Genomic DNA, 57,671 nt, shown 5'->3' on the forward strand with positions numbered 1-57,671 from the left:
CGCTCGGAATCCCCTTCACGCAGGCCATTCAGTAAAGAATAGAGCCTCAAAGGAAGTATCACGTCTACATATCAAATTCCGCAACAGAGCCCCATAGAGGATGAAACCCGCGAGGATCGTGCGCCGGGCTCCGAAGTGATCGGAGATGCGCCCGGCGATGGGCGAACCAGCGGCCATGCCGAGGGAAAGCATGAGAAAGGCCGTGCTCACGAAGCCGCGCGACCAGTGGAACGCCTCGGCGATCGGGGCAAGAAACAGGCCGAAGGTGATCATGACGACGGGTGTGACGCCGGTCATGGCCCCGATGGTGCAGGCCGCCATCAGCCCGATTTCGCGGCGCCGCGCAGATTCAGGGCTCACAATCGCGCTCCCTTGCGAGGTCAGGATTTTCGGGCGTGAGGCAGGATGTCGCGCTGGATTTTCATATGGGCGCCGACGGTGCCGTCAACGACCTGCGTGACCCCGAGATCGCCGGAAACGGACAGAAGCGAATAGGCGTCGTCCGACGAGAGGCCGGTTTCCCTGAGCAGCGAAAGCATGTCGAGAGAGGCTTCCTTCGCTGCTACGTCGAGGCTGTCTCCAAAGCCATGAACGATGAAGTGCTCCGGTGTTTCGAGAAGCGGTGAACGGAAGGTGAAATCGCGCCGCAGGATGACCTGGAACAGCACATCGAGCGACGCTTCGATGGCCGTGCCGCTGATTTCCCCGTCGCCCTGGCTGATATGCGGATCTCCGATCGAGAACAGGGCGCCATCGACCTGGACCTTGTAATACATCGTGGCCCCGGCGCCGATCCGCCAGTTGTCGATGTTGCCGCCGTGCAGACCGGGCGGGATGGTGCTGACGCGTCCGAGGACGTCCGGAGCGACGCCTGCTGTCCCCAGATGGGGGCGGACGGGAACGCGCAAGCCCGCCAGGGCCGGTTGCCGGTCGCATTCCGGACAGTCCGTGATACGGCCCGGCGTCAGGTATTTTTCATGGACGTCATAGGCATACAGGGCCTGAGCCGTGTTTGTGGCCGCATCGAGGTCATAGATCGTGACGCGCTCGCGTTCGCCGAGTTCGGTGTAAAGCTGCCCCCAGTGGGCAGCGAGGTTGGAGCCGTAACGAAACCGCGGGGTCATGGCGAGGTACCGGACTTCCAGCATGTCGCCGGGTCTGGCATCGCGCACATGGATCGGACCCGTCATCAGATGCACGCCCGGATGGCGGTCCGCCTCAGGAATGGCGCTCCAGATTGCGTGCATCGCCTCGTCCATCAGGAGCGTGGGGTCGTCACCGGCGTGATGCGTCAGGGCTTCGGCCTGAATCAGATCGCCGGATTCGACGATGAGGGCCGGAGCGAGGGAAGCGTCGAAATACCCCCAATGCACGTTCCGGGGGACGGCCTTGAGGTGATGGAGGGTTTTGGGCGCAACGAGAGGGCGCGTCGGGCCAGAGTCGCACATCAGAACCATGGGTGAAACCTCCGCATCATAAAAACTCATGGGACCGGAACGATCCTTTTTCGCAACATCATAATCATAAGGGCCGGTCAGAGAATTGTGCCAGAGCGCCCCAATCCTTGACATGCGCGCACAAGCCCGTCGTCCATCTTGTTTTTATGCGACTGCCGATGATTGTCAGAAGGAGGACATGTTCAACACTTCCAATTGCGGCGAGCTTGCTATGACCGATCCGATCCTGCCGGTGCGTGTGACCCGGCTCGTCGCGTTGACACACCGGATACTCGGCATCACGCTGAAACCTGAGAACGGCGCGTCTTTGACGCCGGTTGTGGCGGGTGCGCATATCGACCTCCATATCCCCTGCGAACAGGGGCTGATCCGGCAATATTCTCTGACAAATGCGCCCGGCACACGAGACCGTTATGAGATTGCGGTCCTGCTCGAGCCTCAGGGCCGCGGTGGGTCGGCGTGGATTCACAGCCATATCGCCGTTGGCGACAGACTGGAGATCAGCGCGCCGCGCGATCGCTTTGCTCTGTTCGAGCCTGCGCCGCACCATGTCCTCATCGCGGGCGGGATCGGTATCGCACCCATCTGGTCTCTGGCGCAGCGCCTTATGCAGATCGGTGCTTCCTGGGAGATGCATTATGCGGCGGCCACAGAGAATGACGCGGCTTTCGTGGCGGAAATCCGCAAGTGCGGGACCTCAAAGCTGAAGACGTATTTTCCGCAGGAAGGGCGGGCGCGCCTTTCGTTCGAAGCTCTCGCACAGGCCTGTGCGCCGGACAGCCATGTTTACTGTTGCGGTCCGGCGCGGATGATGGACGATTTCGATGCCGCATTCGGGGTATTGCCGCAATTCCAGCGCCATCGGGAGCACTTTGCGGCGGTGGCTGCGCCCGCCAAGGGGGGTAATTTCGAAGTCGTTCTGGCCAGGACCGGGTGCACCGTTCAGGTTGGTGAAGGCCAGACCATCCTGGAAGCCGTGCGTGCGGCAGGCGTCAGTGCGATATTTTCCTGTGCGGAAGGTGTGTGCGGCATGTGTGAGACACGTCTGATCGAAGGTGTCGCGGATCATCGCGACAGCGTCATGACAGCAGAGGAGCAGGCTCGGGGCGAGACCATGATGATCTGTTGTTCGGGCGCGAAAACCCGACGTCTGGTTCTGGATCTCTGATGCGGTAACGGAACGTTAATCCTGCAACCTATTTCGTTTTCAGAACATAACGCGGACGCCAGAAGCAAGAAGGTTTTTTCTGCTGCCCTTTAGTCTCTTTGCATGCTGCAGTTGCGGTTCGCGCCTGCGGTGTCAGAATGCAACGCAAGGAGAAGCTCATGCGCAAAGGTTCGTGGCTCCGTCATATCGCGTTGAACAGCAGTGCCCTGTCCCTGATCGTCTCGCTCGGCCTCGTGACAGAAGCGGGCGCGCAGACGATATCGGGCAAGGCGGCAAGGAAAATCGCGGATGGCCGGAAGGTGACGGGGGGCAAGGCTCCCATGGCCTCGAAGGTCCAGGACAAGCCGGAGACCATTCAGGTGCGTGCGATCGCTCGTACGGTGGATGTCCAGAAGACGCCGACCTCTGTCACGACCATCAGCGCATCGACCCTCGATCATCAGAACGTGACGAGCCTGTCCGGCCTGAACGGTCTGGCGCCTGGCCTGAACATCGCCAAGACCGCCGGCTACCAGACCAATATTCAGATCCGTGGGGTGGGCATGCAGACGGCCCAGAACACGCTGACGACCTCGACGGGCGTGGCTGTCTATATCGATGGCGTCTATATCGCCAACTCGGTCTCGCTCGATCAGACCTTGTTCGATCTTGAATCCATCGAAGTGTATCGCGGGCCGCAGGCCACCCAGTACGGGCAGAGCGCGCCGGGCGGCGCGATCGTGATGAATACGGCGGACCCGACCTTCGATCGCATTTCCGGCAAGGTCGAGGCATCGGGCGGCGATTACAACCTCGCGCGGGGCCGTGCGCAGCTCAATGTGCCGCTCACCAGCAATCTCGCCATTCGCGGCTCGTTTCAGTCCTATACCCATAGCGGTTTCGCGCACGCGACCTCGCCTTATCTTGGGCGGTACGATCTCGACGATGCCCAGGACAATGCCGGGAAGCTGGCCATCAAGTGGGAGCCGTTCAGGAACTTCACGGCGACGTTGACGGGGCAGTGGTACAATGCCACGCCGCATGGCGCGGAGCAGAAGAATATCATCGACACCGCGATCAATCCGCGCGTCGTTAATCAGGACTATCCCGCTCGGAGTTCCCTGGCCAGTTCCCTCTATCACCTGAACCTGGACTGGAAGACATCGCTCGTCGAGTTGACCTCCGTGACGGCGGCGCAGCACATGCATAATCACGAGCAATACGACAATGCCCATGTGAGCGAACGCATTCTGGGTCGGTATGACGTTCTGCCGGACAATGACAACACGATGAACAACTATTCCGAGACGATCACGCTCAAATCCCGCAAGGCAATGCCGATCGACTGGGAGGTCGGGTTGTTTCTGATGGGGCAGCGCGGACACGCTTATGTCAACGAATTCGGCGGCATGGGTTATACTGGCTGGCCGGACTATCCGGTTCCCGAAAACGTCATGACGCACGCGCCTTCCACTCTGACCTACGGCAACAAGCAGACGGCGACGCGCTTTGCGGTGCAGCCTTACGTCGAGCTGGGTTACCACATCACGGATCGTCTCCACCTCAAAGGCGGCGCCCGCTTCAATTATGACCGGTACAGTTCGAACAGCGACGGGTTTTCGGCTTTCGGGAACAGTTCCAGCCAGCATAGTTTCTCGACGAAAATCCCGACCTGGAAAGCCGAACTCGATTACGATCTGACGCGGCCTTCCGCGAAGATCGAAAGCATGGCCTATTTTTCCGTCGGCACGGGTTACAAACCCGGCGGCGTGAATGGAAATCCGACGGCCAAGGTCATCAGTCAGGAATTCAAGGCCGAGCGTATTCTCAACTACGAGATCGGTGCGAAGAACTGGTTTTTCGATCACCAGTTCATGTTCAATATCGCGGCTTTTTACGCCAATTATCGCAACATGCAGTATATCGCCGACGATCCATATCCCTATGCCTACGGTATCGCGAACGTGCCAAAGGTCGCGCTATACGGGATCGAGATGGAAAGCGCATATGTGGCTCTTCACGACCGTCTGAGGATCGACGGCTCGCTGACGCTCGAGAAGAGCCGGATCACCTCGAATTACAGATCGCTCGATGCCTCGACTGTAAATGCCGCCTATGCGTCTTCACCTGCCTGCGCTTATGGCGGCCAGTATTACAGCCGTGCATGCTGGGCAGCTGTCGAAGCTTCCGCGCCCGACGTCAGGGGGAATCAGGCGCCGGGCATGCCGAACATACAGGCGTCCCTTTCCGCGTCCTATCTGTGGAACGTGCCTGGGGGCACGCTCATGACGCGGGCGCAGTACATCTATCGCGGCAATTACGCGGCCCGGATTATCGACAATCCGCTGCTCGATCACGTGCCCGCCTATTTCATCTTCAATGCTTTCCTCGAATACAAGCCGCGGGCAAGCCAGTGGAAGATGTCTTTCGCTGCGACCAATCTTGCGAATACCGCAGGCGTGAACTCGCGTTTTACCGATCCGTACGGCACGAACCAGACCAGTGAGCAGTATATCGCGCCGCGTCAGTTCGTCGGCACGATCGGTTATAGTTTCTGACCGCAGGCAGGTATCGCGACGATGAGAACATGGTTCATCACCGGAATTTCAGGCGGCCTCGGGCGGGCGCTGGCTGACGAGGTCCTGTCAGCCGGAGACCGTGTCGTCGGCACTTCGCGCCGCGATGGGGCCGCGTTTGATCTTCGGGAACGTCATGGCGCGCGCCTGCGTCCGCTCACGCTCGATCTCGCTGACGAGGAAGCTGTCGGGGCTGCCGTGAAAGACGCCGAGCAATGGGCCGGAACGCTGGATGTGGTCGTCAACAATGCCGGATACGGGCTGACGGGCGCTATCGAGGAGACCTCCCTGCAACAGGTGCGCGATATTTTCGATATCAACGTTTTCGGGCCGCTGGCGGTGATCAAGGCCGTTCTTCCGGCCATGCGCGCGCGCGGATCGGGGCATATCGTCAATATCACCTCGGTCAGCGGCCTTGCGGCCTGGTCCGGCACCGGAATTTACGGCGCGACGAAATTCGCGATGGAGTGCATCGGGCGGACGCTGGCCATGGAGGTCGAGCCGCTCGGCATCAAGGTGATCAACGTCGCGCCCGGCGGGCTGCGAACCGGTTTCGCGGGCGGCGCTCTGGAAGATTCCCTGGAGAATATCCCGGATTATGCCAGGACGGCGCATGAAGCGCGCGCCATTCTGACCGGGCATCAGGGCGAGGAGCCCAACGACCCCGTACTCGCGGCCAAAGCGATTATGACAGCAGTCGAGGCGATGGAGCCGCCGCGATGCCTTCTTCTGGGGGCCGATGCCCTGCGTTACGCAGAGGGAGAAATCGCTTTTTTGCAGCAGGATTTTGCGCGATGGCATCCGTTGACTTTGTCGGTCGGCATCAAAGACAAGGATTGATGCCCGCTATGAACGCGACCGGACCCGTTCGGGGAAGACCCATGGAGCGAGGAGATGTCACGCTTCGCCACGAAACGGCCCAGGACCCCCATCTATGCGTGATCTCTTCACATCCGGTTCGGCTGGGCGCGTTCAGTGTCCGGCCTTGTCGAGTTTCTTCTTCCAGGCCGCGCGAACGGATGCCGGGCTGGCCTTGGCGCCCTTCGCGTGAGAGGGCGATGTGACGGTGGTTGCGCCTTTGCCGTTCTGGTCGGCGGCGCGCGCCTGCGTCACGCCACCGGGCTTGATGCCCGCGGCGGGATTGGCGTTCACGGCCTGCACGGCAGCTTCGCAGCGCGAACCTTTGCCGACGCCGAGCTGGATGGTCGGCAGCAGGGCCAGCGGCGGGAATACGAAGCCCAGCCCGACGGCGGCGGCCGTGCGCCCGATGATCTCGGCGCCGGGAAGCACCGTTGGCGATTTGAGCGGCCCCGTGATGTTGAAGGCACCGGGGATGGACAGGATCGTGGGATGGATGGCCCGTGTCGTCAGGGAATAATCGAGACTGTTGCTTCTGAAGCTGATCGAACCTCGCCCCAGCGTACGGGTTTCCCTGGTCTCCAGAAGCAGCGTCCTGGTGTCCACCACGCCATTGCGCAGCGGCATGTCCGCGATGAAGCAATCGAGCTGCGTGTGGCTTGGCAGCCCCAGCGCCGAGAGCAGGGCGTTGCCAAGCTGGAGGCCGAGGATTTCAGGCAGCAGGGCCGAGATGTCGCCGCCACGGTCCAGCACCAGCGTCAGTCCGCCATTGCCGTTGGCCATAAGCGAAGCCAGCGAGTTGCCTGTTGAATTGAGCGTGAAATTGCCGCCGATCACCCCACCTTCGGCGGGCGTGCCGGTGGTTGTGCTTACGATATGCGCAAGGTCGATCTGGCGGAAGTCGAACTTTGCTCTGGTCGTGAAGCCGCCTTTGCCGGGGGTGAGGGTGGCCGTGCTCGCGAGCGTGCCCTTGCCGACGGCAAAGTTCAGTTTTTTCAGGTCGATCGCGCCGTCCTGGACGGAAACCTCCGCATCGATATTGTCCAACGGGACGCGCTTGTTCTGGATGCGGTCGCCCTTATAGGTGACGTGAGCATTGACGGCATTGAGTTTGGGCACGTCGATCGGCGTGTCGGGCAGGACGTTGGGGTCCTTCGCGTCCGCCTTTTTCTCGCTGGCTGTGGCCGGTCCCGGTTTGCCGCCGATGAAACCGCTCAGATCCTCGATATCGACCCGGTGCGAGTGCAGCGCGGCCTCGACGAAAGGCACTTTCTGATGGGGATCTATGACGACCGTGCCGCCGATGTCGCTCGAACCCATTTTGCCCGCGAAATCGTCGAAACGAATACGTTTCTCCGTGTAATCAAGCCTGCCGGTGATGTCATAAGCGGGCGTGCGGGGAATGGGGATGCCGGTGAGCGGATAGAGCAGCGCCATGTCCGGTCCGGAAAAATGCAGCTTCAGCTTCGTGCCCTTGAAAGCCATCGGATCATCGACCGTGCCTTTGAGTGTGGCGTGCGTCGGGCCGTTATGGATGTTCAGATCGACGGGGTAGGGGCTTGCGGCATCCGTGAGAGACAGGAGTGCGCCTCCGACGAAATGGCCTTCGATGGGCTGGTTGGCGTAACGACCGGTCGTATCCGCGACGATCGTGCCACGATCGCCCGTGCCCGCCGGCGGCGTGGTGTGCAGGGCCGTGTTCATGTCGGCCTTCAGCCTGTCATCGCGGAGGCGCACATGGCCGTCACTGATCTGAAGCTCCTTCAGGGACGAAGGCGAAAATCCCGTGCTGGACGTGTCGGTGCTCGAACTGTCGGACGTTCCGAACGTGTAGTTGTTCGTCCCGTCGGCGCGACGCCGGATGTCCGCGCGCGGTGTATCGAGCGCTATAAGCGGAATGAAGATCCGTCGGTGAACAATATAGTTCCAGACGTCGAATTTTACGGTGGCGTGCTGCGCCGTGAAGAAGGGCGCGTTCTCGTTCTCGAAGCCCTTGGGCTGCTCGCTTTTGAGATCGTCCACCGTGACGCGCGTGACGAAACCGAGCCGGACATGAAGATGGGCGATCGTGGTGGGGCGACCGAGCGCGGCCGTCGCCTTGCGGTTGACCAGAGGGACGAACCAGTCCCAGGACCAGAAAATAATCAGCAGGACGATGAGCAGAGTGAACAGGCCGACACCTGAAAACAAAAATCTGTGCCGCAAAAATTGGTGCCGGTGAAAAAGTGACGTCTGATTCATGTGGCCCCTGCCTGCCTTACCGGTCTGGAAACCGGATCAATCTGTTTTTATGGACCGTTCCGCAGAGGTCGGAGCGAAAGGCCGGGATAGGGATCCGGCACGGTCAGCTCCTCTATGCGCTGGAACGCGTCGATGCCGGAACCAACGTCTCTCCAATGGCGCGGTTTCCCAACGTCTCCGGCATTGAGGACCATTCGCGGTTTTTGGAGATTCGCATGTCCGGAGACGCTCTATGCTCCATGGGGGAAAAGAATTCGGGGAACATTTGGCGCGCCGGTCCTTTCTAGTTCCATCGCCCGCATTTTTCGTGGGCACGAACTCGCAGTGGCAGGAGCGCGCGGTCATGGATCGGGCGTTCTTCGAAAGACGGAGGCAGACATCATGGCCGATAGCGCCGATAAACGGGCCGACAACCGGATCGAAGTCACGATTGGCGACCAGACGGTGGAGCGCGGTCCGCAGGGAGCGACGCACCAGACCGCAAAAGGTGAGACCCCGACCCTCACCACCCAGCAGGGCGTGCCTGTCGCGGACGATCAGAACACCCTCAAGGCGGGTCCGCGCGGCGCGTCTCTTATGGAAGACTTCCATTTTCGCGAGAAGATCTTTCATTTCGACCACGAGCGTATTCCCGAGCGCGTCGTCCATGCGCGCGGCTACGCGGCCCACGGCTTTTTCGAATTGACGGACTCGCTGGCCGAATACACGACAGCGAGCGTTCTTGGCAAAACCGGCGTTCAGGTGCCGGTTTTCACACGTTTTTCAACGGTCGCCGGAGCGAAGGGGTCGTCCGATCTCGCGCGCGACGTGCGCGGTTTCGCCGTGAAATTCTATACCGAGGAAGGCAACTGGGACCTCGTCGGGAACAACATGCCGGTCTTCTTCATCCAGGACGCGATGAAGTTTCCTGACATGGTGCATGCCGTCAAGGAAGAGCCCGATAGCGGGTTTCCCCAGGCGCAGTCCGCCCATGACAATTTCTGGGATTTCGCGTCTCTCTCGCCCGAGACGGTCCATATGCTCATGTGGGTGATGTCCGACCGTGCGATCCCGCGCTCCTTCCGGTTCATGGAAGGATTCGGCGTCCATAGTTTCCGTCTCATCAATGCGGAAGGGAAGTCGACTTACGTGAAATTCCACTGGAAGCCGAAATCGGGCTTGCAGTCGGTGGTGTGGAACGAGGCTCTGAAGATCAATGGCGCCGATCCGGACTTCCATCGCCGGGATCTGTGGGACGCCATTCAGTCCGGCGATTTCCCGGAATGGGAGCTGGGCGTCCAGCTTTTCGACGACGCATTCGCGGATTCATTCGATTTCGACATCCTCGACGCCACGAAGCTGATCCCCGAGGAACTGGTGCCGGTGCGCCGTGTGGGGCGGATGGTGCTGAACCGTGTCGTCGATAATTTCTTCGCGGAAACCGAACAGGTTGCTTTCTGTACGCAGAATGTCGTGCCAGGCATCGGGTTTACGAACGATCCCCTGCTTCAGGGGCGCAATTTCTCGTATCTCGACACGCAGACGAAGCGTCTGGGCGGCCCGAATTTCACGCATATCCCCATAAACGCGCCGAAATGCCCGTTCCATAATTTTCAGCAGGACGGGCACATGGCCATGCACAACCCGAAAGGACGTGCGAATTACGAGCCCAATTCATGGGGGCAGGGGCCGCGCGAAAACCCGCAGCGCGGCTATCGCCATTACGAAGAGGCGCTCGAAGGCCGCAAGACCCGCGAACGTGGAGAACTCTTCGCCGATCATTACAGTCAGGCCCGTCAGTTTCTGATGAGCCAGACCTCGACGGAGCGGACGCATATCAAGAATGCGTTCGTCTTCGAACTCAGCAAGTGTCAGACACCGGCGATCCGTTCGCGCGTCGTCGCGCATCTGCGCAACGTGGACGAGGATCTGGCGAAGGCCGTCGCGGCCGGATTGCGACTGGAAGCCCTGCCGGAGGCCGCTCCTCCCGCGCGCAAGCCGCTGACCGGCCTCCCGCCTTCGGACAGGCTGAGCATTCTCAAAAACGGTCCTGACAGCTTCGCCGGTCGCAAGATCGGTGTCGTGGTGACGGATGGAACCGATGCGGAACTTCTGAAGGCGCTACTGGAAGCCGCGAAGGCGGAAGGCGCCAATGTGGAGCTCATCGCGCCTGAAGTGGGCGGCGTGAAAACGACCGACGGCAAGCTGCTCGCGGCCGGGCAGAAAATCGTCGGCGCTCCTTCCGTCCTGTATGATGCCGTTGTCCTGCTGCCTTCGGCCGACGGCGCGAAGCGGCTCGCCGGTGAGGCGACGGCACGGGATTTCGTGGCGGATGCCTACGCCCATGCAAAGTTCATCGGCTACGGACGCGACGCGGAGTCCATGCTCGCGAAAGGGGGGATTACGTCGGCCGACAAGGATGACGGGATCATCTCTCTCTCAGCCGCCGGTGACATGAAAGCTTTCATTCAAAGCTGCCGTGCGCTTCGTTTCTGGGCGCGCGAGAGCAAAACGCACTCCGTTTAAAGCGTGACGGACAGTTCCGGGGCGGCCATTCGCCTCGTTTGAAGATGATATTCGAGAGGCAGCATGCAGGAATGCTGCCTCTCGTCGTGTCGCGTCTGCGGGCATGCCTTTGAACCCGCACAGAATAGTTATCCCGAGTGATAAAATAACTCTATACGGGATATATATAACGTTCTATCCGTTATCGTCGTAAGAATGTGGGATATGGACGGCGAGTATGGATGTTGTCATCGGGATTGATGTGGGGACGGGAAGCGCGCGGGCAGGTGTATTCGCCCTGGACGGCCGCAAGCGCGCTTCCGTCGTCACCCCTATCCGTACCTGGCATCCGGCTCCGGATTTCGCTCAGCAGTCCTCGGCCGATATCTGGTCGGCGGTATGCTACAGCGTGCGCGAGGCCGTCGCTCTCGCGGGGGATGTTTCGGTGGTGGGCATCGGTTTCGATGCGACCTGTTCCCTCGTAGTGGTCGGAGCCGAGGGCGAAGCACTTTCCGTCGATCCGAAGGGCGCGCCAGGGCAGGACATCATTCTGTGGGCGGATCATCGCGCGGTCGCCGAAGCCGATGAAATCAACGCGGGTGGCCATGAAGTCCTGCGTTTTGTCGGAGGTACCATCTCACCGGAGATGGAGACCCCCAAGCTCGTCTGGCTGAAGCGGCATCTGCCGGACGTTTTCGAGCGCGCTGCCTGGTTTTTCGACCTTCCCGATTTTCTGACGTGGCGCGCGACCGGCGCCTCTTCGCGCTCCGCCTGTTCCACGGCCTGCAAATGGACCTATCTCGCCCATGAAGGGCGCTGGGACGAAGCCTATTTTCGCGCCATCGGCCTCGGCGAACTGGCTGATGAGGGCTTCTCGCGCATCGGGCGCGACATCCGGTCCCTCGGCGGTACGGTCGGGGATGGTCTGAGTGCTTCGGCGGCGGCGGAACTCGGGCTGCGTGCCGGTATTCCCGTCGGAGTGTCGGCCATCGATGCCCATGCGGGCGGCATCGGCCTGCTCGGCGCGGCGCGCACGGATGGGGAGGAGGGCGTGACGCTCAACCAGAGTCTCGCGCTGATCTGCGGGACGTCGAGCTGTCACATGGCGGTCTCGCCCGAAGCCCGTTTCGTGAAGGGGGTCTGGGGGCCTTATGCCGAAGCCATGCTGCCCGGCATGTGGCTTAACGAGGCCGGACAGTCCGCGGTCGGTTCGCTCGTGGATTTCGTGGTGGATACCCATGCGGCGGGTGCCGCGCTGAAGGCGCAGGCCAAGGCCGAGGAGCGGAGCGTTTTCGCCCTGCTCAATGAGCGCGTCGAGGCGCTGGAGGCGCGCGATCTTCCTGGCGCGATCACGGCCAACCTGCATGTCCTGCCGGATTTCCATGGCAATCGCTCGCCCTATGCGGACCCGTCCCTGCGCGGCGCGATCGACGGGCTGCCGATGTCGGCGACGGCGGATGATCTGGCGCGGCTCTATCTCGCCACCATCCAGGGCCTCGCCTATGGCACGCGCGACATCATCGATGCCCTGAACGACGAGGGCTATGCGATCGACACGATTTTCGCGACCGGCGGATGGACGAAAAACGCCCTCTTCCTGAGAGAGCACGCCAATGCGACCGGCTGTCGTATTCTGCTGCCGCGGGAACCGGACGCCGTCCTGCTGGGTGCTGCGATCCTCGGCGCGGTCGCCTCGGGCGTTTTTTCGGACATGCACACCGCGATGAACGCGATGAGCCACGAGGGGGAGGAGATCCGTCCCGATCCCCGCACGCGAGCCTATCACCGCGCCAAGAGCGCGATCGCGCGCGAGATGCATGTCAACCAGTTGCGTTATCGCCGACGCATGGCAACCGCGGATGACGCGGTTGCGAACGGAGACGGGACGACGTCCCCCCGACTTTGAGGCGTTTTACCATCGTTTACCGCTTTATCACTCCGCCGGATGCGACTGCCCGACGGGCCGCTCTTGAAGGACAAGACGCTATGTTTGCTTTCAGTTCCTTTTGCCGCAAGACTGTTCTCTCCGTTCTCATCGCCGGGACGGCGCTCGGTTCCGGTTTGTCGGCGGCGCAGGCGGACAGCACCCTGACGATCGCGACGGTCAATAACGGCGACATGATCATCATGCGGCAGCTTTCGAAGGAATTCGAGAAAACGCACCCGACCATTCACCTGAACTGGGTGACGCTCGAGGAAAACATCCTGCGCCAGCGCGTCACGACCGACGTCGCGACGGGAGCGGGGCAGTTCGACATCATGACCATCGGCAACTACGAGGTGCCGATCTGGGCCAAGCAGAAATGGCTCGCCGAGATCGCGCCGACCGCCGCCTATGACGTCAACGATATCCTGCCCGCCGTGCGCTCCGGCCTGACCTATCAGGACAAGCTCTATGCGCTGCCGTTCTACGCCGAAAGCGTGATGACCTATTACCGCAAGGACCTGTTCGAGAAGGCCGGGCTCAAGATGCCCGAGAGCCCCACCTATGACCAGATCCGCCAGTTCGCCGACAAGATCACCGACAAATCGAACCAGGTTTACGGCATCTGTCTGCGCGGCAAGCCGGGCTGGGGCGAAAACATGGCTTTCGTGACGTCGATGGTGAACAGCTTCGGCGGTCAGTGGTTCGGCAATGGCTGGAAGCCCATGCTGGACAGCGCGGCATGGAAGGCCGCCATCAACTGGTACGTCTCGGCCCTGAAAGCTGATGGCCCTCCGGGCGCGACCTCGAACGGTTTCAATGAGAATCTTGCGCTGTTCGCAAGCGGGCATTGCGGCATCTGGATCGATTCCACGGTCGCCGGCGGCCTTCTGTTCGATCCGAAGCAGTCCCAGGTCGCGGACAAGGTCGGCTTCGCGGCTTCGCCCAAAGGCGCCTACGGCAAGGGGCCGACCTGGCTGTGGAGCTGGAACCTGGCGATCCCGGCCAGTTCGAAGCATACCGAAGACGCGCAGACTTTCGTGACCTGGGCGACGTCGAAGGAATATGTCCAGCTCGTCGCCAGGGAAAAAGGCTGGGTCGCCGTTCCGGCCGGAACCCGGCAGTCGACCTACGACAACCCGGACTATCAGAAGGCCGCCCCCTTCGCGGCTTTCGTGAAGAACGCGATTGCGAATTCCGATCCGAACGGCCAGACCGCCGAGCCGCGTCCCTATACGGGCGCCCAGTTCGTCAGCATCCCGCAGTTCCAGGCCATCGGAACGCAGGTCGGCCAGACCATCGCCGCCGCGCTGTCGGGCCAGATGACCGTGGATCAGGCGTTGTCGGCGTCGCAGGCTTCCACGACGCGGACGATGCGTCAGGCCTCTTACCTGCGTTGATGCTTTCGCTCTGACGGCCACGTTTCAAGGATTTCACCATGGATGCCACCACCATGACGACGGCGCCACCGCCCGTCAGAGCGGGTTCGACCAGCGGGCGGAAGAGCGGCATCCTGCTGCTCTCACCCGCCGTCGTCCTGCTGCTCGTCTGGTCGATCGTGCCGCTGCTCCTCACGCTGTGGTATTCGTTCCGGAACTACAATCTCGTGGACCCGACGATGCACGGCTTTGCGGGGTTCAGCAATTACTGGTACCTGCTGACCGACCCGGACTTTCTGGAAGCGCTGCGTAATACGGCCCTGCTGGTGGTCGGCGTTCTGGTGATTTCGGTGGGCGGCGGAACGCTGCTGGCCGTTCTTTACGATCAGGAGTTTTTCGGACGCGGGATCGCCCGCGTGCTGGTCATTTCACCGTTCTTCGTCATGCCCACCGTCTCGGCGTTGCTGTGGAAGAACCTGATGCTGCATCCGATCTATGGGGTCTATGCCTGGATGATGCGCTCTGTCGGTCTGACGCCGATCGACTGGCTCCAACGTTTTCCCATGGCGACCGTCATGATGATCGTCGCATGGGAGTGGTTGCCTTTTGCGGTTCTTATCCTGCTGACCGCCGTGCAGTCTCTCGACACCGAGCAGCGCGAGGCCGCGTTGCTCGATGGCGCGGGACCGGTTGCACGCTTCCGGCATATCATCCTGCCGCATCTCAGCCGCGCCATTACGGTCGTGGTGATGATCGAGACGATCTACCTGCTGACGATCTTCGCGGAAATCATGGTGACGACGGCGGGTGGCCCCGGCGTCGCCTCCACCAATCTCGCTTACATGATCTATGCCCGTGCCCTGTTGCAGTTCGATGTGGGGGGCGCGTCGGCCGGCGGCGTGATCGCCATCGTGATCGCGAATATCGTCGCCATGTTCCTCGTGCGGGCCGTGGCCCGAAACCTGGAGGCCTGATCTTATGGCTGTCAAACGCTCACGCGGCGCGTCGATCGCCATCGGTTCGCTCGGATGGATCATCGCGCTCTGGATTTTCTTCCCACTCTTCTGGATGTTCCTGACGGGCTTCAAGAGCGAGGTCGATGCCATCGCAACGCCCCCGCATCTCTTTTTCCGCCCGACCCTGGTCAGCTACGCGGAAGTTTTCGAGCGCGCCAATTACTGGCATTTCGCGCTCAATACGGTGCTGATATCCGTCGGCGCGACGTTCGTCGCAATCCTGCTGTCCATTCCGGCCGCCTATGCGATGGCGTTTCTGCCTGGCAAGCGGACGAAGGGGACACTGCTATGGATGCTGTCGACGCGCATGCTGCCGCCGGTCGGGGTTCTGGTGCCGATCTATCTGATTGCGCGCGACACGCATCTGCTCGATACGGTGGTGGGGCTGGCGATCGTGGACATGCTTACCAACCTGCCGATCACGGTGTGGATGCTCTACACATTCTTTCGCGAAGTGCCGTTGCCGATCCTCGAAGCGGGACGCATGGATGGCGCGAATCGCTGGCAGGAGATCACCGTGGTCCTGTTGCCGCTGGCCGTGCCGGGCATTGCCTCGACAGCGCTTCTTTCGATGATCCTGTGCTGGAACGAGGCGTTCTGGTCGCTGAATCTGACATCTTCGCAGGCTGCCCCCTTGACGGCGTTCATCGCGTCGTTCTCGTCTCCGGAAGGGCTGTTTTTCGGCAAACTGTCGGCGGCATCGACGCTGGCGGTGGCGCCGATTCTTATCTTCGGTTGGTTCAGCCAGAAGCAGCTTGTGCGCGGCCTGACTTTTGGGGCCGTGAAATGATGTCCGCAATTCAAACACTCAGACACGATCGGGAGGCTGCGTGATGGCCACTGTTGAACTCAAGAACATCCGCAAGACCTATATTTCCGAGGAGATCATCAAGGGCGTATCCCTGACGATCGAGGACGGCGAGTTCGTGGTGTTCGTCGGTCCGTCGGGCTGCGGAAAATCAACGCTGCTGCGCATGATCGCCGGACTGGAGGACATCACGGATGGCGATCTTCTGATCGACGGACGGCGTGTGAACGACGTGGGGCCGGCCGATCGCGGCCTGGCGATGGTGTTTCAGTCCTATGCGCTCTATCCGCATATGAACGTCTATCAGAACATGGAATTCGCCCTGAAGCTGGCGAAGATGCCCGAGGCCGAGCGGCGCGGGAAGATCGAGGCTGTCGCGAAGACGCTGCAACTCGAACCTTATCTCAAGCACAAGCCGGGCCAGCTCTCCGGCGGCCAGCGCCAGCGTGTCGCCATCGGGCGGGCCATCGTCCGCAATCCGAAGGTCTTTCTGTTCGATGAGCCGCTGTCGAATCTCGATGCGGCCCTGCGCGGCCAGATGCGCGTTGAACTCGCGACGCTGCACCGGCGTCTGGAGGCGACGACGATCTACGTCACGCATGACCAGATCGAAGCCATGACCATGGCCGACAAGATCGTCGTGCTTCAGAAAGGCATTATCGAACAGGTCGGCTCGCCGCTGGAGCTGTACCATCATCCCCGCAACCTGTTCGTCGCCCGCTTCATCGGCGCACCGCCGATGAACCTGCTGCAGGCACACGTTATAGCGGCTGACGAGCAGGGTACGCGGGTCAAGCTCGTAACCGGCCAGAGCGTAACGGTCGCGGTGGAGCCGCGCGCCGATCTGGTAGGGACCTCCGTGACGCTCGGTATTCGCCCCGAACATGTTCGCCTGGGCACTTCGGACGTCAACCCGGGGCAGGGCGTGGTCCTGCTGGCTGAGCATCTCGGCGCGCTGACGCATCTGCATGTTCGCATCAGCGATGGCCACGACATCATCATCCAGACCGAGGGTGGGGATGCGTTGACGGCGGATGCGCCCGTCGCATTCTCGTTCCCTCCCGAGCATTGCCATCTTTTCGACCAGAACGGCGTCGCCATGCCTCGGAAAGCACGGCGTTCGCTCGCCGCATAAACATTTCTCATCAGGAATCTCTCCGATGTACCAGGAAAAACTCCGTCTCGATCAGCGCGTGGCCATCATCACGGGCGGCGCGCAGAACATTGGCCTGTGCTGCGCCGAGGCGCTGGCGGAATTTGGCGCGCATGTCGTGCTGGCCGATCTCGATCTCGATCGCGCCGCGCAGTCGGCCGGGGAACTGCGCGCGAAAGGCTACACCGCCTCGCATGTCGGCATGGATGTCACCTCCATGAAGAGCGTGGAAGATGCGGTCAGCGCCGTCGAGCAGGAATATGGGAAGATCGATATTCTCGTGGCGAGTGCTGGACTGTGCGTATCCGAAGTCAAGGCCGAGGACGTGCCGGAAGGGCAGTGGCTCAAGCAGATCGACATCAACCTCAATGGCATGTTCCGCTCATGTCAGGCCGTCGGCCGCGTCATGCTCAGGCAGGGCAGCGGCAGCATCGTTGCGATCGGCTCGATGTCAGGGCTGATCGTCAATCGCCCCCAGCAACAGGCGGCCTACAACGCGTCCAAGGCGGGCGTGCATCAGTATATCCGTTCGCTGGCCGCCGAATGGGCGCCGAGCGGCATTCGCGTCAACGCGGTGGCGCCGACCTATATCGAGACTACGCTGACGCGGTTCGGCATGGAAAAACCCGCGCTTTACGATCGCTGGATCGACGGCACGCCAATGGGGCGCGTCGGCCAGCCGGACGAGGTCGCTTCCGTCGTGCAGTTTCTGGCCTCTGACGCGGCCAGCCTGATGACCGGCGCGATCGTCAATGTGGATGCGGGTTTCACCGTCTGGTGACGCGGAAGGGTTCCGGTCGACCGGTGTCCGGGCCCTTCATGACATCGGTCGGGTGAACCGACATACGATCCCGCGTCCGGAATGTCCTATGCCCGGGCGTGGATCACATGCGCCTTGGGGGTGCCGGGCCAGGGCTGGACGGGCAGCTCGAACATCGCCAGCATGTCGGCGCGGTCCAGATCCTCGAACCAACGGAAGTTCGTCAGTTCCATGATGTCTTCCATGCCGCGTGCGTCGAAATAGCAGGCGGGTCGGCCATCGACGCCGCGCGTTTCGAAAACGCCCCGCGTGTCAGGCGCGCTGTTGGCGGGCGGCTCGAGATAGTCGAACACCATTTCGCCGCGGGGCAGGGATGAAATGAATCGCATGATGGCGTCGTTCATTTCATAGGTCAGATGCGGCACGAGCCCGAGGACCACGAAGAAGACGGGTCGCATCGGATTGAAACCAACCGCTTCGAGGCTGGGCAGCAATCCGTCATGGTCGAGATCCAGCGACACGAAAGCGAGGTTTTGCGGGACCTCCGCGCCGATCTCTGCCAGGCGCGCGCGCTTCCAGGCCTGCATCTCCGGCTGGTCGACCTCGAAGATTTTGACCTCCGACGACGCGTATGGCGGTCGAAAACCAAGTGTATTCAGTCCCGCGCCGAGGATGACGGCCTGATGGGTGCCCCCCGCGATCGCGCGGGCGAGGCGCTCTTCGGCAAAGCGGTTGCGCGCTGCGATGAAACCGCGCATGGCCGCTTCATGGGGGAGACGGTCCGGCTCGCCGGAAAGCTCCAGCGCTTCGGCACCGAGCAACCGGAGCGCCAGGGCGTCGTGCGGTGCGCCGTCAGCGGCCAGCAGATGATGGCGCGCCTGATGTCGCGCCACGTCCCAGGCCATACGGTCGGGACAAGGGGTCGTGATGGTGTTCATGCTGTCTCCGTGGTCAGGCGCGCCACCCAGTCGGACACGGCGTCACCGCTGCTGATGGCGGGATCGATCAACCCATCGATCATGAAAGTCGGCGAGACGTGGATGCCATTCTGCCGGGCATATTTGCAGTGCCATTTGATGACCGTATCAAGGTCGGGGATCGCGAAGGCTTCGGCGAGTTTCAGGCCGCTAAAGGCTTCAATCCGCGCGATGATGTCGTCCGGGGTGGATTCCATGTTCGGGCCACCGGCATGATGCGTGAACTCAAACGCCTCGCGATGGGCACCGACGGCGGTCAACACCCGCTTAGCATCTTCCCTGCCACCGCTGAGCGTCGAGGCTGCGATCACGCAGCGCGTTACGACACCGGAAAACATGTGCCAGGGCTGTGACTGGAGGCGGATCCTGATGGTGACGCGGTCTGGTCCGGCCTGATCGAGCAGGGCATCGAGTTTTCCAAGCGCGCGCACGGAAAACGGGCAGGTCGGCTCGACAAAGATCTCGAATATCCTTGGCCCGTGTCCCCAGGTCAGCGGATCGGCCCGCCATGTTTTCGTCTGTCCTGTCATGACGGTTCAGCTTCCCCGTTGAATGTGACGGCGTCTTGCGCGCGGATCATCACGCCGGGGCGAAAGTGGCGTCAACCGTTTCATACCGTGATGTGATGGTCCTACCGGGATGTAATATGACGCGGTAGGGATTGTTTCGATATTGCCGGACAGAGGGCGCATGACCGTCAGATCAAGGCGTGCTCCGTCCCGAAGCGGGGAAGCCCGACAGACCGTCGCGTCGCCAGCATTGCCGCGATCGGAGCGGCAGCTCGAACGCGGCTTTGCTCGGCGGTCTCTCTTTCGCGTCATGGCCCGGTCGTCACATGCTGATTACGGCAGGGCTGGGGCGTCGAGAAGGCATCTGCTGAAAGTGAGATCACATCGCCGTGATCGCGTTAACTCTCGCGGTTTCAAACGTTCTTCCCATACAGGTCGTCCACGGCGTGGGTGCCGGCATTTCAAACGATAAATACCCTCACGGGGCAGATTCCCATTTCGGGAAGGAGAACGGGTGATGAGCGCTTCGTCGATAACACTCTCCCGTTCTGTTCAGGTTCTGTCCGTGGCATCGGAGCTGTTCCCCTATGTCAAGACCGGAGGGCTGGGCGACGTCGTCGCTTCGCTGCCGGTCGCCCTGGCGGATTATGGGGTGCAGGTGCGGACGCTTGTTCCGGGCTATCCTGCCATTCTGGCCGCGATCGGCGAAGACTGCGAGGTCGTGCGGCTGCCGGATGTTCTTGGTCATGAGGCGCGACTGAGGCTGGGCAGCATTGGCGCTTTGTGTCTGGCCGTGCTCGATATCCCTGCGCTTTATGACCGTCCCGGCAATCCGTATCTGCGCGTCGACGGTCAGGACTGGCCCGATAACGGCATACGCTTCGCCGTCCTGGCGCGGGCCGCGGCCTGTATCGGTCAGGGCTTTCTGAGCGGCTACCACCCGGATCTCATTCAGACCCATGACTGGCAGGGCGGTCTGACGGCGGCCTATCTTCATTACGATGGCGATGAGGTCTGGCGCGCGAACGGCATGTCGCGTCGGCCGCGTGTCGTGCAGACCATCCATAACCTCGCTTTTCACGGCAGTTTCCCGGCGGAAGAGCGTGAGGCGTTCGGGCTTCCTGTTGAAGCCCTGAATATGGATGGATGTGAATTTCACGGAAAAATCAGTTTTCTGAAAGCGGGTCTTTTCTTCGCGGACTGGATCACGACCGTGTCTCCCACTTACGCTCAGGAAATCCAGGGCGAGCAATGGGGTATGGGGCTGGATGGTCTGCTGCGTGCCCGTTCCTCATGCCTCAGTGGCATTCTGAACGGTCTCGATACGACCGTGTGGAACCCCGCGCAGGATCCGTCGGTTCGTTTTCCCTATCGTCTGGGCGATATCGCCTCGCGGATGGCCAACAAACTGGCGTTGCAATCGGAATTTGGCCTGCCGCAGGATCGGAACGCCTTTCTCGTGGGCATCGTCAGTCGCCTTACGTCTCAGAAAGGCGTGGATCTCCTGCCTGAAATCATGGGACGTCTGCTGCATCGAAATACGCAGTTCGTGGTGGTGGGCGAGGGCGATCGCTCCATTCATCGGGAATTTTTTCGGCTGCAGCGCGCCTATCCGGGGCGCTTTGCCTGTTATCTGGGTTACAGTGAAGAACTGGGGCATCGTTTCCAGGCCTCCGTCGATGCGTTGCTGGTGCCCTCTCGCTTCGAGCCGTGCGGGCTGACACAGCTCTGCGCTCTCCGTTATGGAGCCGTTCCCATCGTCTCTCAGGTTGGCGGTCTGGCGGACACGATCGTCGATGCCAACGAAGCCGCGATCAGTCAGGGGGTCGGAACCGGTTTCCTGTTCTCTCCGGTTTCATCAGAGATGCTGGCAACGACCATCGAGAAAGCCAGAACTCTTTTTCGCGGGAACCGCAAAGCCTGGATCGCGCTCCAGAGAAATGGTGCCGCAACCGATGTCTCCTGGTCCGGAAAAGCGGCGCAATATGCGCAGCTCTTCGCATCGCTGGCCGAGATCGATCTCGATGCGGTCCAGGACACGGTTTCGGACCTTCCGCCGCCGAAACTGTTCGGCGGCAATGCGATCCGGCGCGTGACGCGACCGGGACGCCAGATCGCGCGCAAACCCGGTCGGATTCGACTGGGACTTCTCAGCAAAGCCTAGTCGTTCACACTTAAACATCACAGTCGGGCGGCTCGTGTCTCGATACACATGACAGGCCTCTGCGGGAGAGCATATTGATGCCGCGTAAGCAAGACGAGGCGTGGTTCACCGTTCCGGAGCACACGGATGAACTTCTCGCTGGACGATACGGCGACCCGTTTTCCATTCTCGGGCGTCATCAGGCGGAAAAAGTCGATATTATCCGCGCATTTTATCCGGATGCCGCCAATGTGAGGCTAATTGTTCAGCGTCCCCGCTCCGCGGAAATCGAAAAATCGATGCGTGCTGTCGATGATACCGGCATGTTCATCGGCACCATTCCCCGGAACGCGCGCTATCGCTTCAAGGTCACCTGGGCCGACGCGGTTGAGGAAGTCGAAGATCCCTATTCCATCGGACCGGTGCTCGATGACGCGGAACTTGAGGCTTTCGCGCGCGGTGCGCATTTCCATCTGCATTGCCTGCTCGGAGCGCATGCACGGACATTTGACGGGATCGACGGTGTGCTGTTTGCCGTGTGGGCGCCCAATGCCCGCCGGGTTTCCGTGATAGGCGATTTCAACATCTGGGACGGGCGACGTCATCCGATGCGTCTGCGTCATCGTGCGGGGGTGTGGGAGCTTTTCATTCCCGGCCTTCATCCCGGAGAGCGCTATAAATACGAAATTCTGTCGGCCAACGGAGAAATCCTTCCCCAGAAGGCGGATCCCTACGCGGCTTTCGCCGAGCGTCCCCCGGCGACCGCCTCCGTCGTCGTATCGCCCTGGGCCTATGACTGGCACGACGAGTCATGGATGGCGGCGCGACACGCCCGTCACGCGCCGGAAGCCCCGATTTCCATTTATGAACTGCATATTCCCTCATGGCGGCGTCCGGGTGGTAACTGTGACCGTGTGGCGACATGGGACGATCTCGAACGTGACCTGATCCCCTATGTCCGCGAGGCGGGTTTTACGCATATCGAGCTTCTGCCGATCATGGAGCATCCCTTCGGTGGTTCGTGGGGGTATCAGCCGCTCGGCCTGTTCGCACCCACCGCGCGGCATGGAACGCCCCAGCAGTTCGCGGCTTTCATCGACGCCTGTCATCAGGCGGAGATCGGTGTCATTCTGGACTGGGTTCCCGCTCATTTTCCCAATGATGTTCATGGTCTGGCACAGTTCGATGGCACGGCGCTGTTCGAACACATGGACCCGCGCGAGGGCCTCCATGAGGACTGGAACACGCTGATCTATAATTTCGGTCGCCATGAAGTGCGGGCTTTCCTTATTTCGAGCGCGGTGATGTGGCTGGAGCAGTTCCATATCGACGGGCTGCGCGTCGATGCCGTGGCATCGATGTTGTATCGCGATTACAGCCGGGCCGAAGGGCAGTGGGTGCCGAATATTCACGGCGGGCGTGAAAATCTCGAAGCGGTGGGATTCATTCGGGAGCTGAATGATACGGTCCGTCGCGTCCGCCCGGACGTCATGGTGATTGCCGAAGAGTCGACCGCCTGGCCCGGAGTGACGCAGCCGACGGCGGATGGCGGACTGGGATTTGCCTATAAATGGAACATGGGCTGGATGCATGACACGCTGCATTTCATGGAGCGCGATCCGCTCTGGCGCGGCTACCACCTGTCCGAAATTCTGTTCGGCACGCATTACGGATTTTCCGAGCGTTTCGTTCTGAGCATTTCCCATGACGAGGTGACGCACGGAAAAGGCTCGCTGCTGGCACGCATGCCGGGCGATGAGTGGCAACGTCATGCGGGGTTGCGCTCCTATCTGGCGTTCATGTGGACGCATCCCGGCAAAAAACTCATTTTCATGGGGTGCGAGATCGCTCAGGACGGGGAATGGGAGCACGGGGGCGAAATTCCCTGGCATTCTCTGGAAAACCCCCTCAAAGCCGGAACCCTGCGTCTGGTGTCCGATCTCAATCACACGCTCCGGCGGACGCCGGCTCTCCATGAGCGGGACGCGGACCCGCGCGGGTTTCAATGGGTGGTGGGCGATGACGTCGCCAACATCGTCTTCGCGTGGGTGCGTTATGCGCAGGATGGGCCGCCGGTGGTCGTCGTCTGGAACACGACACCTGTCATTCGACAGGGTTATCGGGTCGGGGTGCCGGAGGGCGGATTCTGGCGCGAGATCATGAATACGGATGCAGCGATTTACGGCGGCAGCAATGTCGGCAATGGCGGCGGCGTTTCGGCGGAACGGAGCGCGGCGCATGGGCACCCGTGGTCGCTCGATCTCGTTCTGCCGCCGATGGCGCTTCTCATTCTCTCGCCGGTCAGAACGGAGGTATGATGACTCGTCCGATTTCTCCCATGTTGCCTGGGAAACCGTGGCCGCTGGGCGCGACCTATGACGGTCATGGCGTCAATTTCGCCGTTTTTTCGGCCAATGCGACCCGGATCGACGTCTGTCTGTTCGACGAGGCGGGGCGGCGCGAGACGGCGCGGCTGACCCTGCCCGAATATACCGATGAAATCTGGCATGGTTATCTGCCGAATGCCGAACCGGGGCTGTTGTATGGTCTGCGGGCCTTCGGGCCTTATGAGCCTGACAAAGGCCACCGGTTCAATCCGCACAAGCTTCTGATCGATCCCTATGCGCGCGAACTGAGCGGCAAGATGCACTGGTCGGACGCCATGTTCGGCTACAAGCTCAAGGCGGCGCGGGCCGATCTGTCCTACGACCGGCGCGACAGCGCATCCTCCATGCCGAAATGCCGTGTCGTGGGGCTGGAACGGCCTTTGGTCCATGATCCAAGACCTGAAATCGCGTTTCAGGACATGGTGGTGATGGAAGCGCATGTCCGCGGCCTGTCCATGCTGCGCGACGGTGTCCATAAATTGCAGAAAGGGACGTTTCGCGCTCTTTCCGATCCGCGTTTCATTGAATATCTGCAGAAGCTTGGCATCACTTCGCTGGAACTGCTGCCGATACAGTCTTTCGTGACGGACCGCTTTCTGATCGAGCGTGGTGTCACGAATTACTGGGGATATAATACGTTCTCTTTTTTCGCCCCGCATCTCGGCTTTGTCGGTCGAGGCAGTTCGGATGATTTTCGTACGGCGGTCCGGCATCTCCATGCCGCCGGTATCGAAGTCATCATGGATGTCGTCTACAATCACACATGCGAGGGCAATGAACTGGGCCCGACGCTGTGCTATCGCGGTCTGGACAATGCCAGCTACTACCGGCTGCTGCCGGGTAACGAGCGGCATTACATCAACGATACCGGCTGCGGAAACACGCTCAATCTGTCGCATCCGCGTGTCACGCAGATGGTGCTGGATTCCCTGCGTCACTGGGTGACCGAATTCGGCGTTGACGGTTTCCGCTTTGATCTGGCGGTCATTCTGGCGCGCGAGGGATATGGTTACGACCAGGGTTCGGGCTTTCTGGACGCCATTTCCCAGGACCCGCTTCTCGTCTCCCGCAAGCTGATTGCCGAGCCCTGGGATCCGGGGCCGGGTGGCTACCAGGTCGGGAATTTCCCACCGGGCTTCCTTGAGTGGAACGACAAGTTTCGCGACACAACGCGTCGCTTCTGGCGCGGGGATCCAGGGCTTCAGGGGGAGATGGCCGCGCGTCTGGCGGGATCGGGGGATCTGTTCGACCATAGGGGACGTCGACCCTGGACGAGCGTCAATTTCGTGACCGCCCATGACGGTTTCACGCTGATGGATGTGGTGACTTACAATCAGCGTCACAACGAAGCCAATATGGAAGACAGTCGCGACGGGGCGGAAGACAACCACAGTTTCGACTGGGGTGTCGAAGGACCTACGGATGACGAAGCTGTCAATGCGGTGCGAGATCGTATCCGTCGCGCCATGATGGGAACGCTGATTTTCTCGCACGGGACGCCGATGATCCTGGCCGGGGATGAGTTCGGCCAAACCCAGAATGGCAATAACAACGTTTATTGCCAGGATAACGAATTATCATGGCTGCACTGGGATCTGCTGGAAACCGATCGCGGGCGGGATATGCACGATTTCGTCGCCCGCCTGATCGCGATCCGGAAAATGCATCCATCGCTGAAAGCCGCGCGTTACATGCATGGTCTGCACAAGCCGCGCGCCGACCTGCCGGATATCGCCTGGTTCGGAGCGGATGGTGAGCCGATGAGCGTTGATGAGTGGAACAGTGGCGAAAAACGTCCGCTGGGCGTGAGGCGCGCCCTCGAAAGCAACGGCGCGCTCGATATCACCTATCTTCTGCTTAATGCGGGAACCGAAGACGTCCTGTGTGTTCTTCCGGAGCCGCAGGGGAAATGGAGCCTGCTCGTCGACAGTGCGGACCCGGCGCGGACGGTGCTGGAAACGCCGCCCGAGGCCGACACTCATCGCAGCAAGGTGGTCGTGCAGGCTCATTCGATGCTGCTGCTGCAACTTCAGCTTGGCGACGGCGAGGCCGTCCCAGCCAGGAACTGACCGGAGGCGAGGCCATGTCGCGCAGTTTCCAGTATGACCGTCGTCAGGGGGCTGTGTTGCTGGCTCCGGACAGGACGCGTTTTCGCCTTTGGGCTCCGTCCTGTGAAGAGGTCACGCTCGAACGGGAAGGTCACGAACCGTTCCCGATGTCCGCTGTGGGAAACGGCTGGTTCGAATGCGAGGTGGCGAGCGGCGCCGGCGTCCGCTATCGCTACGGTATCAGCGCCGAACTGAGCGTTCCGGATCCTGCATCCTGCGCCCAGCCCGAGGATGTGCACGGACCCAGCCTCGTGGTCGATCCAGGGTCTTACATCTGGCGTTTTCCTGAATGGCGGGGCCGTCCGTGGCAGGAAACCGTCATTTACGAACTGCACGTCGGACTTTGCGGCGGCTATCGGAAACTGGCCGAAGATCTACCGCGCCTGACGGCTCTCGGTGTGACGGCGGTGGAGTTGATGCCGCTATCCGAATTTCCGGGGGACCGGAACTGGGGGTACGATGGCGTCTTCCCGTTCGCGCCTGAATCCAGCTACGGCACGCCCGATGATCTGAAATATCTGATCGACGAGGCCCATCGAAACGGCCTGATGATTTTTCTGGACGTCGTTTATAATCATTTCGGTCCTGACGGGAATTATCTTTCGCAGTATGCGGACGGTTTCTTCGCGCACGGTCAGAAAACGCCCTGGGGGGACGCGATCGACTTCCGGCGGCGCGAAGTCCGGGATTATTTCACTGATAATGCGCTCTACTGGCTGATGGAGTTTCGCTTCGACGGTTTGCGGATGGATGCGGTACAGGCGATCATCGACCGGAGCTGGCTGGAAGAACTGCGTCAGACCGTCGAAGCGCATGTGGAAGAGGGGCGGCACGTTCATCTTATTCTCGAGAACGAGAATAATGACGCCGCCCTTCTGCGGGACGGTTTTTCCGCCCAGTGGAACGATGACGCGCACAACGCCCTGCATGTGCTGCTGACCGGAGAAGACGAGGGCTATTACGGTAATTTCTCGGGCGCACCGATGCACTCGCTCGAAACCGTTCTGGAAGAAGGTTTCTGTTTCCAGGGGCAGGAGGCGCCTGTCGACGGGCGCAGGCGGGGCTCATCGAGTGGCGATCTGCCGACTGATAAATTCATATTTTTTCTCCAGAACCATGACCAGACCGGCAACCGCGCCATGGGTGAGCGCCTGACGACCCTCGCCTCTCCCGACGCTCTGCATGTGGCTTACGCCCTGATGCTGCTGAATCCGCAGATCCCGATGCTGTTCTTCGGGGAGGAGTGGGGCAGCCGCACGCCGTTCTTCTTTTTCACCAGCCATGGTCCCGAACTGGCGAAAATCGTCAGGGACGGCCGACGGGCGGAATTCCGTTCTTTCAGCGCCTTTCAGAGCGTCGAGCGTCGGGAACATATTCCCGACCCCAACGCTCTCGAAACCTTCGAACGCTCGCGTCCCGATCGTGCGGAGATGGAACAACCTGAGCATCGACGATGGCTCGACCTGACGTCCGGGCTGCTTGCTCTGCGCCACCGTTTCATCATGCCGCGTCTGGCGGGAACGGTCAGCGCGGGCGCGCAGATTCTGGAAGGCGCGGCGGGCAAGGATAAGGCTCTTCTGGCCCGGTGGATGATGGGCGACGGCGCGCTTCTGACGATTGCGATCAATCTCGGTCAGGACGCGGCGGTATTGCACGACAGGCCGGAAGGCGAGGCAATCTATGTCTGGCCGCATCCGCCCAATGGGTCCGTTCTCGGGGCCTGTTCGATGGGCGTCTGGCTGAAGGAGAGTCCTCATGTCTGATCAGGCCCTCGCCAAACAGGCTCGCGGGCTCGGCCTCAAGACGCGATGGCAGGATGCGCAGGGGAAGACGCGCGTCGTCTCGCCAGACAGTCTGCGACGTCTTGTCCCTTTGCTTCAGGCCAGCGCACACGATGGAAAAGGAGTTGCCCTGCCGCCCATGATCGTGGCCCAGTCAGGGCGCGCCGTGCGTCTTCCAGCAGGAGCCCATGAGAGCGATCGCTACAAGATCACGCTCGAAGACGGCATGACGATGGAAGGCCGGGTCCGGAAAGACCGGCAGGGGACGTATTCTCTGGCGGGCATGCGGACGCAAGGCTACCACAAGCTCGAAATCGGGGATCGGGAGGTTACGCTCGCCGTGGCGCCCTCGCATTGCCCAACGCTGGCGGATCTTACCGGCGCGCGCACGCCGCGTATGTGGGGCGGCGGCGCACAGGTCTATGGTCTGCGCGATCGAAACGACGGTGGGCTCGGTCATTTCAGCGCTGTCGGAGGGCTGGCCAGTGCTCTTGGGCACGCCGGAGGCGATGCGCTGATGCTCAGTCCGACCCATGCCATGTTCGCGGCCCGTCCGGAGCATTACAGCCCGTATTCTCCGTCGAGCCGCCTGTTCCTGAATGTCTTTCTGATAGACCCCCATGCGGTGTTCGACGCGCAGACCGTCCGCGCCGCCATGCGGCGCGCCGGGCTTTCAGTCCCGGCGCTTCATCGCCTGGAAGAAGCGGATCTGATCAACTGGACGGAAGCCGCCTCCGCGCGCCTGAAGCTGTTGCGCGCCCTTTACGAAACGCGAAGCACTCCTGTTGAGCCCGACGATTTTGCGGCCTTCGTCGCGGCGGGAGGCACGCCTCTTCATCAACATGCGGTTTTCGAGGTTCTCCATGCTCAGGCCGTGCGGCGCGGCCCACGGGGTGGAGACTGGCGGTCCTGGCAGGAAACGGTCCGTCATCCCGGCAATCCGGAAGTGGCGAGTTTCGCGCGGGGCATGGAAGACGAAGTCATGTTCCACAAATTCCTGCAATGGCTGGCCGCACGCGGTCTGCGCAGCGCCCAGGAGAGCGCCCTCAAAGGGGGTATGCGGATCGGTCTCATCGGGGATCTGGCCATCGGCGTCGATCCGCAGGGGAGCGAGTGCTGGTCCAACCAGACCGATCACCTGCTGGGCCTGTCGATCGGCGCGCCGCCCGATGCGCTCAGCCGGGCGGGGCAGAACTGGGGCCTGACGACCTATGCGCCGCGCCGTCTGGTCGCGACGGGATATCGCGCTCTCATCGAGATGTTGAAGGCCAATTTCCGCTATGTCGGCGGCCTGCGCATGGATCATGTGATGGGCATGGAGCGTCTGTGGGTGATTCCGGAAGGCGGAAGCTCGGCGGATGGGGCCTATCTCGATTATCCGCGTGACGACATTTTGCATCTGACCGCACTTGAGGCGGCACGCGCCGGAGCCGTGGTCATCGGCGAGGATCTCGGAACGGTTGAGCCCACTTTTCGCGAGGCACTTTCGCGGCAGGCTTTGCTGGGCATGAACGTCCTGCCGTTCCAGAAGGACCCCAAAGGCTGTTTTCTGGCGCCGGACGCATGGTCCGGCAAGGCCGTGGCCATGACCACGACGCATGACCTTCCGCCCCTCGCCGGGTGGTGGCAGGGCGTGGATCTGCAATGGCGTCGCACGACCCGGGAAATCGCGACCGATGAAGGCCTTGAGAGCGCCCGGAAAGAACGGGATGGAGAGCGCGAGGCCCTGTGGAGCGCCCTGAGCGCGGATCGACGCAAGAAAAAGCGTCCCGTGCGCAAGGCCGCACCGGATCAGGCGAAAGCGCCCGACGAATGCACGCTCGAAGATCCGACACGCCCCGACGCCAGCGCCAAAGGTGCTCGGGTTATCGTGGATCTGGCCGTGCGTTATACGGCTGAGGCGGCCTGTCCCCTGGCTCTGGTGCCTCTTGAGGATCTTCTCGGGCTGGACGAGGCCGTCAATATTCCCGGCACATTGACGGAACATCCGAACTGGCGTCGGCGCTACCCCGGACTGACCCGCATGTTGCTCAAACGCGCCGCTGTCACATCGCGCCTGACAGGTCTGCGCACGGAGAGGCCGCGATGAATGAGGATCCCATGCGGGACGTGACATCCGACCCGTGGAACGGCGTGCGGGCCACGATGCGCCTTCAGTTCCGGCAGGGTTTCACGCTGGCGAAGGCGGCGCAATACGTTCCGTATCTGGCGCGGCTCGGTATCAGCCATGTCTATGCCTCCCCCCTGTTTCGCAGTCGCCCGGGCTCGACACACGGCTATGACGTCCTCGATTACGGTTGCATCGAGCCGGAGCTGGGTGGTGAAGAAGGGCTGAAGACCCTCATGGCCGCGCTTCGCGAGCACGGCATGGGGCTGATGATCGACATCGTGCCGAATCACATGGCGGTGGGCGGCGCCGGGAACCTCTGGTGGGAAGACATGCTGGCATGGGGACGCCGCAGCCCGCATGCGTCCTTCTTCGATGTGGCGTGGGACGATCCCGGTCCGGAGACCGATGGCAGGATCGTCATGCCGTTCCTCGACCGCCCCTACGCACAGGCGCTGCAGGAAGGCGTTCTCTCCCTGACCTGCCCCGCGGAAAGCGGCCGGTTTTTCGTCCAGCATCACGAGCATCGTTTCACGGTCTGCCCGACGGATTATGCCACTCTCCTGCGTGGCAGCGGTATGCCCGCCGTGCTGCAGGCCGCGCTGTCCATCCTCGCCCAGCGGGACAGACCCGATCGCGAGACGGCAGACACGTTGAGGCGGCTGGCCCAATGGGCTGGGAGCGACGCCGGGGCAACGGCCGTGCGGCGGTGCCTGGAAAATTACGACACCGGCACGCCCGTCGGGCGGAGCCGTCTCCATGCGTTGATCGAGAAACAGGCATGGGTTCTGAAATTCTGGCGTTCCGGGTCCGAAATTCTCAACTGGCGGCGGTTTTTCGACAATACGGGTCTGGGTGGTCTCTGCGTCGAGAAAATCGACGTGTTCGATGCCACGCATGATTACGCCATTTCCCTGTATGCACGCGGCCTCGTGGACGGGTTTCGCGTCGATCACATCGACGGTCTCGCTGCGCCGGACGCCTATTGTGCCCGGTTACGCGCCCGGCTGGAGGGGGTGGCTTCGCAACGACCGCCTGATGCGCCTTCTGACGCTCCGGTCTATGTGGAAAAAATCCTCGAACCCGGCGAGGCGCTCCCCGCAGACTGGAAGATCGACGGCTCGACGGGCTATGATTTCATGGATCAGGTCTCCGCCGTTCTGCATGACGGGTCCGGCCAGCCCGAACTCGACGCGCTCTTTGCCACGTGTCTCGATGAGGCAAGTGCTTTTCCTGCGATGCAACGCCATGCGCGTCGCGAAATCCTGTCGGGCATGTTTCCGGCAGAATTTGCCCGTCTCGTGCGGCGACTGGCGCGCGCGCTCGAAGAGGCGCCGGAGGGCGGGATCGGCAACGGACATGACGATACGTTTGAGAGCGTAGCGGTCGTCGCGCGTGCGTTGCTGCTTCCGTTTGACCTTTACCGCACCTATTACGCCGACGAGCGGCTGGCGGATCACACGGCGGACCGTGAAGCGCTCGGCAGGGCCGCTGATCAGGCGAGAGGGCAGCTGTCTCCCGCGCGGCATGAACTGCTCGATCGTATCGTCGCATGCCTGTCAGTATCGGTGGAAAAGGGGCCATCCCTCGCCCAGCGACGGGCGCAGCGGAGTTTCGAGCATCTGACGGCCCCGCTTGCCGCCAAGTCTCTCGAAGATACGCTTTTCTATCGTTATGTCCGACTGATATCGCGCAACGAAGTGGGCAGCAAACCGGACTGCGTGGCTTTGTCCGTGCCGGTGTTCCATGAGCGCTGTGCGCAGCGACTGGAAACGCATCCGGACGCGATGCTGGCGACGGCGACGCATGATCACAAGCGCGGCGAGGATGCGCGCATGCGGATCGCGGTGCTCAGCGAGGTCGCCGAGGCCTGGTCGGCGCAGGCGCGCAACTGGCTGGACAGGCTTGGTGATGCTCGGGACGCGCCTGATCGCTCGGATGCGTTGATGCTGTTGCAGACGCTCCTCGGCGTCTGGCCACTCAACGGTGACCTGGAGGGACTTGAAGATCGGGTGAGCGCCTGGTTCATCAAGGCCTTGAGGGAAGGCAAGCGTCATACCAGCTGGCTCGATCCAGACGAGGCCTACGAAAAATCCTGTCTGGAGGCGCTCGGCGCGTTGCTGGACCCGGCCCGGTCGCGCGTCTTTCAGAACGAGATGATGGCGTTTGTGCGCCAGATCGCCCCCGCCGCCGCGTTGAATGGCCTGTCGCAGACATTGCTGCGGCTTACCGTACCCGGTGTGCCCGATCTCTATCAGGGCTGCGAATTCTGGGATTTCAGTCTCGTGGACCCGGATAACCGCCGCGCCGTTGATTACGAGCAGCGCGAGAGGGTGCTCGGCGAGGCCATGGATTTCGACATGGCGGCCGCCTGCTGGGAAACCGGCGCGGTCAAACAGACACTCATCCATGCTCTGCTCGCATGTCGTCGGCGTCATCCCCTGCTTTTCGCACGAGGACGTTTCGAGCCTTTCGCCGTGAAAGACGATCGTCACATCGTGTTCCGCCGGGTGCTCGGCGAGGACCAGCTCCTCATTATCGCGCCCCGACACATGGCCGGGTTGCATCCCGATCCGGCCTCGTTATCGCTGAACGGAACGCTTTCTCCCATCGCACTCCCGCAGGACTGCGCGGGCCGATGGGAGAGCGTGTTGAGACCGGGACGGTTCGTTACGATCGGCGCGGCGAACGCGTCCCTGTGGCCGCTGGATGCTGCGCCGATCGAATGTCTGATCCGGACATCAGGGATGGTTGCGAGGAAAATACGACGACCTGACGACGGGCTCATTGTCCCGCTGACGCTGACGCTGGCGCTGCCGGGGACGAAGGAGGCGGCTGCGACACGCTTAAAACCTTCGCGAGGACGGGCTGGACGAAAATCCAGTTTTCGCGTCGGGGAATCCACACCCGGTTCCGACGGAGAAATTCGGCGCCCAGCAGACTGTCGCGCGTGTCTCCGACGTTCAGGACGGGGTGCATGATGCGGAAGGGACCGATGTCGAGGCTGTCGAAATGATGGAGATATCGAACGGTTTTTCGGTCGTCGATGCCGATCCCGACCCCTCTGCGATCCTGAAGAAGATCCGCCTTTTTTACGCCGGCAGCCAGCGCGTCATCGAGTGAAATGAGGGTTCTGTGCGCGCCGCTATCCAGAAACGCCTCCATGGGATGACCGTCGAGTTTGAGATGAACCTGGATTTTGGATCGATCCTGCGATCCGTGATCGATCCCGATCTTGTAAAATCCTCCGTTCCAGTCAGGCTGCGACTCACCGCATCCGTGCGTGACGTAGAGATTGATCCGGCGGGCGGGCAGGTCGAAGACGACATCGTAACTGCTCAGGAAGTCGGCTCCGAAAAGCCCGACTACTGGAAGTCCGTTCACCATTCGGCCATCGAACAGGTTCCCGACCGTAACGAACGGGATATCCGACGCGGTTCCGCTCCCCATGCCGAGCTTGTCCGCTATCGCGACGCCCGCGAATGTCTCGCCGCCTGTCCCGCGCATCCGGACCGTGTGGAAGCTGGATACAAGGTCGAGCTTATCGACCTCCTGAGGCCAGATGCTGCTGATCTGCGCCCCGGTATCGACGATAAAGGCCACGGGGTGGCCATTGACGGTGGCCTTCACGATGGGAGACCCCGTGGCATTCAGCACTTCAAGATTGCCCAGAGTGGAAATCCTGCACACGCCGTCATCGGCGCATGCGGAAAGCAGGAGCGGAATTCCCAGAAAGAGCCAGCGCATCGATCGAAACATGATGCAACATATCGCCGAGCTCGCGTCACGCGGCAAGTGTGGTTCTGTCCATCACGTCAAATCGTCATATTCGAGTGCCGTCGACCGAAATCGAGAGGGACAAAACCGGTTGTCCCGCATCCATGCCACGATGCGAGAATGTCGCGCTGGCGTTTACTCTCCGGCCGCTCCTCCGCCCGCGTGCCGACGGTCATAGCCGCCGTAGAATTTTCCATCCGGCTTCTGGCCGAGGCGTGCCCCACCGTACAGGACGCCCTCGACCGAACCCCAGGCCTGATGCACGGCGATCTGGTAGCCCTGGGCTTCGAGCGCCATGATGGTGTCGGGAGAGAGCGCGCCGGGCTCGACTTCGACGGTTTCCGGCTCCCACTGCTCGTGTATGCGTGGCATGTCGACGGCGTCCTGAATGGTTTTGCCGTAATCGACGACGCCGAGTATGGCGGCCAGGGTGATGGTCGGAATACGCGAGCCACCCGGGCTTCCGACCGCCATGATCGCCTTGTTCCGATAGGACAGGATCGTCGGTGACATCGACGACAGCGGCGTCTTGCCGGGCGCGATCGCATTGGCCTTGCTTCCGACGATGCCGAACATGTTGGGCGCGCCCGGTTTGGTGGCGAAATCATCCATTTCGTCGTTGAGAAAATAGCCGGCCCTGCCCGCCATGACCTTGCCGCCGAACCAGCCGTTCAGCGTGTAGGTCACGGCGACGGCGTAACCCGATTTGTCCATGATGGAATAATGCGTGGTCTCGTGCTTCTCCGGCTGCGGATCGCCTGCCGTCAGATCGGAAGATGGCACAGCCCTGTCGGCGGGAATACCGGCCCGGATCCTGGCGGCATAGGCCGGATCGACCAGATGCTCGACCGGGTTCTGCACGAAAGCCGGATCGCCGAGATCACGTCGGTCGGAATAGGTGTGCCGCATGGCCTCGATTTCCTGATGGGCTGCTTTGGGGCTGTACAGTCCCTCCTGATGCAGGTCGTAGCCCGAGAGAATATTCAGCATCTCGCAGAGCGCCACGCCGCCGCCGCTCGGAGGCGGGGCGGTATCCACATGGAAGCCGCGATAGATGCAGTGCACGGGTTCGAGAACGCGCGGTTTGTAGGCCGCGAAATCGGCCATTTCCAGAATACCACCCCCGACCTTGCTGGCGCGGACGGTCTCCTGTGCGATCCAGCCCTTGTAAAAAGCGTCCGGCCCCTGATCCGCGATCATCTGGAGCGTCCTGGCCAGGTCGCTCTGGACGAAGCGGTCTCCAATCTGGAAGGGCTGTCCGTCGTTCCGCAGGAAGATCTTCGAGGCGTAGGGATCGCTGGCGAAAGCGGCTGTCGACGTGTTGAGCAGATGGACGTCGTTCTCCTCGAGAACGTAGCCGTCCCGGGCCAGCGCGATTGCGGGCGCCATGACTTTCTCGCGGCTCATCGTGCCCCAGCGCTTCAGCACCATGTCCAGTCCGGCGACGGTTCCCGGCACGGCGACCGATTTCCAGCCAAGAGTGGACAGATCCTTGATGACGTTGCCGTTGGCGTCCTGATACATCGTCTCGGTGGCGGCCAGAGGCGCATGCTCGCGAAAATCAACGAAGAAGGCTTTGCCATCGGGCGTGCGCAGGGTCATGAAACCGCCCCCGCCGATATTGCCCGCCGCCGGATAGACCACGGCGAGCGCATAGCCCACGGCGACGGCCGCATCGATGGCGTTGCCTCCGTCCTTCAGGATCCGCGCGCCGATGTCGGAAGCCAGATGCTGGGCCGAAACTACCATGCCATGCGCCCCGACCGTCGAGGGAATTGATTTCAGGGCGCCGTTCGCGCCGCCGAAATTCAGGGCGTCTCCACCCGGGGCGGCGAAAGCGGGCACACTCGTCCCGCAGAGAACGGTGCCCGCGATCACGATGGCGCGGAACCGACCGAGATACGTTCCGAAGGAAAAGGTTCCGGCAGAAGGGGACGCCATGATGTTTCGATGCTCCGGGCTGACTCAAACACCTATTATGGCGGCCTTCGCCAAATGGGAAAGCTGTTATTGCCGCGCGTGCCGTCGGGGCCGCGTCGATCCTCCCTCCCTATTTGAACCGGCAGGGCTGATCGGTCGTCGGCGGCTCGTCGGTCTGGATCACCATGAGTTCGACCGGACCATCACCGACATTGCCCGCGAAATGCCCCACGCGTCCCTGGGCGTCCCTGCGGCTCATCTGGTCTTCGCCAAGCGAGACGTCGCCCGGTCCCATCGTGACTTTCGTGCCGTCCATGGCCGTGACATACCACGTTCCCCTGAGCGGTATGATCCACTGAACCTTGGGGTCAGGGTGCCATGCGCCGTTCCAGTGCGACGGCTGAACCGTGAAGATCACCTGCGCCGATCCCTGCTTCAGGCGGTCCTGCCATTGCGGTCCCGCGGGTTTCGACATCGTCTTGAGGTCGAAATTCCGGACGGGGCAGTGGGTCATGTGACTGACGCCGTCATGGTCGGTCCAGTTGTGCCAGTACCACATCGTCGGGGAAGGCGGGGCCGCCTGCGAGGCCAGAGGCCCTGTCGCGACGCTCAGGATCAGGGCGTGCACGCCAAGCCATGGAGCGCTTCTGGCGACGCTGGAGCGGAGCCCATGTTGCGTTGTCATTCCGATCGTTCTCCGCGTTGTTGTCCGTAGGGAAGCAACCGGTCGTCTCCGTAATGGTTCCTTCACAACCGTCATGGGCGGTGCGGCGCGAGGAGAATAATGGCCGTTCCCAGCAGGCAGCAGCACGCGCCCGCGAGATCCCAGCGATCGGGGCGTACGCCTTCGGCGCCCCAGAGCCAAAGAAGAGCCGCACAAATATATATGCCGCCGTAAGCCGCGTAGGCACGACCGGCCTCGTCGGTGTCCACCAGCGTCAGCAGCCATGCGAATGCGATGAGGGACACGCATCCGGGCAGAACCCAGAAGGCGGATTTCCCCATGCGAAGCCATGCCCAGAACGCGAAACAGCCGCCGATCTCGGCCAGCGCCGCGCCCGCGTAGATGAGGGGCGTCATCGTCGACATCGTGAATTCTCCGTTCTTTCATGGTTTGCACAATGATCTCTTGCGGATCGGTCTTGCGTTTTATCATGAGGCCCGGCTCGACACTGCCCGTGCAGTTCGCCGGTCACGCGCGGCAGGACGACGATGTCTTCCGCGTGGACGCGAAGACCGGTGCCGTGGAAGCCATTCTCTCCCAGGGCGCGGGTGCCCTGATATCAGCGCCGGACGGGTTTCCAGCGGTTCAGTAGAAGGGAGTTGCTGACGACCGAGACCGAACTCATCGCCATCGCCGCTCCGGCGACGACCGGGCTGAGCATGCCGGTCGCCGCGAGTGGCAGGCCCAGGACGTTGTAGAAAAACGCAAAGAACAGGTTCTGGCGGATCTTGGCCAGTGTGGCGCGGGAGAGCGAAATCGCATCGAGAACGCTGCCGAGTTCGCTTTTCATGAGAATGATGTCGGCGGTATCGATGGCGATGGCTGACCCGGCGCCGATGGCGAAGCTCACATCGGCGGCCGCCAGAGCGGGCGCGTCATTGATTCCATCGCCGACCATGCCGACGACATGGCCGCGCGCCCGGTACCGGCCCACGGCTTCGGCCTTCTGTTCAGGCAGAACGCCTGCGACGTAATCATCCACACCCGCTTCCCGCGCCACCACGGATGCGGCGCGTTCATTGTCACCCGTGAGCATGATGACGCGCGTCCCGGCGCGTTTCAGGGCCGCGATCGTGGACACCGCATCGGATCGCAGCGGGTCCGACAGGCCGAAATAGCCCAGCAATGTCGTTCCCAGTGCCACGCCAATGACGGTCTGGCCCTGCATCTGCATGCGCCCGATCAGCGCATCGTCGAGCGCCAGCCCCGCGTTGTTGAGAAAGGCGGGCGAGCCGAGCCGTGCGATCTCGCCATGGATCCTGCCCGTGACACCCAGGCCCGGAACGGCGGTGAATGCGTCCATCTCCAGCGGATCGACGCCCTCGGCGCGCGCGAGGATGGCGCGCGCCAGAGGATGCTCGGAATTTCTCTCCAGCGTAGAGGCGACGGAGAGGAGGTGCCGCTCATCCTGCGCTGGAGAGGCATGAATTTCGCGAACGGTTGGTCGCCCTTCCGTCAGCGTGCCGGTCTTGTCGAAAATGATGGTCGTGAGTTTCTGCGCGTGTTCGAGCGCATCGGCGTTACGGAACAGGATGCCGTGATGCGCGCCCTGGCCGGTCCCGACCATGATGGCCGTCGGCGTCGCGAGGCCCAGCGAGCAGGGGCAGGCGATTACGAGAACCGATACGGCCGAGACGAGGCTCCATGTCGCGGAGCCGGTGATTGCCCATCCGGCCAGAAACGTGACGGCGGCGATGGCGATGACCGTCGGCACGAAAACGCTCGAAATCCTGTCGGCGAGGCGCTGGACGGCGGCCTTCGAGCCCTGGGCCTGCTGAACCATTTTCACGATGCGCGCCAGAGCCGTGTCCGCGCCCACGCCGGTTGCCCGGGCACGGAGCGCGCCGTTGGCGTTGAGCGTGCCGCCGATGATCCTGCTTCCCTGTTCTTTCAGCACGGGCAGACTTTCGCCCGTCAGCATGGACTCGTTGACTTCCGATGCGCCCTCGATCACGACGCCATCCACCGGCACGCTCTCGCCGGGCCTTACGGTGAACACGTCGCCCACGCGCAGTTCGGGCACGGGGCGATCGACCGTCGCGCCGTCGATCTCGACATGGGCCATGTCCGGTTGCAGGCGCAGCAGAGTTTCCACACCCGCGCTCGTCTGGTTCCTCGCGCGGGCTTCCATCAGCTTGCCGAGCGAAATCAGCGTGATGATCGCCGCGCTGGCTTCGAAATAGACTGGCTGTCTCAGACCCGTCATCACGATGATCGCGCTGAAACAATAGGCGACGCTGGTGCCGAGCACGACCAGCACGTCCATATTGGCCGATCCGCCGCGCACGGCATTCCACGCCCGTTGATACATATGGCGCGCGCAGTAGAACTGCACGGGCGTGGCGAAAGCGAACTGCGCCCATCGCGGCAGCATCGGGAGCGAGCCGATGAACATGGCGATCATTTCGTAAAAGAGCGGCAGCGAGAGGAGCAGCGTCAGTAGGAACGCATTGCGCTCCTGACGCCACGCGCTGGCCCGGCGCGCCTGGGCGTCTTCCGGCTGTCCATCATGGACGATGCTTGCGCCAAATCCCGTTTTTTCGATCCGGGCGATGATCTCCGCCACGTCCGTGACGCCGGGTATGAAGGCGACATGAGCCGTCTCGGTGGCGAAATTCACGCTGGCCCGCGTCATGGGCATGCGGTTCAGAACTTTTTCGATCCGCGTCGCGCAGGCCGCGCAACTCATGCCGGTCAGATCGAGATCGACTGTTTCTTCCGGTACGGTGAAGCCCGCCTTGCGTATGGCGGCCATCACGTTATCGGCGGATGCCGTCGGACCATCCAGCGAGACCTGGGCGTTTCCGGAGGCGAAATTGACCGCTGCCTTCACGCCCTCCTGCCGGTTGAGGATCTTTTCCACACGTGCGGCACAGGCGGTGCAACTCATGCCGTCGATCGGGACGTTGAGGGTCTGGGGCAAGAGTTCGTCTCCCGATCGAGCAGTTTGGTTTTCAGCGTTCCTGCGTCGCTTCCGGCGCTGTGCCGCCCATCATTTCACGAGCGGTCATTTCACTGTCCATCCGACGGCAGGCCGCGTCCGGTGCCTGCATGGCCGGGGTCAGGGCGGCTCCCTTCCGCCGGGCGTCTTCCAGCTTCTCGCAGATTGCCATTTTCCGCGCCATGTCAAGGTCCGCCATGGATTTCGCCGAGAATTTGGGCGTGGATTCAGGCGGCGAAGTCCTGGGGTGTCCAGCCATTGTGTCGCTGCCGGTCGGTCCGGGTGGTGCCGCCATGGCTGTGCCTGTGAGAAAGAGGGCGATCGCAAGAGCGGGAGAGGCGCGCATGTTGGTATCCCATGATCTGGAGCTGAGAGCCAGTAAGGCCGATCGGAAGGTCAGAACCATGACCGGAGCCCGAATGTGAAGCGGACGGACCCTGTCGGGTCGCCGCGCTCATGGGCGAAGCGGCGCGCCTGCGTGAAATAGCCCGCATAGGTCACGGCGATATAGGGCGCGAATTTCCGCCAGGCTTCGTAGCGCAGCCGCAGACCGGCATCGACGTCGGACAGGCCCGCGCCTACGCCGCGTCCCTGATCGGCCTTGGTGTAAATGTTGAATTCCGCCTGCGGCTGGAGGATGAGCCGGTTGGTCAGCAGGAAATCGTACGATCCTTCCAGGCGGGTCGCGAAACGGCCCCGGTCGCTGGCATAGGCGGTGGCCTGCATTTCGAACTGGTAAAGGGCCAGCCCCTGAATGCCGAAAGCCGCCCATGTGCGCGTCGGGCCGTCATCCAGATCGACCCGCACGCCGCCCTGAATATCGAAATAGCGCGATATGGCGCGGCTGTAGAGCGCTTCATGATCGCCGTCGTGAAGGCGTCCCTTCTCGACGGTCCCTTCCGTCTTCAGCCACAGGCGGTTGTAGTCTCCGCCGAACCAGGCTTCGCCATCCCAGCGGAAATCGCTGTTCCCCGGCGCGTAGCGGCCCTCAAGCGCGTCGAGGATACCATGGAACCACGTTCCCTGGTCCATGACCGGCATGATGCCGTCGATATAGCTCGGCGTGCCCGCATCGGGGGCGTCGGCGGCGTGGTATTGCGTGGTCTGCGCGTGGGCCATGCACGCGCAGAGCAGTGACAGGCCCATCAGAAGCAGCGCCCTCATGACACGAGCACCGTGCGGAACATGCCCAGATCCATGTGATACATGAGATGGCAGTGGAAGGCCCACCGACCGGGCACATCAGCCGTGACGAGGTAGCTGAGTTTCGATCCCGGCTGGCAGATGATCGTGTGCTTGTAAGGCGCATAGGCCCCCTGGCCGTTCTCCAGCTCGCTCCATAATCCGTGGAGGTGGATCGGATGTTCCATCATGGTGTCGTTGATGAGCGTGAAACGCACACGCTCGCCGCGCCGCAGGCGAATGGGGCCGGACTCCGAAAACTTCCGTCCGTTGAAGCCCCAGATATAGCGGTTCATGTTGCCGGTGAGATGCATGATGATCTCGCGAGACGGCGGGCGTGGGTCCGCGCCGGGGCGCGTGGCCCGAAGCTGCCGATAGTTCAGAACACGGCGGCCGTTGTCCTCGAGACCGTCACCGGGACTGCCGGTGCGGTCGATCGGCATCATCGCGACGTTCTGGTTCTCCACGCCGATGGGGGGCGGGCCCGGATCGTCCACTTCCAGCGGGTGCGCGACGGAGCCCTGCCCGTCATGGCGCATATCCATGCCGGACATATCCATACCGGGCATATCCATCGCGTGCATGTCGGCATGGGCGTGAGCGGGAGAGGCGCCGTCCATCTCCGGCATGCCGTCGCCGGGCTTCATGTCGCCCATGCCCATGTCGGCCATGCCCATGTCCACCATCGTGCGGACGGGTCGAGGGTCCATGGGCGGCAGGTCCGGCGCCATCCCGGCCCTGGGCGCGAGAGTGCCGCGCGCGAAGCCCGTGCGATCCTCGCTCTGCGCGAAGATCGCATAGGCGCGCGCGTCTTTTGGCTGGACGATGACGTCGTAGGTTTCCGCGACGCCGATCCGGAACTCGTCGATTGGCACAGGCTCGACGTCATTGCCATCCGCCTGCACGACCAGCATTTCGAGACCCGGTATGCGCACATCGAACATCGTCATGGACGAGCCGTTGATGAATCTCAGCCGCACGCGCTCGCCGGGGTGGAACAGCCCGGTCCAATTCATGTCGGGGGCGTGGCCGTTGAGAATATAGGTATAGATCGCGCCCGAAACATCGGCGATGTCGGTCGCCGCCATGTTCATGCGCGACCATGCGAGGCGGTCCTTCAGCGCGGCCAGAGCGCCTTTTTCACGGGCTTCCCGGGGGAAAGAGGCCGCCGTGCGCTGGCGGAAGACATAATAATCGTCCTGCATCTTCAGATTGCTGACGATGTCTCGTGGAGAAACATCCGTCCATTCCGACAGAAGGATCACATAGTCCCGCTCGCAGGCGTTCGGGTCCGGCGTGGCGGGGTCGATGACGATCGCGCCATAGAGCCCCTGCTGTTCCTGACCGCCGGAATGGCTGTGATACCAGTAGGTGCCGCTCTGATGGACGCGGAAACGATAGGTGAACGTCTCTCCCGGTGGGATACCGTCGAAGCTGAGGCCCGGTACGCCGTCCATGGCGGAGGGCACGCGCACGCCATGCCAGTGGATCGAGGTCGGCTCGTCGAGGGTGTTGGTCACGGCGAGCGTGACCGTATCGCCCTGCCGCCATCGCAGGACGGGGCCGGGGACGGTGCCGTTCAGGCAGGGGGCATCAAGCGTCTTGTGATCGAGCGTGATGCGCCGCCGCCCGACGCTGAGCGACCAGTTCGTCGCGGGCGCAGGAGGGACGAGGCCGCGCGGGCCGGGAAATTCGGGGCTTTGAACCAGGGCATGGGCGGGCCGCGATAGCGCGGTCAGCAGCGCGCCTGTCCCCAGGCGCGTGACGAAACGACGCCGGGACAAAGCACCGTGCAAACGGTGTGGGGGCATGACAGGGAATCCATAAAGACGTGGCGATCCGCCGGTTGTCCGGCGGCCGGATCAGGCGCTCAGGGCGCGCGCCGCGTCTTTCGGAGGTCTCAGGAGGGGCGCGCTCGTCGCACCGATCACCGCGTCATATCGGGGGCGACCATAGCGGGAGCGTTCCGCCGCGCTCAGGACAACCGGCTGGGCATCGTCCGCGACCACGACGTCGGGCAGGACGGGATGAACGTTGCAGCACGGCATCCGGTGATGATGAGACGGGGAACACGCGCCGCGATCATCGGCGCTCGATGCGACGCCGCAACCGGCGTGATGGGACATCATCGTGTGAGACCCGTGCGCATGCGGCATTTCGGCGCGCGCTGGCGAGACGAACGACAGCAGACCCACCTGCATGAGCAGGCAGGCCAGCAGACCCATCCAGCTTCGCATCCGTGCTGTCACGAATTCACGCATTCCCGTTATTGTCGAAGGGCGCTGCGGCCCGTCGACAGCGATCCTAGACGGTGTGCGGCGACCGGTGAAGAAAATAATGCCGTGAAACGCGTCTTCGTTCTGCCGTTCCATCGTTCATATTCGTGCTACATGCTGAAAGATGGAAACTGCGCTCCCGATCCCGCTGGCCGTGCTTGTCGGCATTCAGACCCCGGATGTCGATGACATCGCCCATGAAGCGAGCCTTGCGGAGCTGGGCCGTCTGGTCAAGACGCTGGGCTACGAAGTCGTGGGCTCCGTATCGCAAAAGCGCGAAGGCACAGGTGCGGCGTCGCTTCTCGGCGCGGGCAAGCTCGAGGAACTCGCGGCCCTGACGGGCGGCACCGGCGTCGTCCGTTCGATGGCGACGCCGCCGATGACGAAAGCCCGGCGACGTTTCGAGGGGGCAGCTGCGCCGGAGGAGTCCGTGGAAGCGGATACGGATGCGGCTCGCAGGCCCGAATTCGTCATCGTCGATCATGAACTTTCGCCGAGCCAGATCCGTAATCTCGAGCGTGCGACCGGGGCTCAGGTGCTGGATCGTACCGGCGTCATCGTCGAAATCTTCCATCGTCACGCCAACACGCGCGAAGCCAGATTACAGGTGGAGATGGCGCGCCTGAAATATGTGGCGCCGCGTCTGCGCGAGTCCTCCAACGGTGGTGGTCGGCAACAGGGACCGGGCGCGGGCGAGAGCCATCTCTCCCTCGACCGCCGCAAAATCCGCGATCGTCTGGCCGAACTCAAGACCCAGCTTGAGGCCGTGCAACGTGACGGCGATCAGCGCCGTTCGGCCCGGCGCGACCAGCTGCGCGTCGCGCTGGTGGGTTATACCAATGCCGGAAAATCCTCCCTGATGCGCGCGCTTACGGGAAGCCAGGTGCTGGTTCAGGACAAGCTGTTCGCCACGCTGGACACAACCGTTCGGACCCTGCAACCCGAGACGCGGCCGCGTATTCTCATCGCTGACACGGTCGGCTTCATCAAGCAGTTGCCCCACGATCTGGTGGCGTCTTTTCGATCCACCCTGTCCGAAGCGCTGGAGGCGTCCCTGCTGCTCTTCGTGGTGGATGCGTCGGACCTGACCTATGAGGCGCAGTTGGAAGTGAGCCGAAGCGTGCTGCGGGAAATCGGCGCGGATGCGGTGCCGTCGCGCCTAGTATTGAACAAGATGGACCAGGTCGACGCGGACCGGCGGGCCGCCCTGCTGGAAAAACACCCCGATGCGATCATGCTGTCCGCCCATGAAGCCGAGGATGTGAGCGCGCTGCGAGACACCATCATCGCGTTTTTCGAGGCCGAGATGGTCGATGACGTCCTGGTGCTTCCATACGCGAAGCAGGCCCTGATCGGCGAGATCTACGAAAATGCGCGGGTGCTGTCCGAGGAACATAACGAAACGGGCCGCGTGTTGAAGGTGCGGGGCCTGCCTGGAGCCATGGAGCGGTTACGCCGGAGCCTCGGTTCGGCCTGACCGTTGAAGGCGGCGTCATTGTCTTCTTTATGGGGGTGTTTCCATGCGTCGTCGTGATTTTCTATGGCTGAGTCCGGCTTTTCTGGCGTCTCCGGCGCTGGCGCGCAGCGCGCTCATGGACGTTGTCGCCCGTTATGAGCGCTCAAGCGGCGGTCATATCGGGGTCTATGCAAAAAATATCGTGACGGGCGAGACATTGGCCTGGCGGCCTGACGAGCGCTTTGTCATGTGCAGCACGTTCAAAGCTTCTCTCGCGGCGTGTGTGCTGTCGCTTTGCGATCAGGGGCACGAAAGTCTCGATCGACAGGTCTCCTATGGGGCGTCCGATATCCAGGACTGGTACGCGCCGGTCGCCAAGGCGCATCTGGCCGGTGGAAGCCTCTCCGTGCGGGAGTTGTGTGCGGGGGCGGTCGAGCAGAGCGACAATAGCTGCGCCAATATTCTTCTGGCCCGTATCGGAGGGCCGGCGGCGTTGACGGCGTTCTGGCGTCGACTGGGCGATCGGGAAACCCGGCTCGACAATGTGGAACCCGTCCTGAACCGGACGCCTCCCGGGGGCATAAACGATACGACGACACCCGCGTCCATGACGGGCATATTGCAAACGCTCGTTCTCGGGGAAGTTTTGTCCGCAACCTCCCGACGAATCCTCACGACCTGGCTGGTGGGATGCAGAACCGGCGCCAACCGGCTGCGGGCGGGTTTCCCGCCGGATTGGGTGGTCGGAGATAAAACCGGCAATAACGGTTCTGACGCGGCGGGCGATATCGCCGTGATATGGCCCCGGCCCCGAACGCCTCTGGTGATGAGCGTCTACACCCGGGGCGGCACGCCGACAGAGGGCCAGTTGAGAGAGGCTTTTGCCGGGATCGCGCATCTGGCGGCCAGATCGCTCGTGGTATCGGAGCATGCGCCGACGCCGGGCGATCGCGGTCATCCCCGCTGATCCCCGCGTCCTTGCGGCGGGAGCGTAATGTTACGCGTGCAGACCGGGCGCTTCCCGCCCGGTGCGCGCGACATATTCCGTATAGCCGCCGTCATAACGGTGAAGACCCTCCGGCGTCAGTTCCAGCACCCGGTTCGACAATGCCGACAGAAAATGCCGGTCATGCGAGACGAAGAGCATGGTGCCGTCATAATCCGCCAGGGCCGCGATCAGCATTTCCTTTGTCGCGATGTCGAGATGGTTGGTGGGCTCGTCCAGCACCAGGAAGTTCGGCGGATCGTACAGCATCAGGGCCATGACCAGCCGCGCCTTCTCGCCGCCGGACAGGACCCGGCAGCTTTTCTCGACATCATCGCCCGAAAACCCGAAGCCGCCCGCCAGCGCCCGCAACGAACCTTGGCCAGCCAGAGGAAACGCATCGTTCAGCGTCTCGAAGACCGTCCGCTCGCCGTCCAGAAGATCCATGGCGTGCTGGGCAAAATAGCCCATCTTCACACTGCCTCCGAGCGTGACCGTGCCCGCATCGGGTTCGGTCGTCCCCGTGACCAGCTTCAGGAGGGTCGATTTGCCCGCGCCGTTGACGCCGAGCACGCAGCAGCGCTCCTGTCGCCGGATCAGCAGGTCCAGCCCCTGATAGATCACCCGGCTGCCATAACGCTTGTCGACGCCGCGCAGATTGACGACCGCATCGCCCGATCTCGGCGCCTGCGGAAAGGTGAAGGAGAGCGTCTGACGGCGCTTCGGGGGTTCGACACGGTCGATCTTGTCCAGTTTCTTCACCCGGCTCTGCACCTGGGCGGCGTGGGACGCGCGGGCCTTGAACCGCTCGATGAAGGCGACTTCCTTTGCCAGCATGGCCTGCTGGCGGTCGAACTGCGCCTGCTGCTGCTTTTCGTTCAGAGCGCGCTGCTGTTCATAAAACTCGTAATCCCCCGAGAAACTCGTCAGCGCCCCGCCATCGATCTCGATCACCTTGTTGATGATCCGGTTCATGAAGGCGCGATCATGCGACGTCATCAGCAAGGCGCCGTCATAGCCGCCGAGGAACTGTTCCAGCCAGATCAGGCTCTCCAGATCGAGATGGTTGCTCGGCTCGTCGAGAAGCATCACGTCAGGCTTCATCAGCAGGATCCGCGCGAGCGCCACGCGCATCTTCCAGCCGCCCGACAGCCGTCCGACGTCGCCATCCATCATTTCCTGGCTGAAACCGAGCCCGTGCAGGACTTCGCGCGCACGACCGTCCAGCGCGTATCCGCCCAGCTCCTCGAAGCGCGCCTGCACGTCGCCGAAGCGCTCGAGAATGGCGTCCAGATCGTCGAACCGCTCGGGGTCGGCCATCGCCGCTTCCAGTGCGGCCAGTTCCGCCCCGACTTCCGCGACCGGCCCGGCGCCGTCCATCACTTCGGCGACGGCGCTCCGGCCCGCCATCTCTCCGACGTCCTGATTGAAGAACCCGATCGTGATGCCGCGATCGGTCAGGACGTTGCCTTCGTCCGGCTCTTCCCTGCCTGTGATCAGCCGAAAGAGCGTTGTCTTCCCGGCTCCGTTGGGGCCGACCAGTCCGATCTTCTCGCCCTTCTGAAGGGCCGCCGACGCCTCGATGAAAATCACGCGGTTGCCATTGTGCTTGCTGATGGTGTCGAGACGGATCATGGAAACCCAGATGCTGAAGGGGAGATTGAAGGAAAAGCGATGTCCTTATCCCGCAGGCCATGCATCGCGTAAACCGCTGACCGTGCATCGGGTCCGAAGTCCGGAGACTCAAGTTGTCCGAAGCGACGGCGCGGACATCCATGAGCTTCATCAGGCGGAAACATCGTGCGGGGCCGATGCGTTACATTCTGCCGCGTTCTATGATGCAAACGACCCTGTCCGGACGCGCAGGAAGACATGCGCTCCCGGATCGGGCAGGAGCGTAAGAACAGAGGTTTGGACGCCATGAGTGTTGAGCAACGTTTTGTCGGGCAGACCGCCCTTGTGACCGGAGCCGCGGGGAATATCGGGCTGGCCGTTGCCACCCGTCTGGCGCGTGAAGGCGCTCGACTGGTTTTGCTGGATCTCGATGGGGACAAGCTCGGCCATGCACGTGATGAAGTCGCGACCCTCGGCGGCAAGGTCGAAACGGTCCTATGCGACGTTACGGACTATAAAAGCGTGGAAGCGGCGGTGGCGACCGCCGAAGCCGCGCTCGGCCCGGTCGGATTGCTGTTCAACAATGCCGGGTATCAGGGTGCGTTCGCACCGATCCATGAGTATCCCGTCGAGGATTTCGAGCGCGTGGTACAGATCGACCTGATCGGCGCGTTTCACGTGCTGCGCGCGGTGTCGCGCCGGATGGTGGCGCAGAAATTCGGGCGCATCGTGAACACGGCCAGCATGGCGGGGCTTCAGGGACCGCCGAATATGGGCGCGTATGGAGCGTCCAAATTTGGCGTCGTGGGGCTGACGCAGGTCGCGTCGAAGGATCTCGCGCCCCATAATATCCGGGTCAACGGGATCGCGCCTGCTCTGATGGGGCCGGGATTCATGTGGGACCGTCAGACGGAGCTTCAGGCGCGCACCAATACGCAGTATTTTTCGACCGATCCGGAAGAAGTGAAAAAGCAGATGCTCGGTGGCGTGCCGATGCGTCGGCTTGGCGCGATGGAGGAAATTCCCGGCGTTGTGTCGTTCCTGCTCAGCGACGACTCAAGCTATATCACGGGCGTGACATTGCCGATCTCGGGCGGAATCGTCTGAAACCGGAAAGGGGGGGATCGCGATCCCGCCTTCTTATGTAAACGGGCAAGATCTCCCGGAACCTGTTACAGACCCAGGCTCCGCAACGTGGCCCGCACGCCCTCGGCGCGGAGCTGCTTGCGAAACGCGACGACTTTCGCATCCAGCGCGGACGTATCGAGATCGCGCCAGGGATCGAAGGACGGCAGTTGCAGGGCGCTTTCGAAGTCATCGGCTTTCGCCAGCGCTTTCTGCCTGTCCTTGAAGGTCGGTTCCGAATGTTTGTAGGACTCGCCCTTCTCGTTGACGCCGCGCAGCATCTCCAGATAGGCGGCCATTCCAAACGCGATGCGGGTCAGGTCCCCCTTGTTCTGAAGGGCCTTGCGGATGGTGTCCGTCCAGAAGACCTGGATCTTGGAGGAGCCGTCGCTGGCGATGCGCAACGTCTGGTCCGCCATCGCGGGATTGGAGAAGCGGCTCAGAACGCTGTCCCGATAGCCCTCCAGCGTCATGCCCGGCGGGGCCTTGAGCGTCGGGATGACATCCCTGTTCAGGAAGGCCAGATCGAGCGCCTTGAGGTCGGGATCGTTGACGGCCTCGTCAATATGTTCGTAGCCAAGCAGGACGGCGGGAAAAGCCAGCAGGACATGGGCGGCGTTGAGCATGCGGATCTTCACATACTCGTAATCAGTGACGTCGTCGACGAACTGCACGCCGCTTTTTTCAAGAGGGGGGCGGCCATCAGCGAAGCGGTCTTCCAGAACCCACTGGGTGAAATCCTCGGCGACCAGGGGCAGGTCATCGTGCAATCCGCTGGCGGCGTTCAGCTTTCTGACGGTCGCGGCTGACACTGTGGGCGTGATGCGGTCGACCATGCCATTGGGGAACGTGGCGTTGTCCTCGATCCACTGCGCCAGTTCGGGGTCACACGCTTTCGCGAAACCGAGGAACGCCTTGCGCGCCACATTGCCGTTATGGCGCAGATTGTCGCAGGACATCACCGTGAAAGCCTTGCTCTCGGCCGCGCGGCGGCGACGCAAGCCCTCGACCACATAGCCGAAAATGGTGGATGGCCGTTCCGGCGTTTCGAGATCCTGACGCACGGCGGCATCGTCGAGGTCGAATTCGCCGGTGGTTTCGTCGATGTTATAGCCGCCCTCGGTAATCGTCATGGAGACGATCCTGATGGACGGATCGGACAGTCGCTCGAGCACCGCCTCCGGATCGGCGGGGGCCAGAAGATAGTCCCGCAGGCAGCCGATCACGCTGATGGTGCTCTGACCCGAAGGAGCGGTCTCGGTCAGGGAATAAAGGCAATCCTGTCGGCGAAATTCCTCGGCTTTTTTCTTCGAGCGGTCGCTATCGGTCAGCCCGACGCCGACGATCGCCCAGTTGGGGTCGTCCTTGAGGATCTTCTCGACATACAGCGCTTCATGAGCACGAAAGAAGTTGCCGACGCCGAAATGCACGATGCCGGGCCTGACGGCCGCGAGATCGTAGCCGGGCGCGACGACGCCGGGGGGAAGAGACTTCAGGGTCTCGCGCGTGATCATGAATACGCTCCTGTTCTGCGTGGAAGGGAATGCGGTAACCGCAGTTTATGTCTTTGTATGTCAAAATCCAAATGTCGTGATGCCTGTCCTGCCGAAGATCCGGGCGGCAAGGCACGACCTTGGGATGAAAACAGGACAGCCCGGGATCGGTTGCGTATCCTGCTGGCGTTCGTCCAATGGGTGCGATCAGCGCACGCGGATTTCAACGGCCATGTGTGCGCCGCTGGCATCGGCGAGCGCGAGATGGGCAAATCCCGGCGCGTCGGGCGTCCAGGCAGGCTGGGCGCCGGGCGGCACGTCCAGCGCCATGCCATTGACGAACCAGCGATAGGGCGGATGACCACCCGAGGCCTCCAGTCCTACAGGAAGCATGGTCCCGTCGGAAGAGCGGCTTTCGATTTCCGCATGGTCACGGGGAAAAATGATCTGTGGCGTGTCGTCCGGGGAGAGTTTCCGAAGCGCGGGTGACAGGGTCGCGAGCGCGCGATGGCGCTCCTGTTCGTCCTGGAGCGCTGGGCTTTCGGGAGGGGAAAGCAGGGCGAGAACCTCGGCCAGGACGGGCCCTGCGGTATCGCGCCCGGTGAGGCCGGGCGAGGCGGTGCCATCCGGCCGACCGGCCCAGATCCCGACCGTCCATTGCGGGGTCGAGGCCATCGCCCATCCGTCGCGGTTGCCGTAGGAGGTACCCGTCTTGAAAGCGACGCGGTTCCAGCCGGAAACGCCTTCGGGCGGCGCCGTGCCGCGCAGGATGGCGCGGATATCCGCGGCGGCGCGCGGCGTCAGGAGCATGGTTTCGGCGGTCGCGGGTTGCGCTTCGATCTGCAGGGGCGCCGTGCGGCCCTGATGATCGAGGGCTGTGTAGAGCATGGTCAGGTCGTGGAGCGACAGATCGACCCCGCCCAGCGCGATGGCGAGGCTGGGCGCGCTTTTCTCGCCGTTGCGCGCTTTCGGGAGCGAGAGCGTCGCGCCGTTCGCGGCGAGGCGTTCCATGAACGCTTTCGGGCCGACTTTGCGAAGAGCCTGAATGGCGGGAACGTTGAGCGAGAGTTGCAGAGCCTCGCTGACCGTCGTCTCGCCCCTGAAGGCGCGGTCGAAATCGAGCGGCGCATAGCCGCCGATGGAGAGGCGGACGTCACGGATGCGGGTCCGGGGCGTCATCCAGCCTTTTTCGAACGCCATGCCGTAAATGAAGGGCTTGAGGGTCGAGCCGGGTGAGCGGGACGCCAGAACGCCATCGATGGCATGGCCCGGCCCGTCATGTTCGGCCCCTCCGATCCACACGACGATCTGGCGTTTCTCATTGACGACGAGGGCTGCGAATGTTCCGCGCAATGGCGCGGGGGACGCGGTGAGCGCGTCTCTCACGCGGCGTTGCAGGCCGCTATCCAGCGTCGTGAGAATAACGCCGTCGCGATGGACGGTGAGGAAATGGCCGAGCAGTTCGGGCGCGAGATGCGCGATTTCCGGCGCTGCCGGGGCCTGGAGGATATCCGGCGTCGGGAGCGCCGCCCTGGCCAGCGTGCGGCGCGCGGCGGCGCGCAGGGCCTGCGGATGGCGGTCGGGCCGGAAGGCGGAGGGACGTCGCGGGAGCGTAACGAGAATGGCGGCCTCGGCTGTCGAGAGATGGTCGGGCTCATGTCCGAAATAGAGCAGCGATGCCGCGCGGATGCCTTCGATGTTGCGGCCTTCGGGGGCGAGGGTCAGATAGAGGTCCAGCACGCCGCTGCGGCCGTAACGCCATTCGAGTTGCAGCGCGCGGAAGATATCGCGGATTTTTCCCGTCCATGTGTGTGGATGGGGCGTCAGCAGGCGCGCGACCTGCATGGCCAGGGTCGAGCCGCCGGATACGACATGGCCGCGCCGTGCGATCTGCCATAACGCGCGTCCGAGTGCCTGGGGATCTACGCCGGGATGGTGTTCGAAGCGATGATCCTCGGTTTTCATGAGCAGGGCGAGATAGCCCGGATCGACATTGGCCGCCTTGAGTGGCAGCCGCCACATGCCGTCGCGGCTCGTATGGGCGTCCAGCAGGCTGTGGTCGGAGGCTTCCACGAGCAGTGCCGCGTCCCGGGCGCGGTGCAGATCCGGAGGGGCCAGCCGATCCAGAAGCAGCAGGCCGAGGGCCGTGACCCCCATCATCATGAGGCCGCCGCCCAGAAAGAGGCGGCGTCTGGCAAGGCGAGACCCGGTAACGAGGATCAATGTGGCGCGATTTCGACGACGCCCGATGCGGTGCGCGCCATCAGGCTCGGGCGCCGACGGCCGCTGACCACGGCTTCCGGCAGGGCGAAATGTCCCGGTGTTATGGCGCGTGCGATATAGGCGACGCGAAAACCGCGAGCGGCGAGCGTCGGATTTTCCGTGCTGAAATTCAGAACGGCCGTGAAGCGGTCATCCTGGGCGGCAGTATGGTCGGGGCGGGTCAGCTCTCCGAGGAAGGCGTAAGGCGGCTGGGTTTTATCGTTTTCGTCGTCATCGCGGAGATTGTCGTCCGTGCGTCCCTCGAAAGGCGCGACGATCCGTTCGATCTCCCATCCGGCGGGCAGGAGATCGGTGACCGCGACCTGATAACGCCCCGGCCTGAGGGCCGTGCCATTGAGACTGATGATGAAACGGTCATTCTGTTTCATACGGGCTAGGTCGAACGGCGCGCCAGTCAGCGTATAGGCGTGCATTTCGAGCGTCAGACCATGCGCGACCGGCTGGGCATTTCCATCGGGCTCGCCATGCAGCGTCACGGTGCGGAACAGTGCTTTGCGGCCGGTATTTTCGATCGTGACGCCTTTCTCCAGAGCCGCGGGCGTCAGGCGGTCCGTCAGGGGAAGCCGGAGCGGGGTCGCGTTGGGGCGGCCCTGAATGCGGACGCTGCGGCCTTCGGTGTCGGCGTTCATGGCGCTGGCGGCTTCGAGCAGCGCCGTTTTCGTCGTGTTCATCAGATCATCGGGCGCGAGTGTGAGTTTGCCGAAGCGCTCGATCAGAAGGCGCGTGCGCCGATCGTCATGGGCTTCCGCCGCGAGGGCGGCCAGACCGCCGAGATCGCGGACATAAGCCCAGTAATTCCCGTCCCATAGAGGTGGCGGCCCGACGCGCGCCGGGCCGAGCGCTGCGATTGCGGCATCGAACAGCGCGCCCGGAGAAGACGGGCTTCCGTCGTCCGGCGCGTCGTCCAGAGTCAGGGACACGGCGATGTGCCCGAGCGCGAGCGGTTGCGCCTGCGCATTGGTCTCGGCGTTGCCCGCCCAGAGAACCCGTGTGCGACCCTGGTCCTTGCGGGTGACCAACGCGGCGGCCAGATTATGAATGACATCGGGATGCAGACGTCCGGCGCGCGCCAGGACATAGGTGGCGTAGGCCCGTGTGTTGAGGCTCGAAGAACCGCCGTCCCCGGCCCCGTTCCCGTCGTCCTCTTCTTCCGGAGAACCCTGGATCTGCGCCGTCTCGATATGATCGAGGAGCAGGTCGAGACGGTCCTTGGGCACGGCATAGCCGGCCGCTTTGGCCCGCACGAGGAAATCGGCGATGTAATCCAGGCTTTGGGGGAGGCTGCGCCCATCGGAACGGTCCCATTGCCCGATTTCGCCGGACGGGTTCTGCCGGTCGAGCAGCGTCTCGATGGCTGATGTGACGGTCCTGTTCAGGCTGGCTTTCGTTTCCTCCGGTCCCAGAAGCGTCGGATCGTTCACCTGCAGGAGCGCGCGGGCCTGGGCGGCGAGATCGTCCGAGCTTCCCCACAGGCTCGACTGGAGGGATTGAAGCAGCGCGACGGTATCAAGCCCGCCCGACGCGGAAAGGCCGAGCGTGACCTGCGTATCGTTCGGGTCGAAGCCCGTCAGGACCTTGGCGTCGATCCTTTGCTGCGCGGCGGGCGGCAGCCACGCGGATTGCGTGACCGTTACCGGGACATGGGCCAGACGGATGCCGATCGGCCAGCTTCGGGTCAGCAGGGGCGCGGACTGGCCCGCGCGTCGCAACGTCAGATGGATATGGGCGATGGCCGTTCGGCCCGGCATCGTCGGGCTGGCGATCAGGGGAACACGCATATCCGCCCGCGCGCCACGTTTGACCTCGGCTTCGATGGTGCTGGATGACGCCGGGATCTGGAGCGGCCCGTCCGTGGAAAGCTGAACGACGTAGCGGGCGGCGGGGCCATCGACATTGACGATGGAGACCAGCGCCTGCGACGTATCGCCGGGGGCCAGGAAACGCGGCAGGCCGAGATCGGGGAAAACGGGGTCACGCGACGTGATGTCGGCCTGGGCATTGCCCAGCGCGTTTTCGCTCCAGGCGGATGCCATGAGGTGAAGCTGGCCGTCGAAATCCGGCAGATCGAACGAGACGCTGCCATGGCCGGAGGCATCGAGCGTCACCGGACCGTCGAAAAGGGCGACGCTTTGCGTCGTTCGCACGGGCGGCCCGTCCGCGTCCGCGCCTTTCGATGCGCCGTCTCCGCCTGAGCGGATACGTCCGGCTTTCGCATCGGTCAGCAGCAGGGACCCATAATTATCGACCATGTCCAGCCCGAGGCGCTGGCGACCGAACACGGCGTCGAACATGTCCAGAGGCGTGAAATGCGTCAGGCTGAGAATGCCCTGATCCACGGCGGCGACCGCGACCCGCACATGGTCGGCCGGAGCGTCGTGAGCGCCATGCACGGAAATCGGAATGGTGACGCGTCGACGGGGAACGACCGATTTCGGGGGATCGAGGGCAACCGCAAGCTGATGGGCGCTCTGATCCACGCCGATCCATGCGACGCCGACCGCCCGTACCGGATCATGGGGACGCAGGCCCGAAGCCGCGGGGCCTTTCAGCGGACGATAGAGCGTGACCAGGGCGTACACGCCCGAATGCCAGTTCGGCGCGGCGGTCACCGGCACGTCGAGACCCTCTTTCGGGACGTCGAGACTCTGGGTGCCGAGCACGCGATCCGTGGCGAGCGTGACCTGGGCCTGTCCCGCGAAGCCGCCGCCGATGTGAAGGACGGTGCTTCCATCGGGTGCGATCCGTGCGTCACGCACGGTGAGCGGCAGCCGGTCCGGCGTGTTGGCGTCCGAGTTGAGACCCCACCCGACGTGAAAACGCAGCGACGAGCCGGTCTCGCCGCTCGGGGTGCTGGCGGACAGACGGTATTCGCCCCAGTCCAGCGTGGGAGCGATGCGGGCCTTGCCACGCGCGTCGGTCGCGAGATCACCGGCCTGCATCGGGACGTCCACGGTGTGGCTGGAGAATGTCCAGCCATTGTCGTCGCTATGTGACCAGTTGTAGATCCGGTTGATCCTTGAGAGGGTCCAGTGGATCTTTCCGAGCGGCAGGGGGCGGTTGTCCGGATCGAAGCTCGCGAGATCGACCGGAATGGCCGCGCTCCCCGAGCCGCCGATGTTATCCGCGGCGACGTGCAGGCCGATCAGCGGCGTGGTCCGGCGGACGGGAATGGTCAGACGCTCGCCGACGCGTCGGCCCGTCGGGTCCAGAAAACCGGCGCGCACATCGACCTCAAGCGGCTTCGTCATGCCGCGCGGGATATCCGGCGTGAAAGACAGGCGGGCGCGTCCTTGAGGATCGGCGGGGGCTGCATCGATCTCGCCTTCCGCCGATTTCATGTCCTCATTTTCAAAACCGAAAGACCAGCTTTTGTAGCCCGGGACCGGATCGGCCGCAGGCGTGACGCTGTAGGAACTGTCGCTCTTCAGACCGGCGCCCGGCGCTCCGTAAAGAAAGCGGACCGTGGCGTCGATCGTGACAGCCTGACCCACGGTCGCAAAGGCCGGGGGTGTGAAACTGGCGGCGATCACCGGCGGGACAAAGTCCTGCACGTTGAAATGCGTCGATCCGATGGCTGGCAGTGTGGGGTCGAGCAGGATGTCGGCGCGCCACAGGCCCGACGGCGCGGAAGCGTTCAGCGGCAGGGAGAGCGCGTAACCGCCGGTCTGGCCGCCGGAAAGCGGAACGCGCCGCTCTTCCATCCCGTCGGGTCGGTGCAGGACGAGGATCGGGTGGCTGTCGTCCAGGGCCTTTCCGGCCCGGTCGCGCATCAGAACGAGGGCGCGCAGGGTTTCACCGGGCCGGTAGATGCCGCGATCGAGCTGGACAAGGGCGCGACTGTCGCCCGGAGAAGCCGGGATGTCGGCGCCCTCCGCATGGCGCTCCGAAAAGTCGAACCATGGCCTGTCGAGACGCAGAAAGCCGAAATCGTCGCCGTGAGTCGCGAGCAGGACCGAGGGATGATCGGCCATTCTGCCGCGCAGGAGCGGGGCGTCGAAATGTCCCAGCCCCTGGGTGTCGGTCGTGATCGTCCCGAGGACGCTCCCGTCGCGCGCGCGGAGAGACAGATTGACGCCCGCCATCGGCGTGCCGTCCGCCAGCGAGCGGATGGCGACCGTCAGTCCATCCTCTCCCCGCAGCATCGTCATGCCCAGGTCGCTCATGTTGACCCAGTGCGCGGCGATATCCTGATCTTGCTCGATATCGGACATGTCGTTGCCGTTCGCGGCGCGCCTGGGAGGCAGCGCCGTCTCGACGGGGCTTTTTTCCGGTGGAAGCGATGCGTTTTCGACCGTGACGAGATACAGGCCGGGCTTTCCGCGCTCGATCACGTTCGACAGCGGAAAGCTTGTCGTTGTCGTCTTGTTCGGTGCGCCGTCGATCGACATCGTGCCGCGCCAGATTTCCCGCATGCTCGTGTCGAGAAGATGCCGGAACGACCAGGGGTTGAGCGTCGTCTGGCTGAGATTGATGTCCTGGCTTTCCACCCCCGCCGGGGCGGGCAACTGCTCATGGGGGCTGACACGGAAAACATGGATGCGCGCGGTTTCCACGTTGACGCTCTCGACGGCCACGCCCGGCGCGGCGCGTCCGGGGAGGATGAACCCGTCTCCCGTCAGGGCGATGTGTGCGTCGCGGCTGCCGAAACGCGCCGCCAGCGTGACGGAAGACGTCAGATGATTGCCGTTGGCCGAGGAGAAGCCTGGATCGATCTGCACCTGGTATTGTCGTCCGAAGGCAAGCCCGCCGAGGCAGAACATCTTGCCTTCGGCCCGGGGCGCCGGATGGCTCTGGGGCATGACATGGACGAATCCCGCGAGTGACGCCGCCTCGTGCGGGTCCAGTTGCTGATTGAAATGCAGGCAGATCTCGGGGCTCTCTCCCGTGGCGTCGAGAGAGACATGTTCAAATTTCAGCGGTGGAGCGTTTGAAAGTCCGGTGGGCGCGGGAGCGGCGTGGCTGACGGATGCAGAAAGCAAAGCCGTCAGGGGGAGCGTAAAAACACGGATGCGCAGCATGTCGGACCTTGAACAGCATGTGTCGGCCCCTGCGGATCAGCGGCATGGACGCGGACGATGTAACATCCGTTGCATGAGTCGGGTCCATGGAAATATCGAAGGTTGTATGAACTGATTGTGGAAATGTGACCTGTGACCCCGATCCGTCACAGGTGTTCGTCATCCGTCGTAATCCGGTCGAGGTCGGATTGTGCGTCTGGTGTCCGTGTCTTTTCGAGTTTGCGCGCGCGCCACAGGAAGAGCGGTGCCAGCAGCAGGAAGAGGACGCCAATAGTGGGAGAGAAGTATGTGCGCGATGTGGATGAAAGAAACAGAAAAGAGAAAGACTGGGCGCTGTAAGACTGAAGATAGACATAAGTCTTGATGAGCGAGAACAGGGTCAGCCAGAAACTTGCCATGTCGCAATACTGGCGTGGCACGTTGAACGAGGCCCGCTTGCGGCTCAGGAAGGATGTGACATAGGCGGCGATGGTCAGATACAGGATGAAGCCGACAACCGCGAAGCCGCTGAAGCCGAAGCTTTGCAGAAAACTCACATCCGTCTCGACATTGCGGCGCGCATAGGGCAGCAGCCCTGCGAGCACGACGGAAATACAGGCCGCCCCCGTGAGTTCGAGGGGCGTGTCCCAGAAGGCCCTGCCGCGCGCCTTGATCCGCTCGAAATCGATATCTTTGCTGTTCAAGGTCGCGTCTCCTGTTTCAGGATTTCGTTAAGGCACTGCCACCCGGGGAATGCAAGAAATCATGTAAAAAACGTGAGATTATTTTTTTATAGTGTATTGATGTGTTGCTCCCGCCTTCGATGAGACATCGCGCGGCGCGTCTGATGGTCCATGGTCAAAGCGGCTCGATGGGATGTTCCGATGCGTTTGATCTTTAGCGGCGCTCAGGGATCCGGCCAGTCGAACAGTGTCTGACAGGCGAGGAGAGTTTCACGCGGATAGACGTCGATCGCCATGAGGTTCCCTGACGGTGGATGGGGGAATGGAATGATCCTTTCCGGCGGCCCAAGGCTGGCGATGATTGCACTCTGATCGAGTCCGCTGTTGAAAAAGGGCCGGG

The 57,671-nt window shown here is 62.6% G+C and carries 39 protein-coding genes and 1 pseudogene (1 of these 40 running past the window's edge); 20 read left to right on the forward strand and 20 right to left on the reverse strand.

Going from position 1 to position 57,671, the window contains the following annotated elements; genetic code table 11:
* Nucleotides 1-15: 15 nt before the first annotated feature.
* Nucleotides 16-360 carry an MFS transporter gene (locus tag PWM43_RS12935; protein ID WP_289842940.1) on the reverse strand — a complete coding sequence of 115 codons (345 nt, stop codon included), beginning with the start codon at nt 358-360 and terminating at the stop codon, nt 16-18.
* Nucleotides 361-380: 20 nt separating this feature from the next.
* Nucleotides 381-1,487, reverse strand: a complete 1,107-nt coding sequence (locus PWM43_RS12940; RefSeq protein WP_289842941.1) for an acetamidase/formamidase family protein — start codon at nt 1,485-1,487, stop codon at nt 381-383.
* 148 nt (nt 1,488-1,635) lie between these two features.
* Between PWM43_RS12940 and PWM43_RS12945 the strand changes: the two genes are divergently transcribed.
* From PWM43_RS12945 to PWM43_RS12955, 3 genes are all read left to right on the forward strand, one after another.
* The gene (locus PWM43_RS12945; RefSeq protein ID WP_289842942.1) at nt 1,636-2,625 is read left to right on the forward strand and encodes a PDR/VanB family oxidoreductase; all 990 of its coding nucleotides are present in this window, start codon (nt 1,636-1,638) and stop codon (nt 2,623-2,625) included.
* Nucleotides 2,626-2,783: 158 nt separating this feature from the next.
* Entirely contained in the window at nt 2,784-5,162 is a 2,379-nt protein-coding gene (locus PWM43_RS12950) for a TonB-dependent receptor (RefSeq protein ID WP_289842943.1), read from the forward strand.
* 21 nt (nt 5,163-5,183) lie between these two features.
* Nucleotides 5,184-6,020, forward strand: coding sequence for an oxidoreductase (locus PWM43_RS12955; protein WP_289842944.1), 837 nt, complete (start codon nt 5,184-5,186; stop codon nt 6,018-6,020).
* Between the two features lie 132 nt (nt 6,021-6,152).
* Here PWM43_RS12955 and PWM43_RS12960 read toward each other — a convergent pair whose 3' ends face one another.
* Nucleotides 6,153-8,243: an AsmA family protein gene (locus PWM43_RS12960; protein WP_289842945.1), complete on the reverse strand. Its 2,091-nt coding sequence runs from the start codon at nt 8,241-8,243 to the stop codon at nt 6,153-6,155.
* 417 nt (nt 8,244-8,660) lie between these two features.
* Between PWM43_RS12960 and PWM43_RS12965 the strand changes: the two genes are divergently transcribed.
* The 7 genes from PWM43_RS12965 (at nt 8,661) to PWM43_RS12995 (ending at nt 17,824) form a co-directional block, all read left to right on the forward strand.
* Complete coding sequence (locus tag PWM43_RS12965) at nt 8,661-10,784, forward strand: catalase (RefSeq protein WP_289842946.1); 2,124 nt, start codon at nt 8,661-8,663, stop codon at nt 10,782-10,784.
* Nucleotides 10,785-11,001: 217 nt separating this feature from the next.
* A complete protein-coding gene (locus tag PWM43_RS12970) occupies nt 11,002-12,669 on the forward strand; it encodes an FGGY-family carbohydrate kinase (RefSeq protein ID WP_289842947.1) in 1,668 nt (555 codons plus the stop codon).
* A gap of 80 nt (nt 12,670-12,749) precedes the next feature.
* Nucleotides 12,750-14,087 (forward strand): ABC transporter substrate-binding protein, encoded by a 1,338-nt coding sequence (locus PWM43_RS12975; protein WP_289842948.1) that lies wholly within the window; start codon nt 12,750-12,752, stop codon nt 14,085-14,087.
* A gap of 53 nt (nt 14,088-14,140) precedes the next feature.
* Nucleotides 14,141-15,040 carry a carbohydrate ABC transporter permease gene (locus PWM43_RS12980; RefSeq protein WP_289842977.1) on the forward strand — a complete coding sequence of 300 codons (900 nt, stop codon included), beginning with the start codon at nt 14,141-14,143 and terminating at the stop codon, nt 15,038-15,040.
* A 4-nt stretch (nt 15,041-15,044) separates the two neighbouring features.
* Nucleotides 15,045-15,872, forward strand: a complete 828-nt coding sequence (locus tag PWM43_RS12985) for a carbohydrate ABC transporter permease (protein WP_289842949.1) — start codon at nt 15,045-15,047, stop codon at nt 15,870-15,872.
* 43 nt (nt 15,873-15,915) lie between these two features.
* Nucleotides 15,916-17,025: an ABC transporter ATP-binding protein gene (locus PWM43_RS12990; protein ID WP_289842950.1), complete on the forward strand. Its 1,110-nt coding sequence runs from the start codon at nt 15,916-15,918 to the stop codon at nt 17,023-17,025.
* A 25-nt stretch (nt 17,026-17,050) separates the two neighbouring features.
* The gene (locus tag PWM43_RS12995; protein WP_289842951.1) at nt 17,051-17,824 is read left to right on the forward strand and encodes an SDR family NAD(P)-dependent oxidoreductase; all 774 of its coding nucleotides are present in this window, start codon (nt 17,051-17,053) and stop codon (nt 17,822-17,824) included.
* A gap of 86 nt (nt 17,825-17,910) precedes the next feature.
* Here the strand turns inward: PWM43_RS12995 and PWM43_RS13000 are convergent, their stop codons facing one another.
* Together PWM43_RS13000 and PWM43_RS13005 are read right to left on the reverse strand one after the other, a co-directional pair.
* Nucleotides 17,911-18,741: a class I SAM-dependent methyltransferase gene (locus PWM43_RS13000; protein WP_289842952.1), complete on the reverse strand. Its 831-nt coding sequence runs from the start codon at nt 18,739-18,741 to the stop codon at nt 17,911-17,913.
* Nucleotides 18,738-19,310 (reverse strand): DsbA family protein, encoded by a 573-nt coding sequence (locus tag PWM43_RS13005; RefSeq protein WP_289842953.1) that lies wholly within the window; start codon nt 19,308-19,310, stop codon nt 18,738-18,740. Before PWM43_RS13005 ends, PWM43_RS13000 begins: the two co-directional genes overlap by 4 nt.
* Before the next feature lie 496 nt (nt 19,311-19,806).
* Here PWM43_RS13005 and glgA point away from each other — a divergent pair, with 496 nt between their 5' ends.
* From glgA to treY, 6 genes are all read left to right on the forward strand, one after another.
* A complete protein-coding gene (glgA, locus tag PWM43_RS13010) occupies nt 19,807-21,453 on the forward strand; it encodes a glycogen synthase GlgA (RefSeq protein ID WP_289842954.1) in 1,647 nt (548 codons plus the stop codon).
* A gap of 77 nt (nt 21,454-21,530) precedes the next feature.
* Nucleotides 21,531-23,750, forward strand: a complete 2,220-nt coding sequence (gene glgB, locus PWM43_RS13015) for a 1,4-alpha-glucan branching protein GlgB (RefSeq protein ID WP_289842955.1) — start codon at nt 21,531-21,533, stop codon at nt 23,748-23,750.
* Nucleotides 23,750-25,888 (forward strand): glycogen debranching protein GlgX, encoded by a 2,139-nt coding sequence (gene glgX, locus PWM43_RS13020; protein ID WP_289842978.1) that lies wholly within the window; start codon nt 23,750-23,752, stop codon nt 25,886-25,888. The genes glgB and glgX overlap by 1 nt, the downstream gene beginning before the upstream one ends.
* 14 nt (nt 25,889-25,902) lie before the next feature.
* Complete coding sequence (gene treZ, locus PWM43_RS13025) at nt 25,903-27,690, forward strand: malto-oligosyltrehalose trehalohydrolase (protein WP_289842956.1); 1,788 nt, start codon at nt 25,903-25,905, stop codon at nt 27,688-27,690.
* On the forward strand, nt 27,683-29,797 hold the full coding sequence (malQ, locus tag PWM43_RS13030) for a 4-alpha-glucanotransferase (RefSeq protein ID WP_289842957.1): 2,115 nt from the start codon (nt 27,683-27,685) through the stop codon (nt 29,795-29,797). Before treZ ends, malQ begins: the two co-directional genes overlap by 8 nt.
* The gene (gene treY / locus PWM43_RS13035) at nt 29,794-32,796 is read left to right on the forward strand and encodes a malto-oligosyltrehalose synthase (RefSeq protein WP_394356081.1); all 3,003 of its coding nucleotides are present in this window, start codon (nt 29,794-29,796) and stop codon (nt 32,794-32,796) included. The genes malQ and treY overlap by 4 nt, the downstream gene beginning before the upstream one ends.
* On the opposite strand, the pseudogene PWM43_RS13040 reads toward treY, so the two are convergent.
* The 4 genes and pseudogenes from PWM43_RS13040 to PWM43_RS13055 all read right to left on the reverse strand — a co-directional run.
* Nucleotides 32,789-33,574, reverse strand: a pseudogene (locus PWM43_RS13040) (aspartyl protease family protein); the annotation flags it as partial. The gene treY and the pseudogene PWM43_RS13040 sit on opposite strands and share 8 nt — an antisense overlap.
* A gap of 153 nt (nt 33,575-33,727) precedes the next feature.
* Nucleotides 33,728-35,533 (reverse strand): gamma-glutamyltransferase, encoded by a 1,806-nt coding sequence (gene ggt, locus PWM43_RS13045; protein WP_289842959.1) that lies wholly within the window; start codon nt 35,531-35,533, stop codon nt 33,728-33,730.
* Nucleotides 35,534-35,642: 109 nt separating this feature from the next.
* Nucleotides 35,643-36,197: a cupin domain-containing protein gene (locus tag PWM43_RS13050; protein WP_289842960.1), complete on the reverse strand. Its 555-nt coding sequence runs from the start codon at nt 36,195-36,197 to the stop codon at nt 35,643-35,645.
* Nucleotides 36,198-36,268: 71 nt separating this feature from the next.
* On the reverse strand, nt 36,269-36,592 hold the full coding sequence (locus PWM43_RS13055) for a YnfA family protein (RefSeq protein ID WP_289842979.1): 324 nt from the start codon (nt 36,590-36,592) through the stop codon (nt 36,269-36,271).
* Nucleotides 36,593-36,654: 62 nt separating this feature from the next.
* Between PWM43_RS13055 and PWM43_RS13060 the strand changes: the two genes are divergently transcribed.
* Nucleotides 36,655-36,828: a hypothetical protein gene (locus tag PWM43_RS13060; protein WP_289842961.1), complete on the forward strand. Its 174-nt coding sequence runs from the start codon at nt 36,655-36,657 to the stop codon at nt 36,826-36,828.
* Here PWM43_RS13060 and PWM43_RS13065 read toward each other — a convergent pair.
* Genes PWM43_RS13065 through PWM43_RS13085 form a run of 5 tightly spaced genes read right to left on the reverse strand, consistent with a single transcriptional unit; the run spans nt 36,796 to nt 42,731 of the window.
* Nucleotides 36,796-39,159 (reverse strand): heavy metal translocating P-type ATPase, encoded by a 2,364-nt coding sequence (locus tag PWM43_RS13065; RefSeq protein ID WP_289842962.1) that lies wholly within the window; start codon nt 39,157-39,159, stop codon nt 36,796-36,798. The genes PWM43_RS13060 and PWM43_RS13065 overlap by 33 nt on opposite strands.
* Before the next feature lie 31 nt (nt 39,160-39,190).
* The gene (locus PWM43_RS13070; protein WP_289842963.1) at nt 39,191-39,523 is read right to left on the reverse strand and encodes a hypothetical protein; all 333 of its coding nucleotides are present in this window, start codon (nt 39,521-39,523) and stop codon (nt 39,191-39,193) included.
* A 50-nt stretch (nt 39,524-39,573) separates the two neighbouring features.
* Entirely contained in the window at nt 39,574-40,323 is a 750-nt protein-coding gene (locus PWM43_RS13075) for a copper resistance protein B (RefSeq protein ID WP_394356082.1), read from the reverse strand.
* Nucleotides 40,324-40,337: 14 nt separating this feature from the next.
* The gene (locus PWM43_RS13080; RefSeq protein ID WP_289842964.1) at nt 40,338-42,170 is read right to left on the reverse strand and encodes a copper resistance system multicopper oxidase; all 1,833 of its coding nucleotides are present in this window, start codon (nt 42,168-42,170) and stop codon (nt 40,338-40,340) included.
* Between the two features lie 51 nt (nt 42,171-42,221).
* A complete protein-coding gene (locus PWM43_RS13085) occupies nt 42,222-42,731 on the reverse strand; it encodes a hypothetical protein (protein WP_289842965.1) in 510 nt (169 codons plus the stop codon).
* Between the two features lie 28 nt (nt 42,732-42,759).
* On the opposite strand from PWM43_RS13085, the gene hflX reads away from it, so the two are divergent.
* Together hflX and bla are read left to right on the forward strand one after the other, a co-directional pair.
* Complete coding sequence (gene hflX, locus PWM43_RS13090) at nt 42,760-44,112, forward strand: GTPase HflX (RefSeq protein ID WP_289842966.1); 1,353 nt, start codon at nt 42,760-42,762, stop codon at nt 44,110-44,112.
* Between the two features lie 43 nt (nt 44,113-44,155).
* Nucleotides 44,156-45,058 carry a class A beta-lactamase gene (gene bla, locus PWM43_RS13095; RefSeq protein ID WP_289842967.1) on the forward strand — a complete coding sequence of 301 codons (903 nt, stop codon included), beginning with the start codon at nt 44,156-44,158 and terminating at the stop codon, nt 45,056-45,058.
* A 30-nt stretch (nt 45,059-45,088) separates the two neighbouring features.
* Here bla and PWM43_RS13100 read toward each other — a convergent pair whose 3' ends face one another.
* Nucleotides 45,089-46,711, reverse strand: coding sequence for an ABC-F family ATP-binding cassette domain-containing protein (locus PWM43_RS13100; RefSeq protein WP_289842968.1), 1,623 nt, complete (start codon nt 46,709-46,711; stop codon nt 45,089-45,091).
* 285 nt (nt 46,712-46,996) lie between these two features.
* On the opposite strand from PWM43_RS13100, the gene PWM43_RS13105 reads away from it, so the two are divergent.
* Nucleotides 46,997-47,797 carry an SDR family NAD(P)-dependent oxidoreductase gene (locus PWM43_RS13105; RefSeq protein ID WP_289842969.1) on the forward strand — a complete coding sequence of 267 codons (801 nt, stop codon included), beginning with the start codon at nt 46,997-46,999 and terminating at the stop codon, nt 47,795-47,797.
* 65 nt (nt 47,798-47,862) lie between these two features.
* On the opposite strand, the gene PWM43_RS13110 is transcribed toward PWM43_RS13105, so the two are convergent.
* The 5 genes from PWM43_RS13110 to PWM43_RS13130 form a co-directional block, all read right to left on the reverse strand.
* Nucleotides 47,863-49,329, reverse strand: a complete 1,467-nt coding sequence (locus tag PWM43_RS13110) for a mannitol dehydrogenase family protein (protein ID WP_289842970.1) — start codon at nt 49,327-49,329, stop codon at nt 47,863-47,865.
* Between the two features lie 186 nt (nt 49,330-49,515).
* Nucleotides 49,516-51,531 carry a penicillin-binding protein 1C gene (pbpC, locus tag PWM43_RS13115; protein WP_289842971.1) on the reverse strand — a complete coding sequence of 672 codons (2,016 nt, stop codon included), beginning with the start codon at nt 51,529-51,531 and terminating at the stop codon, nt 49,516-49,518.
* Complete coding sequence (locus PWM43_RS13120) at nt 51,528-56,609, reverse strand: alpha-2-macroglobulin family protein (RefSeq protein ID WP_289842972.1); 5,082 nt, start codon at nt 56,607-56,609, stop codon at nt 51,528-51,530. The genes pbpC and PWM43_RS13120 overlap by 4 nt, the downstream gene beginning before the upstream one ends.
* A 146-nt stretch (nt 56,610-56,755) precedes the next feature.
* Complete coding sequence (locus tag PWM43_RS13125; protein ID WP_289842973.1) at nt 56,756-57,292, reverse strand: hypothetical protein; 537 nt, start codon at nt 57,290-57,292, stop codon at nt 56,756-56,758.
* A 203-nt stretch (nt 57,293-57,495) separates the two neighbouring features.
* Nucleotides 57,496-57,671, reverse strand: the 3' portion of a protein-coding gene (locus PWM43_RS13130; protein ID WP_289842974.1) for a hypothetical protein. The gene runs 1,489 nt beyond the window's last position; the window shows 176 of its 1,665 coding nt (coding positions 1,490-1,665); its start codon lies off the right edge, out of view — the gene reads right to left on this strand; its stop codon occupies nt 57,496-57,498.

The sequence above is a fragment of the Brytella acorum genome, assembly GCF_029309905.1.
Classification (GTDB): Bacteria; Pseudomonadota; Alphaproteobacteria; order Acetobacterales; family Acetobacteraceae; genus Brytella; species Brytella acorum.

Bases quoted from the DNA above. Each gene is read 5' to 3' on its own strand.
- PWM43_RS12970 (WP_289842947.1), top strand. From the start codon at position 11,002: ATGGATGTTGTCATCGGGATTGATGTGGGGACGGGAAGCGCGCGGGCA.
- PWM43_RS13050 (WP_289842960.1), bottom strand. From the start codon at position 36,197: ATGACAACGCAACATGGGCTCCGCTCCAGCGTCGCCAGAAGCGCTCCA.
- PWM43_RS13110 (WP_289842970.1), bottom strand. From the start codon at position 49,329: ATGATCACGCGCGAGACCCTGAAGTCTCTTCCCCCCGGCGTCGTCGCG.
- PWM43_RS13070 (WP_289842963.1), bottom strand. From the start codon at position 39,523: ATGCGCGCCTCTCCCGCTCTTGCGATCGCCCTCTTTCTCACAGGCACA.
- glgX (WP_289842978.1), top strand. From the start codon at position 23,750: ATGACTCGTCCGATTTCTCCCATGTTGCCTGGGAAACCGTGGCCGCTG.
- PWM43_RS13005 (WP_289842953.1), bottom strand. From the start codon at position 19,310: ATGACAGGACAGACGAAAACATGGCGGGCCGATCCGCTGACCTGGGGA.
- PWM43_RS12985 (WP_289842949.1), top strand. From the start codon at position 15,045: ATGGCTGTCAAACGCTCACGCGGCGCGTCGATCGCCATCGGTTCGCTC.
- PWM43_RS12965 (WP_289842946.1), top strand. From the start codon at position 8,661: ATGGCCGATAGCGCCGATAAACGGGCCGACAACCGGATCGAAGTCACG.
- PWM43_RS13075 (WP_394356082.1), bottom strand. From the start codon at position 40,323: ATGGGCCTGTCACTGCTCTGCGCGTGCATGGCCCACGCGCAGACCACG.
- ggt (WP_289842959.1), bottom strand. From the start codon at position 35,533: ATGGCGTCCCCTTCTGCCGGAACCTTTTCCTTCGGAACGTATCTCGGT.
- PWM43_RS13100 (WP_289842968.1), bottom strand. From the start codon at position 46,711: ATGATCCGTCTCGACACCATCAGCAAGCACAATGGCAACCGCGTGATT.
- treZ (WP_289842956.1), top strand. From the start codon at position 25,903: ATGTCGCGCAGTTTCCAGTATGACCGTCGTCAGGGGGCTGTGTTGCTG.
- PWM43_RS13080 (WP_289842964.1), bottom strand. From the start codon at position 42,170: ATGCCCCCACACCGTTTGCACGGTGCTTTGTCCCGGCGTCGTTTCGTC.
- glgA (WP_289842954.1), top strand. From the start codon at position 19,807: ATGAGCGCTTCGTCGATAACACTCTCCCGTTCTGTTCAGGTTCTGTCC.
- PWM43_RS12990 (WP_289842950.1), top strand. From the start codon at position 15,916: ATGGCCACTGTTGAACTCAAGAACATCCGCAAGACCTATATTTCCGAG.
- PWM43_RS12940 (WP_289842941.1), bottom strand. From the start codon at position 1,487: ATGAGTTTTTATGATGCGGAGGTTTCACCCATGGTTCTGATGTGCGAC.
- bla (WP_289842967.1), top strand. From the start codon at position 44,156: ATGCGTCGTCGTGATTTTCTATGGCTGAGTCCGGCTTTTCTGGCGTCT.
- PWM43_RS12975 (WP_289842948.1), top strand. From the start codon at position 12,750: ATGTTTGCTTTCAGTTCCTTTTGCCGCAAGACTGTTCTCTCCGTTCTC.
- hflX (WP_289842966.1), top strand. From the start codon at position 42,760: ATGGAAACTGCGCTCCCGATCCCGCTGGCCGTGCTTGTCGGCATTCAG.
- treY (WP_394356081.1), top strand. From the start codon at position 29,794: ATGAATGAGGATCCCATGCGGGACGTGACATCCGACCCGTGGAACGGC.
- PWM43_RS13120 (WP_289842972.1), bottom strand. From the start codon at position 56,609: ATGCTGCGCATCCGTGTTTTTACGCTCCCCCTGACGGCTTTGCTTTCT.
- PWM43_RS12950 (WP_289842943.1), top strand. From the start codon at position 2,784: ATGCGCAAAGGTTCGTGGCTCCGTCATATCGCGTTGAACAGCAGTGCC.
- glgB (WP_289842955.1), top strand. From the start codon at position 21,531: ATGCCGCGTAAGCAAGACGAGGCGTGGTTCACCGTTCCGGAGCACACG.
- PWM43_RS12995 (WP_289842951.1), top strand. From the start codon at position 17,051: ATGTACCAGGAAAAACTCCGTCTCGATCAGCGCGTGGCCATCATCACG.
- PWM43_RS13055 (WP_289842979.1), bottom strand. From the start codon at position 36,592: ATGACGCCCCTCATCTACGCGGGCGCGGCGCTGGCCGAGATCGGCGGC.
- malQ (WP_289842957.1), top strand. From the start codon at position 27,683: ATGTCTGATCAGGCCCTCGCCAAACAGGCTCGCGGGCTCGGCCTCAAG.
- PWM43_RS13105 (WP_289842969.1), top strand. From the start codon at position 46,997: ATGAGTGTTGAGCAACGTTTTGTCGGGCAGACCGCCCTTGTGACCGGA.
- PWM43_RS12955 (WP_289842944.1), top strand. From the start codon at position 5,184: ATGAGAACATGGTTCATCACCGGAATTTCAGGCGGCCTCGGGCGGGCG.
- PWM43_RS13085 (WP_289842965.1), bottom strand. From the start codon at position 42,731: ATGGAACGGCAGAACGAAGACGCGTTTCACGGCATTATTTTCTTCACC.
- PWM43_RS12945 (WP_289842942.1), top strand. From the start codon at position 1,636: ATGTTCAACACTTCCAATTGCGGCGAGCTTGCTATGACCGATCCGATC.
- PWM43_RS12980 (WP_289842977.1), top strand. From the start codon at position 14,141: ATGACGACGGCGCCACCGCCCGTCAGAGCGGGTTCGACCAGCGGGCGG.
- PWM43_RS13000 (WP_289842952.1), bottom strand. From the start codon at position 18,741: ATGAACACCATCACGACCCCTTGTCCCGACCGTATGGCCTGGGACGTG.